Annotated in this window: 58 protein-coding genes (2 of these 58 cut by a window edge); 29 read left to right on the top strand and 29 right to left on the bottom strand. The window is 75.8% G+C overall.

Annotated elements, in window-relative coordinates; genetic code table 11:
- Positions 1–351, top strand: the 3' end of a protein-coding gene (locus ACI79C_RS02515) for a beta-carotene 15,15'-dioxygenase, Brp/Blh family (RefSeq protein ID WP_456944030.1). Its footprint begins 639 nt before the window's first position; 351 of the gene's 990 nt are visible here — the last part of the coding sequence; its start codon lies off the left edge, out of view; the stop codon is at positions 349–351.
- Here the strand turns inward: ACI79C_RS02515 and ACI79C_RS02510 are convergent.
- A complete protein-coding gene (locus tag ACI79C_RS02510; protein WP_456944029.1) occupies positions 300–755 on the bottom strand; it encodes a GNAT family N-acetyltransferase in 456 nt (151 codons plus the stop codon). The genes ACI79C_RS02515 and ACI79C_RS02510 overlap by 52 nt on opposite strands.
- A gap of 111 nt (positions 756–866) precedes the next feature.
- On the opposite strand from ACI79C_RS02510, the gene ACI79C_RS02505 reads away from it, so the two are divergent.
- The 6 genes from ACI79C_RS02505 to ACI79C_RS02480 all read left to right on the top strand — a co-directional run bounded on the left by ACI79C_RS02505 (position 867) and on the right by ACI79C_RS02480 (position 7,081).
- The gene (locus ACI79C_RS02505; RefSeq protein ID WP_456944028.1) at positions 867–1,889 is read left to right on the top strand and encodes an iron ABC transporter substrate-binding protein; all 1,023 of its coding nucleotides are present in this window, start codon (positions 867–869) and stop codon (positions 1,887–1,889) included.
- A gap of 95 nt (positions 1,890–1,984) precedes the next feature.
- The gene (locus ACI79C_RS02500) at positions 1,985–3,478 is read left to right on the top strand and encodes an ABC transporter permease (protein WP_456944027.1); all 1,494 of its coding nucleotides are present in this window, start codon (positions 1,985–1,987) and stop codon (positions 3,476–3,478) included.
- Positions 3,479–3,500: 22 nt separating this feature from the next.
- Entirely contained in the window at positions 3,501–4,547 is a 1,047-nt protein-coding gene (locus tag ACI79C_RS02495) for an ABC transporter ATP-binding protein (protein WP_456944026.1), read from the top strand.
- Between the two features lie 118 nt (positions 4,548–4,665).
- Positions 4,666–5,550, top strand: coding sequence for an aldolase/citrate lyase family protein (locus ACI79C_RS02490; protein ID WP_456944025.1), 885 nt, complete (start codon positions 4,666–4,668; stop codon positions 5,548–5,550).
- Positions 5,547–6,401 (top strand): NAD-dependent epimerase/dehydratase family protein, encoded by an 855-nt coding sequence (locus tag ACI79C_RS02485; protein WP_456944024.1) that lies wholly within the window; start codon positions 5,547–5,549, stop codon positions 6,399–6,401. Before ACI79C_RS02490 ends, ACI79C_RS02485 begins: the two co-directional genes overlap by 4 nt.
- The gene (locus tag ACI79C_RS02480; protein ID WP_456944023.1) at positions 6,398–7,081 is read left to right on the top strand and encodes a glycosyltransferase; all 684 of its coding nucleotides are present in this window, start codon (positions 6,398–6,400) and stop codon (positions 7,079–7,081) included. Before ACI79C_RS02485 ends, ACI79C_RS02480 begins: the two co-directional genes overlap by 4 nt.
- 223 nt (positions 7,082–7,304) lie before the next feature.
- Here ACI79C_RS02480 and ACI79C_RS02475 read toward each other — a convergent pair whose 3' ends face one another.
- Positions 7,305–8,747 carry a hypothetical protein gene (locus tag ACI79C_RS02475; RefSeq protein ID WP_456944022.1) on the bottom strand — a complete coding sequence of 481 codons (1,443 nt, stop codon included), beginning with the start codon at positions 8,745–8,747 and terminating at the stop codon, positions 7,305–7,307.
- Positions 8,748–8,833: 86 nt separating this feature from the next.
- Here ACI79C_RS02475 and ACI79C_RS02470 point away from each other — a divergent pair, with 86 nt between their 5' ends.
- Entirely contained in the window at positions 8,834–9,292 is a 459-nt protein-coding gene (locus ACI79C_RS02470; protein WP_456944021.1) for a very short patch repair endonuclease, read from the top strand.
- A 9-nt stretch (positions 9,293–9,301) separates the two neighbouring features.
- On the opposite strand, the gene ACI79C_RS02465 is transcribed toward ACI79C_RS02470, so the two are convergent.
- Positions 9,302–9,829, bottom strand: a complete 528-nt coding sequence (locus tag ACI79C_RS02465; RefSeq protein ID WP_456944020.1) for a DUF6328 family protein — start codon at positions 9,827–9,829, stop codon at positions 9,302–9,304.
- 132 nt (positions 9,830–9,961) lie between these two features.
- Between ACI79C_RS02465 and ACI79C_RS02460 the strand changes: the two genes are divergently transcribed.
- Complete coding sequence (locus tag ACI79C_RS02460) at positions 9,962–10,174, top strand: hypothetical protein (RefSeq protein ID WP_456944019.1); 213 nt, start codon at positions 9,962–9,964, stop codon at positions 10,172–10,174.
- Positions 10,175–10,269: 95 nt separating this feature from the next.
- On the opposite strand, the gene ACI79C_RS02455 is transcribed toward ACI79C_RS02460, so the two are convergent.
- From ACI79C_RS02455 to ACI79C_RS02445, 3 genes are all read right to left on the bottom strand, one after another.
- Positions 10,270–10,638: a PGPGW domain-containing protein gene (locus ACI79C_RS02455; protein WP_456944018.1), complete on the bottom strand. Its 369-nt coding sequence runs from the start codon at positions 10,636–10,638 to the stop codon at positions 10,270–10,272.
- A 192-nt stretch (positions 10,639–10,830) separates the two neighbouring features.
- Positions 10,831–11,367, bottom strand: coding sequence for a hypothetical protein (locus ACI79C_RS02450; RefSeq protein WP_456944017.1), 537 nt, complete (start codon positions 11,365–11,367; stop codon positions 10,831–10,833).
- 86 nt (positions 11,368–11,453) lie between these two features.
- Positions 11,454–11,723, bottom strand: coding sequence for a DUF2277 domain-containing protein (locus ACI79C_RS02445; protein WP_456944016.1), 270 nt, complete (start codon positions 11,721–11,723; stop codon positions 11,454–11,456).
- Between the two features lie 149 nt (positions 11,724–11,872).
- On the opposite strand from ACI79C_RS02445, the gene ACI79C_RS02440 reads away from it, so the two are divergent.
- Together ACI79C_RS02440 and ACI79C_RS02435 are read left to right on the top strand one after the other, a co-directional pair.
- Positions 11,873–12,274: a hypothetical protein gene (locus ACI79C_RS02440; RefSeq protein ID WP_456944015.1), complete on the top strand. Its 402-nt coding sequence runs from the start codon at positions 11,873–11,875 to the stop codon at positions 12,272–12,274.
- 87 nt (positions 12,275–12,361) lie between these two features.
- Positions 12,362–13,261, top strand: coding sequence for an SDR family NAD(P)-dependent oxidoreductase (locus ACI79C_RS02435; protein WP_456944014.1), 900 nt, complete (start codon positions 12,362–12,364; stop codon positions 13,259–13,261).
- 1 nt (position 13,262) lies between these two features.
- Here ACI79C_RS02435 and ACI79C_RS02430 read toward each other — a convergent pair whose 3' ends face one another.
- On the bottom strand, positions 13,263–14,006 hold the full coding sequence (locus ACI79C_RS02430; RefSeq protein ID WP_456944013.1) for a GAF and ANTAR domain-containing protein: 744 nt from the start codon (positions 14,004–14,006) through the stop codon (positions 13,263–13,265).
- A gap of 205 nt (positions 14,007–14,211) precedes the next feature.
- On the opposite strand from ACI79C_RS02430, the gene eat reads away from it, so the two are divergent.
- The 4 genes from eat to ACI79C_RS02410 all read left to right on the top strand — a co-directional run bounded on the left by eat (position 14,212) and on the right by ACI79C_RS02410 (position 20,833).
- Positions 14,212–15,687, top strand: coding sequence for an ethanolamine permease (gene eat / locus ACI79C_RS02425; RefSeq protein WP_456944012.1), 1,476 nt, complete (start codon positions 14,212–14,214; stop codon positions 15,685–15,687).
- Positions 15,684–17,099: an ethanolamine ammonia-lyase subunit EutB gene (locus tag ACI79C_RS02420; RefSeq protein ID WP_456944011.1), complete on the top strand. Its 1,416-nt coding sequence runs from the start codon at positions 15,684–15,686 to the stop codon at positions 17,097–17,099. Before eat ends, ACI79C_RS02420 begins: the two co-directional genes overlap by 4 nt.
- Before the next feature lie 16 nt (positions 17,100–17,115).
- Positions 17,116–17,871 (top strand): ethanolamine ammonia-lyase subunit EutC, encoded by a 756-nt coding sequence (eutC, locus tag ACI79C_RS02415; RefSeq protein ID WP_456944010.1) that lies wholly within the window; start codon positions 17,116–17,118, stop codon positions 17,869–17,871.
- 439 nt (positions 17,872–18,310) lie between these two features.
- A complete protein-coding gene (locus tag ACI79C_RS02410; protein ID WP_456944009.1) occupies positions 18,311–20,833 on the top strand; it encodes a hypothetical protein in 2,523 nt (840 codons plus the stop codon).
- Positions 20,834–20,853: 20 nt separating this feature from the next.
- Here ACI79C_RS02410 and ACI79C_RS02405 read toward each other — a convergent pair whose 3' ends face one another.
- On the bottom strand, positions 20,854–21,081 hold the full coding sequence (locus tag ACI79C_RS02405) for a hypothetical protein (RefSeq protein ID WP_456944008.1): 228 nt from the start codon (positions 21,079–21,081) through the stop codon (positions 20,854–20,856).
- A gap of 18 nt (positions 21,082–21,099) precedes the next feature.
- Here ACI79C_RS02405 and ACI79C_RS02400 point away from each other — a divergent pair, with 18 nt between their 5' ends.
- Positions 21,100–21,753, top strand: coding sequence for a hypothetical protein (locus ACI79C_RS02400; RefSeq protein ID WP_456944007.1), 654 nt, complete (start codon positions 21,100–21,102; stop codon positions 21,751–21,753).
- Between the two features lie 63 nt (positions 21,754–21,816).
- Complete coding sequence (locus ACI79C_RS02395; RefSeq protein WP_456944006.1) at positions 21,817–22,089, top strand: hypothetical protein; 273 nt, start codon at positions 21,817–21,819, stop codon at positions 22,087–22,089.
- Here the strand turns inward: ACI79C_RS02395 and ACI79C_RS02390 are convergent, their stop codons facing one another.
- Genes ACI79C_RS02390 through ACI79C_RS02375 form a run of 4 tightly spaced genes read right to left on the bottom strand, consistent with a single transcriptional unit; the run spans position 22,090 to position 28,625 of the window.
- Positions 22,090–22,650, bottom strand: coding sequence for a dihydrofolate reductase family protein (locus ACI79C_RS02390; protein WP_456944005.1), 561 nt, complete (start codon positions 22,648–22,650; stop codon positions 22,090–22,092).
- 37 nt (positions 22,651–22,687) lie between these two features.
- Entirely contained in the window at positions 22,688–26,059 is a 3,372-nt protein-coding gene (gene cydC / locus ACI79C_RS02385) for a thiol reductant ABC exporter subunit CydC (protein ID WP_456944004.1), read from the bottom strand.
- Complete coding sequence (gene cydB, locus ACI79C_RS02380) at positions 26,056–27,051, bottom strand: cytochrome d ubiquinol oxidase subunit II (protein ID WP_456944003.1); 996 nt, start codon at positions 27,049–27,051, stop codon at positions 26,056–26,058. Before cydB ends, cydC begins: the two co-directional genes overlap by 4 nt.
- A gap of 14 nt (positions 27,052–27,065) precedes the next feature.
- Positions 27,066–28,625, bottom strand: a complete 1,560-nt coding sequence (locus tag ACI79C_RS02375; RefSeq protein ID WP_456944002.1) for a cytochrome ubiquinol oxidase subunit I — start codon at positions 28,623–28,625, stop codon at positions 27,066–27,068.
- Between the two features lie 116 nt (positions 28,626–28,741).
- Here ACI79C_RS02375 and ACI79C_RS02370 point away from each other — a divergent pair, with 116 nt between their 5' ends.
- Positions 28,742–29,104 carry a BlaI/MecI/CopY family transcriptional regulator gene (locus ACI79C_RS02370; protein WP_456944001.1) on the top strand — a complete coding sequence of 121 codons (363 nt, stop codon included), beginning with the start codon at positions 28,742–28,744 and terminating at the stop codon, positions 29,102–29,104.
- A gap of 39 nt (positions 29,105–29,143) precedes the next feature.
- Positions 29,144–30,076: a M56 family metallopeptidase gene (locus ACI79C_RS02365; RefSeq protein WP_456944000.1), complete on the top strand. Its 933-nt coding sequence runs from the start codon at positions 29,144–29,146 to the stop codon at positions 30,074–30,076.
- Here ACI79C_RS02365 and ACI79C_RS02360 read toward each other — a convergent pair.
- The 7 genes from ACI79C_RS02360 to ACI79C_RS02330 form a co-directional block, all read right to left on the bottom strand.
- On the bottom strand, positions 30,073–30,432 hold the full coding sequence (locus tag ACI79C_RS02360; protein ID WP_456943999.1) for a hypothetical protein: 360 nt from the start codon (positions 30,430–30,432) through the stop codon (positions 30,073–30,075). The two genes, ACI79C_RS02365 and ACI79C_RS02360, sit on opposite strands and share 4 nt — an antisense overlap.
- A 124-nt stretch (positions 30,433–30,556) precedes the next feature.
- Positions 30,557–32,857 carry a heavy metal translocating P-type ATPase gene (locus ACI79C_RS02355; RefSeq protein ID WP_456943998.1) on the bottom strand — a complete coding sequence of 767 codons (2,301 nt, stop codon included), beginning with the start codon at positions 32,855–32,857 and terminating at the stop codon, positions 30,557–30,559.
- Between the two features lie 10 nt (positions 32,858–32,867).
- The gene (locus ACI79C_RS02350) at positions 32,868–33,788 is read right to left on the bottom strand and encodes a hypothetical protein (RefSeq protein ID WP_456943997.1); all 921 of its coding nucleotides are present in this window, start codon (positions 33,786–33,788) and stop codon (positions 32,868–32,870) included.
- A 43-nt stretch (positions 33,789–33,831) separates the two neighbouring features.
- Positions 33,832–34,041, bottom strand: coding sequence for a heavy-metal-associated domain-containing protein (locus tag ACI79C_RS02345; protein WP_456943996.1), 210 nt, complete (start codon positions 34,039–34,041; stop codon positions 33,832–33,834).
- Positions 34,042–34,062: 21 nt separating this feature from the next.
- Positions 34,063–34,356 carry a metal-sensitive transcriptional regulator gene (locus ACI79C_RS02340; RefSeq protein WP_456943995.1) on the bottom strand — a complete coding sequence of 98 codons (294 nt, stop codon included), beginning with the start codon at positions 34,354–34,356 and terminating at the stop codon, positions 34,063–34,065.
- 77 nt (positions 34,357–34,433) lie between these two features.
- Entirely contained in the window at positions 34,434–34,808 is a 375-nt protein-coding gene (locus ACI79C_RS02335) for a helix-turn-helix domain-containing protein (RefSeq protein WP_456943994.1), read from the bottom strand.
- A 73-nt stretch (positions 34,809–34,881) separates the two neighbouring features.
- Positions 34,882–35,379 (bottom strand): Hsp20/alpha crystallin family protein, encoded by a 498-nt coding sequence (locus ACI79C_RS02330; protein WP_456943993.1) that lies wholly within the window; start codon positions 35,377–35,379, stop codon positions 34,882–34,884.
- A 265-nt stretch (positions 35,380–35,644) separates the two neighbouring features.
- Between ACI79C_RS02330 and ACI79C_RS02325 the strand changes: the two genes are divergently transcribed.
- The 5 genes from ACI79C_RS02325 to ACI79C_RS02305 all read left to right on the top strand — a co-directional run bounded on the left by ACI79C_RS02325 (position 35,645) and on the right by ACI79C_RS02305 (position 38,738).
- Positions 35,645–35,995 (top strand): STAS domain-containing protein, encoded by a 351-nt coding sequence (locus ACI79C_RS02325; protein ID WP_456943992.1) that lies wholly within the window; start codon positions 35,645–35,647, stop codon positions 35,993–35,995.
- A 49-nt stretch (positions 35,996–36,044) separates the two neighbouring features.
- Positions 36,045–37,331 carry a YibE/F family protein gene (locus ACI79C_RS02320; RefSeq protein WP_456943991.1) on the top strand — a complete coding sequence of 429 codons (1,287 nt, stop codon included), beginning with the start codon at positions 36,045–36,047 and terminating at the stop codon, positions 37,329–37,331.
- 14 nt (positions 37,332–37,345) lie between these two features.
- On the top strand, positions 37,346–37,966 hold the full coding sequence (locus tag ACI79C_RS02315) for a class I SAM-dependent methyltransferase (protein ID WP_456943990.1): 621 nt from the start codon (positions 37,346–37,348) through the stop codon (positions 37,964–37,966).
- Positions 37,956–38,288: a TraR/DksA family transcriptional regulator gene (locus ACI79C_RS02310; protein WP_456943989.1), complete on the top strand. Its 333-nt coding sequence runs from the start codon at positions 37,956–37,958 to the stop codon at positions 38,286–38,288. Before ACI79C_RS02315 ends, ACI79C_RS02310 begins: the two co-directional genes overlap by 11 nt.
- Before the next feature lie 69 nt (positions 38,289–38,357).
- A complete protein-coding gene (locus tag ACI79C_RS02305) occupies positions 38,358–38,738 on the top strand; it encodes a nuclear transport factor 2 family protein (RefSeq protein WP_456943988.1) in 381 nt (126 codons plus the stop codon).
- Positions 38,739–38,807: 69 nt separating this feature from the next.
- Here ACI79C_RS02305 and ACI79C_RS02300 read toward each other — a convergent pair whose 3' ends face one another.
- From ACI79C_RS02300 to ACI79C_RS02280, 5 genes are read right to left on the bottom strand one after another with little or no spacing between them, the layout of a single operon-like run.
- Positions 38,808–39,743 carry a glycosyltransferase family 2 protein gene (locus ACI79C_RS02300; RefSeq protein WP_456943987.1) on the bottom strand — a complete coding sequence of 312 codons (936 nt, stop codon included), beginning with the start codon at positions 39,741–39,743 and terminating at the stop codon, positions 38,808–38,810.
- The gene (locus tag ACI79C_RS02295; protein ID WP_456943986.1) at positions 39,740–40,612 is read right to left on the bottom strand and encodes a glycosyltransferase family 2 protein; all 873 of its coding nucleotides are present in this window, start codon (positions 40,610–40,612) and stop codon (positions 39,740–39,742) included. The genes ACI79C_RS02300 and ACI79C_RS02295 overlap by 4 nt, the downstream gene beginning before the upstream one ends.
- Positions 40,609–41,655 (bottom strand): prenyltransferase, encoded by a 1,047-nt coding sequence (locus tag ACI79C_RS02290; protein ID WP_456943985.1) that lies wholly within the window; start codon positions 41,653–41,655, stop codon positions 40,609–40,611. Before ACI79C_RS02290 ends, ACI79C_RS02295 begins: the two co-directional genes overlap by 4 nt.
- Positions 41,656–41,695: 40 nt before the next feature.
- Complete coding sequence (locus ACI79C_RS02285) at positions 41,696–42,460, bottom strand: class I SAM-dependent methyltransferase (protein ID WP_456943984.1); 765 nt, start codon at positions 42,458–42,460, stop codon at positions 41,696–41,698.
- Positions 42,454–43,734, bottom strand: coding sequence for a glycosyltransferase family 4 protein (locus ACI79C_RS02280; RefSeq protein ID WP_456943983.1), 1,281 nt, complete (start codon positions 43,732–43,734; stop codon positions 42,454–42,456). The genes ACI79C_RS02285 and ACI79C_RS02280 overlap by 7 nt, the downstream gene beginning before the upstream one ends.
- Positions 43,735–43,821: 87 nt before the next feature.
- On the opposite strand from ACI79C_RS02280, the gene ACI79C_RS02275 reads away from it, so the two are divergent.
- The 3 genes from ACI79C_RS02275 to ACI79C_RS02265 all read left to right on the top strand — a co-directional run bounded on the left by ACI79C_RS02275 (position 43,822) and on the right by ACI79C_RS02265 (position 46,115).
- A complete protein-coding gene (locus ACI79C_RS02275; protein WP_456943982.1) occupies positions 43,822–44,115 on the top strand; it encodes a Dabb family protein in 294 nt (97 codons plus the stop codon).
- A gap of 43 nt (positions 44,116–44,158) precedes the next feature.
- Positions 44,159–44,914: a hypothetical protein gene (locus tag ACI79C_RS02270; protein ID WP_456943981.1), complete on the top strand. Its 756-nt coding sequence runs from the start codon at positions 44,159–44,161 to the stop codon at positions 44,912–44,914.
- A gap of 118 nt (positions 44,915–45,032) precedes the next feature.
- Complete coding sequence (locus tag ACI79C_RS02265) at positions 45,033–46,115, top strand: DUF4192 domain-containing protein (protein WP_456943980.1); 1,083 nt, start codon at positions 45,033–45,035, stop codon at positions 46,113–46,115.
- A gap of 6 nt (positions 46,116–46,121) precedes the next feature.
- On the opposite strand, the gene ACI79C_RS02260 is transcribed toward ACI79C_RS02265, so the two are convergent.
- Positions 46,122–48,227, bottom strand: coding sequence for a S9 family peptidase (locus ACI79C_RS02260; protein ID WP_456943979.1), 2,106 nt, complete (start codon positions 48,225–48,227; stop codon positions 46,122–46,124).
- Positions 48,228–48,347: 120 nt separating this feature from the next.
- On the bottom strand, positions 48,348–49,055 hold the full coding sequence (locus tag ACI79C_RS02255; RefSeq protein ID WP_456943978.1) for a metal-dependent transcriptional regulator: 708 nt from the start codon (positions 49,053–49,055) through the stop codon (positions 48,348–48,350).
- A 168-nt stretch (positions 49,056–49,223) separates the two neighbouring features.
- On the opposite strand from ACI79C_RS02255, the gene ACI79C_RS02250 reads away from it, so the two are divergent.
- Both ACI79C_RS02250 and ACI79C_RS02245 read left to right on the top strand, forming a co-directional pair.
- Positions 49,224–50,405 (top strand): acetoin utilization protein AcuC, encoded by a 1,182-nt coding sequence (locus tag ACI79C_RS02250; RefSeq protein WP_456943977.1) that lies wholly within the window; start codon positions 49,224–49,226, stop codon positions 50,403–50,405.
- Positions 50,398–53,148 carry a bifunctional acetate--CoA ligase family protein/GNAT family N-acetyltransferase gene (locus tag ACI79C_RS02245; RefSeq protein ID WP_456943976.1) on the top strand — a complete coding sequence of 917 codons (2,751 nt, stop codon included), beginning with the start codon at positions 50,398–50,400 and terminating at the stop codon, positions 53,146–53,148. Before ACI79C_RS02250 ends, ACI79C_RS02245 begins: the two co-directional genes overlap by 8 nt.
- A gap of 4 nt (positions 53,149–53,152) precedes the next feature.
- On the opposite strand, the gene ACI79C_RS02240 is transcribed toward ACI79C_RS02245, so the two are convergent.
- The 3 genes from ACI79C_RS02240 to dtd all read right to left on the bottom strand — a co-directional run.
- Entirely contained in the window at positions 53,153–53,965 is an 813-nt protein-coding gene (locus ACI79C_RS02240) for a methyltransferase domain-containing protein (RefSeq protein WP_456943975.1), read from the bottom strand.
- Between the two features lie 185 nt (positions 53,966–54,150).
- Complete coding sequence (gene sigB, locus ACI79C_RS02235) at positions 54,151–55,140, bottom strand: RNA polymerase sigma factor SigB (RefSeq protein WP_456943974.1); 990 nt, start codon at positions 55,138–55,140, stop codon at positions 54,151–54,153.
- Positions 55,141–55,388: 248 nt separating this feature from the next.
- On the bottom strand, positions 55,389–55,503 hold the end of the coding sequence (gene dtd / locus ACI79C_RS02230) for a D-aminoacyl-tRNA deacylase (RefSeq protein WP_456943973.1). It continues 317 nt past the right edge of the window; 115 of the gene's 432 nt are visible here — the last part of the coding sequence; the start codon falls outside the window, past its right edge; its stop codon occupies positions 55,389–55,391.

Here is a 55,503-nt window from a genome sequence, read left to right as displayed (position 1 = left end):
CTCGTCCTCCCACCCGCTGCCGCGCTCGGCGTGTACTCCGGCGTCTGGCACGCTCCCCGGCACGTCGCCCGGCTCGTGGCAGGCGACCCCGCCGGGGACCCGGCCGGCGCGCTGTTCCGCCTGGCCCGGTCGGCAGCCCTGCCGACGGCCACCGCGCTCGGGGCGCTGCTCGCGCTCTGGGCCACCGCGGACGGCGCCCGGGGACTGGCGGTTCCGCTGCTGCCCCTGCTCGCCGCCCTCACCCTGCCGCACGCCCTGGTCGTCGCGTGGCTCGACCGCACCGAGCGCGCGGCCGGTGCTCAGGAGGCCTCCCGGCGCATCGGCACGTGCGGGATGCCGTCCTCGACGTAGCCGGGACCGCTCCTCCGGAAGCCGAACCGCTCGTACCAGCCCTCCAGGTGGGCCTGCGCGCCGAGGGTGATCGCAGAGCCCTGGCACAGCGCGATCCCGGCCTCGATCAGCTCGGCGGCCAGCCCCTGACCCCGGTGGGCCGCCGCGGTCGCCACCCGGCCGATCGCCCGGGTGGCGCCGTCGTCGAGCACCCGGACGGTCGCCGCGACCTCGCCGTCCACCTCGTGCCACAGGTGGACGGTGCCCGGCTCGACGTCGCGGCCGTCCAGTTCGGGGTACGGGCACTGCTGCTCGACGACGAAGACGTCGACCCGCAGCCGGCACAGTGCGTAGACCTCGAACGGGGTGAGCTCGGCGAACCGGGCGGTGCGCGGGCGCGGTCGGACGGCGGAGGGCTCGGGCATGGCCCAGTTGTAGCCCACGCGACCCGGCCCACCCCGGGGCTCCCCGTGGTACACCTATCGGTCAGGTTTGCCTTGCCTTGCTTGCCTTGCCTATCTGCCGGAGGACCGCACGTGACCAGGCCCGGGCGGGCGACCGCCACCCTCGTCTCCGCCCTGACCGCCGCGGGTGTGCTCGCCGGCTGCGGCTCCGACGGGGGATCCGGGGGAGACGCGCTGACCGTCTACAGCGCCCAGCACGAGAGCCTGGTCCGCACCATGCTCGAGGACTTCACCGCGGAGACCGGCATCGAGCTGGAGTTCCGCGACGCGAACGACGCCGAGCTGGCCAACCAGATCGTGCAGGAGGGCGAGGCCTCGCCGGCCGACGTCTTCCTGACCGAGAACAGCCCGTCGATCGACATCCTCGACCGTGAAGGGCTCCTGGCGCCCCTCGACGCCTCGACCCTCGAGCAGGTGGGCGAGCAGTACCGGCCGGAGTCGGGCAACTGGACCGGCTTCGCCGCCCGGTCGACCGTGCTGGTCTACAACCCAGCGCAGCTGCCCGAGGCCGAGCTGCCGGCGTCGATCCTCGACCTGGCCAACCCCGAGTGGGCGGGGCGGATCGGCATCGCCGCCGGCGGCCCGGACTTCCAGGCGATCGTCAGCGCCGTCCTCGCCCTGCGCGGGGAGGACGCCACCCGCGCCTGGCTGGCGGGCCTCGAGCGCAACGCCTCCGTCTACCAGAGCAACACCGCGGTCATGGTCGCCGCCGACGAGGGCGAGATCGACGCCGGCGTGATGTACCACTACTACTGGTACCGCGACCAGGCCGAGAACGCGCTCAAGGGTGACGACGCCGCCCTGCACTACTTCCGCAACTCCGACCCCGGCGCCTTCGTGAGCGTCTCCGGCGCGGGCGTGCTGGCCTCCACCGACCAGCCGGAGGAGGCCCAGCAGCTGGTCGCCTACCTGACCAGCCCCGCGGCCCAGGAGCGGCTGGCCCAGAGCTCGGCGCTGGAGTACGCCGTCGGCAACGGCGTCGCCTCCGCCGAGGCGCTGCCGCCACTGGCCGACCTGCAGGCGCCCGACGTCGACCCCGGCTCCCTGGACCAGCAGCGGGTCACCGAGCTCATGCAGGAGGTGGGGCTGCTCTGAGCGCCCCCGCAACACCGGTCGACGGCTCCGGGACCCGGCCGGTCCCGGAGCCCGCCCGCGCGCGCCCGCGCCTGCGCCGCACCCCGGTCCTGCTGTTGCTGGCCACGGCCGTCGCGGCCCTGGCGCTGCTGCCCCTGGGCTACATCGCCGCCTCCACCGTCGACGTCGGGTGGAGCGGCATCCGCGAGCTGGTGTTCCGGCCGCGGGTGGGGGAGCTGCTGTGGAACACCGCGCGCCTCGTCGGCGGCACGGTGCTGCTGTGCGCCGTCCTCGGCGTCGGCGCCGCGTGGCTCGTGGAGCGCGCGGCGCTGCCCGGGCGGCGGGTCTGGCACGTGCTGCTGGTCGCGCCGCTGGCCGTGCCGGCGTTCGTCACCAGCTACGCCTGGATCTCGCTGCTGCCCGGGCTGGACACCTACGGCGGCGCGCTGCTGGTCGTGACCCTGTCCTACTTCCCCTTCGTCTACCTCCCGGTGGTGGCCGCCTTCCGCGGCCTGGACCCGGCGCTGGAGGACACCGCCCGGGGGCTGGGGCTGTCGGGCTGGGCGGTGTTCCGGCGGGTGCAGCTGCCCCAGCTGCGGGTCGCGCTGCTCGGCGGCAGCCTGCTCGTCGCCCTGCACGTCCTCGCCGAGTTCGGTGCGCTGCAGATGCTGCGGTACCCGACCTTCACCACAGCGATCTACGACCAGTACCGGGCCACCTTCAACGGGCCGGGCGCCACGATGCTCGCCGGCGTCCTGGTGCTGCTGTGCCTGCTCCTGCTCCTCGCCGAGCTGCGGCTGCGCGGGCGGCGCGGCTACGCGCGGACCGGGGCCGGGGTGGCCCGGGCCGGCCGGCCGGTGCGGCTGGGGGCGCTGGGCGTCCCGTCGCTGCTGGGCCTGGCCGCCCTGGTCGGGCTCTCGCTCGTGGTGCCGCTGGGCAGCCTGGCCACCTGGCTGGTCCGCGGCTCGTCCACCGGGCTGGACCCGGCCGCCCTGGCCACCACCACCGGGACGACGCTCGCGCTGGCCGCCGCGGCCGCCGTCGTCACCACGGCGATGGCGCTGCCCACAGGTTGGCTCGCAGTCCGGGCGCGGGCCCGGGTCGCCACGCTGTTGGAGCGCAGCACCTACCTGGGCAGCTCGGTGCCGGCGATCGTCATCGCGCTCGCGCTGGTCACCCTCGCCATCCGTGTCACGCCGTGGATCTACCAGACCGTCCCGGTGCTCCTGGCTGCCTACGCGATCCTCTTCCTGCCACGGGCGATCGTGACCGTGCGGGCCGCGGTGGAGCAGTCGCCGCGGATCTACGACGACGTGGCCGCCTCGCTGGGGTCCTCGGCGACCGACCGGCTGCGGCGGGTCACCCTGCCATTGCTCGCGCCGGGCATCGGCGCCGGTGCCGCGCTGGTCTTCCTGGCCGTCGTCACCGAGCTGACCGCGACGCTGCTGCTCGCGCCGACCGGGACGACCACGCTGGCCACGGCGTTCTGGTCGGCGAGCAGTGCCCTGGAGTACGGGGCCGCGGCGCCCTACGCCGTCGTCATGGTGCTGCTCTCGGCACCGGCGACGGTGCTGCTCTCCCGCGACGCCCGACGCGGCCTGACGACCTGACACCGACCGAGGACCCTCCCGCATGAGCTCTCTCACCGTCACCGGCGTGACGAAGTCCTACGGCACCACCTCCGTGCTGACCGGGGTGGACCTGCACGTGCCGGAGGGCGGGTTCACCGCGCTGCTCGGGCCCTCGGGCTGCGGGAAGACGACGCTGCTGCGGCTGGTCGCCGGGTTCGACGACCCCGACGCCGGGACGATCGAGGTCGGGGGCCGGCAGGTGGCCGGTCCGGGTCGCAGCGTGGCCGCCCGCCGCCGGCGCATCGGGTTCGTGCCGCAGGAGGGCGGGCTGTTCCCGCACCTGACCGTCGCCGGCAACGTCGCCTTCGGCCTGCCCCGCCGGCAGCGCCGCGACGCGGGGCGGGTGCGCGGGCTGCTGCGGCTGGTCGGGCTGGACGGCGGCCTCGCCGAGCGCTCTCCGCACCAGCTCTCCGGCGGACAGCAGCAGCGGGTGGCGCTCGCCCGCGCGCTGGCCCCCGAGCCCAGCCTCGTGCTGCTCGACGAGCCGTTCTCCTCCCTGGACGCGTCGCTGCGCGAGGAGACGCGGCAGGCGGTGGCCGACGCGCTCGCCGCCGCCGGCGCGACCGCGGTGCTGGTGACCCACGACCAGGCCGAGGCGCTGTCGATGGCCGACGAGGTGGCCGTGCTGCGCGGGGGCCGGCTGGTGCAGCTGGCCGATCCGCGGACGCTCTACCGCAGCCCGCGCGACCTGGACGTCGCCACGTTCGTGGGGGAGTCGGTGGTCCTCGATGCCGAGGTCCGCGCCGGCCGGGCGCGTTCGGCGCTCGGCGACCTCGTGCTCGGGGACGACTGCCCCGACGGGCCGGCGCGGGTGCTGCTCCGGCCGGACCAGCTCCGCCTCGGCCCTGCGGGGGAGGGACCGCGCGCCCGCGTCCGCAGCGTCGACTTCTTCGGCCACGACGCGCGGGTCCGGCTGGAGCTCGCCTCGGGGCTGACCCTCAGCGCCCGGCTGGAGGGCTGGGACCTCCCCTCGGCGGAGGACGAGGTGTCGGTCCGTGTGGTGGGCGCCGCGCTGCCGTTCCCGGCCGGCCCCGCCGCCGTCGTCTGACACCGATGGCTGGTCGCGGCGAGCGGGCCGGGCGGCCCGTCAGGATCGTCGTCTGACCTGCCCCCACGAGGCGTCCTCCGAGGCGCCAGGATGCGTTAGGCATGCCTAAGCTCACCCCGTGGACCTCTTCCTCTTCACGGTCGACGCCGACTGGGGAGCCGACGTCGTGGCCGCCGGCGCAGCCGGGATCGTCGTCGACTGGGAGCGCCGCGGGAAGCACCGCCGGCAGCTGGGGGAGGGCACCCAGATCAACGCCGACACACCTGCGGACCTCAGCCGCGTGCGGGCGGCGACGTCCGGCCGGCTGCTGTGCCGACTCAACGGCTTCGGCCCGTGGACGGCGGCTGAGGTGGACGACGCCGTCGACCGCGGCGCCGACGAGCTGCTGCTGCCGATGGTCCGCACGCCCGAGGAGGTCGACCGCACCCTCGACCTGGTCGCCGGCCGCTGCGGCCTGGGCATCCTGGTCGAGACGCAGGACGCCGTGGCGCGCACCGTGGAGCTGGCGAACCGGCCGCTGTCACGGGTCTACGTCGGCCTCAACGACCTGCGCATCGACCGCCGCTCGGACTCGCTGTTCGCGCCGCTGACCGACGGGACCGTCGACACCGTCCGCGCCGCGGTACCCCAGCCCTTCGGCGTGGGCGGGCTGACCCTCCCCGGGGGCGGCTTCCCGGTCCCGGGCCGGCTGCTGGCCGCCGAGCTGGTCCGGCTGGGCACCGACTTCACCTTCCTCCGCCGGTCCTTCACCGCCGACATGGCCGGCCGGGACCCCTCGGTGGAGGTGCCCCGGTTGCTCGCCGTCCTCGACGAGCTGGGCCGGGCCACGCCGGCAGAGGCCGACGAGTGGCGGGCGGCCTTCGTCGCGGCGGTGACCGGCGTGCCGGAGGCGCGGGCGGCCGTCCCGGCGCAGGCCGCTCCCGTGCCGCCGGCCGCGGCTGTGCGGCTGCAGGCGGCTGCCGGGCCGGTGCAGGGCGGCGTGCCGGTGACCCAGCCGGCATGAGAGCCGTGGTGACCGGGGCCGGCGGCTTCGTCGGGCGACACCTGGTGACCCGGCTGCGTTCCGACGGGTGGTCGGTCGTCGGGCTCACCCGGGCCGACGTCGACCTGACCGACCCGGACGCCGCGGCGGCCGCCGTGCGCGCGGCCGCCCCCGACGTCGTCTTCTCGCTGGCCGCGGCCCGGGGCAGGGCGACACGCGCGGAGCGGGCCGCCACGGTCGCGGTCAACACCAGCCCCTGGCTGGTCGACGCGCTGCCCGACCGCTGCCGGGCCGTGGTCCGGCTCGGGTCGTCGACGGAGTACGCGGCCGGCCCGGCGCCCCTGACCGAGGAGGCCCCGCTGCACCCGCGCGGCTTCTTCGGGGCCACCAAGGCGGCCGGGTCCCTGCTGCTGCAGGCCGCGGCGGCCGAGCGCGGCGCCCGGGCGGTCGTGCTGCGCGCGTTCCAGGTCTACGGCCCCGGTGACCACCCCACCCGGCTGGTCCCGGTCGTGCTCGACGCCGCCCGGACCGGCGCCGTGGTCCCGCTGCCGGCTCGCGTCAGCCGCCGGGACTGGGTGTGGGTCGGGGACGTCGTCGACGCCTGCGTCCGGGCCGCACTCGCCGACGACCTGCCGCCGGGGCAGGTGCTCAACCTCGGCACCGGCCGCCAGACCTCCACCGAGGAGCTCGTGGAGGTGGCTGCGCGGGTCACCGGGCGGCCGATCGCCACGGCACCCGGCGCCCACCCGGGGCGGGAGTGGGACAGCGACTGCTGGGTCAGCGACCCGTCCCTGGCCGCGACACTGCTCGGCTGGCGGCCGACGGTCGACCTCGCCGAGGGCCTGGCCCGCACCTGGGTCGCGGGCGCATGAATCCGGCCGGACCGCGCGTCGCCGTCGTCGTCCCCGTGTACCGGAACGAGGCGACGCTGGAGCCGCTGGCCGAGCGGCTCGCCGCCGTGCTCGCCGGACGCGACTGGCGCCTGCGGCTGGTCATCGACGCCTCGCCCGACGACAGCGCGCGGGTGGCGTTCGCGCTCAGCGCCGCCGATCCGCGGATCGCCGTCACCGGTCTGACGGTCAACGGCGGGCAGCACGCGGCGCTGACCCGCGGGCTGGCCGCCGAGCCCGCCGCCGACGTCTGGGTGTGCATGGACGCCGACCTGCAGGACCCGCCCGAGGCGGTGCCCCGGCTGCTGGACCGCCTGGCCGTCGGTGACGTCGAGGCCGTCTTCGCCGGACGCCGCGGCGAGTACGAGTCGCGGCTGCGCCGGCTGACCGGGACGGCGCACCGCCGGCTGGCCGCCCGGCTCACCGGTCTGCCCCCGGACGCCGGTGCCTTCCTCGCCATGGGGCCCCGCGTGCGGGACGCCGTCCTCACGGCCGAGGCGCCGAGCGTCGTGCTGGCCGTCGGGCTGGCGCGGCGACCGGTGACCAGCGTGCCGGTGCCCCGCGAGCGCCGCCCGGACGGACGGTCGGCGTGGACCGCCCGCGCCCGGCTGCGCCAGTCGGTCCGGTCGCTGCTCTGGGCGGTCCGCCAGCGCCGCCGCTGACCCGGTCGCTGTCCAGGGGTGCCCGCCACCGCGGCGGCGAGACGTCGCTGGAGAACTCCGCGCTGCTGTGCGAGCGGCACTCGCACCTCGTGTCCACGCCGGGTCCGGGGTCGAGCGACGACCCGACGGCCGCTGGCGCACCCGGCGGCCCGTCGGCACCCGGATCGAGATCGGCCTCCCCCTGCCCGCCGCCGCGTGAGGGAAGGAGCGGATGAGCGGCGACCTAGCGTTCCCAGACCTGGAGGACGAGGTCGGTCTTGGTCGCCGGGAAGTCGTACTCGGCGGTGACCCGCATCCCCGCGGACTCGAGGATCCCGTCGTCGTCCGTGGGGACCGGCTCCCCGTCGATGATCCGGCGCACCAGCCAGACACGGGCCGCATCGGCGGGGGCGTCGTCCGGCGGGAGGACGACGTCGGGGCGCAACTGCGGCGCCGCCGTCCGGACGTAGTGGTCCAGACCGGTGGCCGACCGCTGGTCCGCGGCCACGACCGGCTCTCCGGCGCGGTGCCGCTCGGCGATCAGGGCCACCACCTCGTCCGCGCGCTCCCGCGGCTCGCGGTCGGCCAGCGACGCACTGGCCAGCAACGAGCAGGCCACGAGCAGCCCGGCCACCGGTGCCCGCGCGGTCCGTGGCACGGTCAGCGCTCCCGCCGCCGCCAGGACGCCGAGGCCCAGCAGGCCGGCGAGCAGGTACCGGGGGAGGTACACGGGCCGCACCAGCTCCGCGACCAGCAGGAGCAGGAGTGGCACGAGCACCCAGCAGACCCCGACGACGCGCACCCCGACGGCCCGCACGGCGCCGAGCACGGCGAGGCCGACCGTCAGGTACAGCAGTGGCCCCCGCCCGCCGGCCCAGGCCTCGACGGCCTGGTTGGCGAGCGTGCCGCCGGTGTCGCGCAGGTGCTCGGCGTTGCGGGCTCCGGTGCCGTTGAGCAGGTTGACCAGCACCAGCCCGACGGTCGGCAGGACGGCGGCCGCCCCGATGAGCAGGACCGGCAGGGCCCGCCGCCCGCGCAGCAGCAGTGCGGCCACGACGAAGGCGGCCAGCACGGTGACCGCGTACCAGTGCATCAACCCCATGGCGGTGCCGGCCAGGCCGAGCAGCAGTCGCCCGCGCGGCGCCTCCTGCAGCCACCGGACCAGCCCCAGGGCGGCTGCACCGGTCGCCAGCACCGCGAGCCCGTAGCTGCGCGCCTCGACGGCCTGCTCGAGCAGCAGGGGACCGGCGGCCAGCACCGTGCCCGCCAGGACGCCGGTCGCCCGCCCGGTCAGCCGGCTCACCGCTCGGGTGACCAGCGCGATCCCGACGGCGGTCGCGAGCAGCGACAGCACCCGCAGCGACGGGTCCCCGCCGAGACCGGGGAGCGACACCCAGGCGTGCACGACGAGGTAGTAGGGCGCGTTGTAGGAGGGCGGGACGTCGACCAGGTAGCTCGTCGTCCCCCTGCCCTCGACGACCGCCGCGAGGATCTCCCGGAACGGCAACCGGCCGACCTCCGCGGTGAACAGCTCGTCGAACCACAGCCCGTGTCCAGCGGCCAGGAGCACCGTGCCGAGGAGCACGAGGAGCAGTGGCGGGAGCAGCTCGACCGGCGACCACCGCACCCGGTCGGGCACCGCCGACGGCGACAGGGGCGCCTGCTCCCGGGCCGCCGTCGCGCTCACACCGGCAGGTTAGGCGAGCCTTGCCGGCCGCCGGCCCATCCCGCTCCCGTCAGACCCCACCCCTACCGTGCGGCCGAGGAGGTGACATGCCGGAGGACGACGCGACGGAGCGGCCCGTCCGGAGCCCAGGTCCCCCGCCGCCGGCGTCGGACGAGGTCGTCGCCCGGCGCTTCCGACGACAACCGCGTCGCGACACCGCGCACGAGATGGCGGTCCGCCGACGGCTGCACGCGCGCGGCGTCCGCTACCGGGTCGATGTCCGGCCCTGCCCGCAGACCCGTACCCGCGGCGACCTGGTGTGGAAGGGACGGCGCCTGGTCGTCTTCCTCGACGGCTGCTTCTGGCATGCCTGCCCGACCTGTGGCCACACGCCCCGGGCCAACCGCGACTGGTGGGCCCGCAAACTGGCCGGCAACGTGGCCCGGGACCGCCGCGCGGACGCGGTCCTGCGCGCGGCCGGGTGGCGGGTCCTGCGCTTCTGGGAGCACGAGGAGCCGGACGCGGTCGTGGCGCAGATCTGCCGCGCCCTGGACTCCGGTCGATGAGCGGGGCCCTCAGGCCTGCAGGTCGTCCTGCCGCTTGTGCGCCCGCTGCCAGAACGGGACGGCGATCCACCACCACACCAGGAGGAGGGCGACCACGCCGGCGGTGACCCACGCCTGGGTCAGGTCGAAGACCACGTCGGTCACCAGCAGCACCGCCGAGGAGATGGCCAGCGCCAGCACGATCAGCCCGGCGAACGCCGACCGGTGGCTGCGCCGCAGCAGGTTCTCCTTGTCGTGCTGGCGGAACAGCACCCGGTGCTGTGCGGCCGGGGCGATGAGCAACCCGGTGGCCACCGCGGCGGCCAGCAGGGTCACGAAGTAGACGTCCCGCTGGAAGTCGGTGAGCTCGCCGCCTCCGGGCTGGAAGGGCACGACCAGCAGGAAGGCGAACAGGAACTGCACACCGGGGAGCGCCACCCGCAACTCGTTGAGCAGTTCGATCAGCTCGCGGTCGATCCGCTCCTTGCGGGTCTCGTTCGGCTCACCGTCGCTCTCTCGCCCGGGACGGCGTGCCGGGCCCCGCTCCGTGTCCACCATGCCGCTCACCGCTCTCCGCCGTTCACCCGCCGTTCACCTGGGGTGGGGTACTTCCACCAACGCGGCCCGGGTATGCGGATGACGTCCGCGACGGAGCGACGAGAGGTGACGGGCATGTCGATGTGGGCGCCGATGGAGGCAGGAAGCGGCAGCGGCGAGGACGGCGGCGGGATCCCCGCTGCCGACCCGGGTGCGGGCGCGCCCGCGCCGGCCGAGGGCTTCGGGATCGGCGGGGAGGAGCCCGACCGGCCGGAGGAGGGGCGACCGTCGGCGGACGACGGCGGGCAGCACGCCGATCCGCCGTTCCGGACCCCCGACCCCGACGACGTCTCCCGGCGGGGCTGACCTCGCCGGTCACCCCGGCGGCCGGGTCGGGCAGTGTCGGCAACGCGGGTCACCTCCGGCCGGCCAGCCCCTGGTGGGTCAGCAGGGTGCGGCGGTCACCGACCCAGCGCGGTGGTGGCCTGGTCGACCAGGTCGTAGCGGTTCACGGCCCAGAAGACGGCGCCGGCCACGGCCAGGCCGCCCAGCGTCACCGCCGCGGAGCTGACCGGGTGCTGCCGGGCGTGCCGCCACGCGTCACGCGCCTTGCGGCGGAACGTCGCGAAGATCCGCCGCGCCCAGTCGAACTCGGTCGACCACACCCACAGGCCCGCCAGGACCGGGGGGATGGTCAGCGGCCCGGGCAGCACGGTCAACGCCAGGCCGAGCAGGACGAACAGCAGCCCGGCGACGAACACCGCGACCCGGTAGACGGGCGCCAGGCCGGGCTTGCGGCGGATGCGGTCCCGCCACGACCCAGGCCGCACCGGCCGTGGCGTGCCGAGCCCGTCGGTGCAGTCGGGGCACCGGGTGGGGGGGGGGGGGGGGGGGGGGGGGGGGGGGGCGGCGCGGGGGGGGGGGGGGGGCCCCCGGGGGGCCCCCCGGGGGGGGCCCGGCGGCCCCCCCCCGGACGGCGATGGGAGAGGACAACGGTTCTCCAGCGGCAGGTCGGGGAGCGGTCAGCTCTGGGCGAGGCCCCGGACGACCTCGCTGGGCCGCTGCTGCTCGCCGGCGTAGGAGCTGACCGCGACGAGCGCGCCGGTCAGGGCCGGGATGACCCACTGCAGCCGGTCGAGCTGCTCCTGGGCAGCGGCGACCTCGGCCTTGGTGCGCTTGGTCGGCTTCGTGCCCGACCGCGCCGGGACGGCGCCGGCTCCGGACACCACCATGCCGAGGGACCGGCTGTACGCCGTCACCCCGAGGGCCGCCGCGGTGAGTGCGGTCTTGAGCAGGCTCATGCCGGCGACCCCCTGCTGGCGGGCGACGCGGCCGCGGTTGCCGATCAGCTGCCCGACGCTCCCGACCAGGTGGGCACCGATCGCGGCGCCGTTGACCGGCGTCCAGCGGTCCCAGCCGGCGTTGGCCACGCGGCCGGTGTCGCGGCCGCCCGCCTCACCGGCGGCGGGGTTCAGGGCGACCGCGTTGGCGAGGGTGCCGCCGAACCAGGCCGCCAGGCCGACGTCGTGCAGGGCGCGGGAGAGGGTGTTACGAGCCATGGCTGCGCTCCGGGGAAGGGGACGGGATGCACCGGGGATACCCCGGCGGGCGGTCCCCACACCGGTTGTGCGCAATCGAGCCGAGATCAGTTCCCGTACCGCAGTGCAGCCCGCTGCCGCGCCTTGGCCGCCTCCACCTCACGGTCCTTCGGCGGCGCCGTCGTCACCAGCGCCGCGAGCAGCCGCGCGGATGCCTCGGCCACCTCGGCGACCGCGCGGTCGAAGACCTCGGCGTTGGCCCGCGACGGCCGGGCCGTGCCGCTGATCTTCCGCACGTACTGCAGCGCGGCCGCGTGGACTTCCTCATCGGTCACCGCCGGCTCGAAGTTGGCCAGGGGTCGGATGTTCCGGCACATGAGCGCAGCGTAGGAGCGGCCCACGACAGCCGGGAGCCCCGCGGACCGGGTCCGGCCGGGGAGACCGGCCCGGTCGATCCCGCAGTGCCGACGGGGATCCCGCGGGACGATCCTCACGGCGACGGACGACGGAAGGGGAGGGTGCGCTCGTGACGGTGCTGGTGGTGGACACGGCGAACGTGCTCGGGTCCCGGCCCGACGGCTGGTGGCGCGACCGGGCGGGCGCGACGTCGCGGCTGCTCCAGCGCCTCGCCCCGCTGACCGGGCGCCTGCTGCCCGGCCCCGGCGGTGGCCGGCTGGTGGCCACCGAGCTCGTCGCGGTCGTCGAGGGCGCCGCCCAGCACGCCCGCGCGCCGGACGGCGTCAGCCTGCTGCGCGCGCCGGGCAGCGGCGACGACGCGCTGGTCGCCTGCGTCGCCCGGCTCGTCCGGGAAGGGCGGGACGTCCTGGTGGTGACCGCCGACCGCGGGCTGCGGGACCGGCTGCCCGCCGGCGTGCCGGCCACCGGCCCCGGCTGGCTGTGGTCGGCGCTGGAGGACCGGCCCGCATGACCGTCCGTCGGCACGGGTAGGGACGGCGCACGTCGAGCCGGGGCGTGCAGCGCTGTGCGTGCCCTCCCCCCACCCGCGAGGAGCCGCATGCCGCCGTCCGCTGTGCCGTCCCGTCCGCCGACCGTGCTGGTCACCGGTGCCTCCAGCGGGATCGGCCGGGCCACCGTCCATGCGATGGCCGGTCGGGGAGCCACCCTCGTGCTGGTCGCGCGGGGCCGCGAGCCGCTGGAGGAGACCGCGGCCGAGGCCCGGGACCGGGGCGCCGGGGAGGTGCTGGTCTGCCCGGCCGACGTGACCGACGCCGACGCCCTCGGGCAGGTCGTCGACAGCACGGTCGCGCGGTTCGGCCGGCTGGACGTCGTCGTCCACGCGGCGCAGACCATGGCCTACGGCCGCATCGAGGACGTGCCGCGCGCGGTGTTCGAGGCGGTCGTCGACACCGGTGTGCACGGCACCGCGAACATCGCCCGGGCGGTGCTGCCGGTGTTCCGGCGCCAGGGCAGCGGCCACCTGATCGTCGTCAGCTCGCTGCTCGCGTCGGTCACCGCGCCGCTCATGGGGTCCTACGCGGCGGCGAAGTGGGGCCAGCTGGGTCTGGTCCGAACGCTGCAGCAGGAGCTCCGGGACGCGCCGGGGGTGCACGTGTCCGCGGTCGCCCCAGGCGGGGTCAGCACGCCGATCTACTCCCAGGGCGCGACGTGGGCGGGCAGCACGGGCCGGCCGCCTCCGCCGGTCTACTCGGCCGAGCGCGTCGCCCGGGCCGTGGTGGCCCGGCTGGACCGGCCGCGGCGGCTGGTGCAGTCCGGCGTCGCCAACCCGGTGGTCATCGCCGGGTTCCGGCTGCTCCCGGCCCTCTACGACACGCTGGTCGGCCCCCTGCTCCGGGTGTTCGCCCTCGCCGGGGACGGCGCCGGGCCGTCGGAGGGCAACGTCTTCGCGTCCCGGCCGCAGGGCAACGCGAAGGACGGCCGCTGGCGGGGGATCTGACTCACCAGCGGGCGGGCCGCTCCGGGAGTTCGGCCTCGAAGGAGGCCACCAGCGCGGTGGCGACGTCCCGGAGCTTGACGTTGCGCCGCTGCGAGGAGTGCTTGAGCAGCGTGAAGGCCTGGTCGGCGGTGCAGCGCTCCTGGGCCATCAGCAGTCCGATGGCCTGACCGATGACCGTGCGGGTGTCCAGGCCGCCGCGCAGCTGCTCGGCTCGCTCGGCGCCCTCCGCGATGCGCAGCGCCACCGACAGGGCGCCGGCGGCCTGACCCGCCCAGCGGGCGGCGACGGCCTCGTCCGCGGCGTCGAAGGCACCCGGTCGCGTCGAGTAGAGGTTCAGGGCGCCGCGGCTGCGGTCCTCCACGACCAGTGGCAGGGACAGCGAGGAGCGGACCCCGACCTGAGCGGCCAGCCCGGGGTAGGGGCCCCAGCGGCGCTCCGCGGCCATGTCCTGGACCAGCACGACGGCCTCGTCTCGCATCGCCTGGAGGCACGGGCCCTCGTCCACCTGGTACTGCCGCTCGTCGGCCTGCTCAGCCAGGGGGTCGGTGCAGGTGACGGTGACCGCGCCGGACGCGCGGGCGAGGGTCAGCCCGCACGACTCCGCGTGCGGGGTGTGCTGCACCGCGAGGTGCACGAGGTCACCGAGGAACCCGTGCAGGTCGCCGCCGGAGGCCAGCAGGGCGAGCAGGTCGCCGTCCCGGACGCCGTGGCCGTCGTCGGTCGGATCCAGGTCGAGGGTGTCCACCGGTCCTGCGCCTCTCATCCCGGCTCTGCGCCACCCGGCCGTGTGCGACACAAGAGTATCCGGGTCCTCCGATGGAGACCGTGGACCGTCCCCGGGTCGCCGCGGTGAACAGCACGTTCCGTTCCTCGGGCGCTGTTGACCCGGTCCCGCGGAGGGGAGAACGCTGACCCCACCCGTCCGCCGGGGGCCGACCGGAAGGCACGGCATGACCGCGGAACCGAACGCCCGACCCGTTCCCCCCGCGCACCGCCCGGGCCAGCACGCCGGGGTGGAGGCCGAACGCGTCGACGAGGGCTACCTGCACAGGCGCCAACTGCGCACCGGGACCGCGGGCTGGCTGCTCCTGGCCGGGCTGGGGGTGTCGGCGGTCATCTCCGGCGACTACGCCGGCTGGAACTTCGGCCTGGCCGAGGGCGGCTTCGGGGGCCTGCTGATCGCGACCGTCCTCATGGCGGTCATGTACACCGCGATGGTGTTCGGCCTGGCCGAGCTCGGCTCGGCGCTGCCGACCGCCGGCGGCGGGTACACCTTCGCCCGGCGCGCGCTGGGCCCGTGGGGCGGGTATGCGACCGGGGTCGCGGTGCTCATCGAGTACGCGATCGCCCCCGCCGCGATCGCCACGTTCATCGGCGCCTACGTGGAGTCGCTGGGGCTGTTCGGGATCACCGACGGGTGGTGGGTCTACCTGGTGGTGTACGCGCTGTTCATCGGCATCCACCTGATGGGGGTCGGTGAGGCGCTCAAGGCGATGTTCGCCGTCACCGTCGTGGCCCTGCTCGGCCTGGTGGTGTTCCTCGTCGGGGCGGTCCCGCAGTTCGACGCGGGCAACCTGCTCGACATCGCGCCCACCGACGCGGCGGGCGCCTCGTCGTTCCTGCCGTACGGGTTGATCGGCATCTGGGCGGCGTTCCCGTTCGCGATCTGGTTCTTCCTCGCCGTGGAGAGCGTGCCGCTGGCGGCCGAGGAGGCCCGCGACCCGGCCCGCTCCATGCCGCGGGGGATCGTCGCGGCGATGGGCGTGCTCGTCCTGCTCGCCGTCCTCATGCTGGTGTTCACCCCCGGCGCCGGCGGGTCGTCGACGATCGCCGCCTCGGGCAACCCACCGGTCGACGCGCTGGCGGCCTCGGCGGCGCCCGACGCGCTCACGACGGTGGTCAACTACGCCGGCCTGTTCGGCCTGGTGGCCAGCTTCTTCTCGATCATCTACGCGTACTCGCGGCAGACCTTCGCGCTCTCCCGCGCCGGTTACCTGCCGCGGACGCTGTCGGTGACCAACGCGCGCAAGGCGCCGATGCTCGCCCTCCTCGTGCCGGGCGCGATCGGGTTCCTGCTCTCGCTGACCGGCCAGGGCGCCATGCTGCTGAACATGGCCGTCTTCGGCGCGACGGTCTCCTACGTGCTGATGATGGTCAGCCACATCGTGCTGCGCCGCCGCGAGCCCGACCTCGACCGGCCCTACCGGACGCCGGGCGGCGTGGTCACCACCGGCGTCGCGCTGGTGCTGGCCGCCGCGGCGGTGGTCGCGACGTTCCTCGTGGACGTCACCGCCGCGTTCTGGACGCTGGGCGCCTACGCGGCCTTCCTCGGTTACTTCGCGGTCTACAGCCGCCACCACCTGGTGGCCTCCGCACCGGAGGAGGAGTTCGAGTTGCTGGCCCGGGCGGAGGAGGAGATGGAATGACCGTGCGCCGCGCGACGCTGGGCGGTCACACGCACGAGTTCCCCACGCTGGTGGAGCTGCTGGCCAAGGCGACCCCGGCCCGCTCCGGCGACGTCCTGGCCGGGTGCGCCGCGGAGTCGGCCGCCGAGCGGGTGGCCGCGCAGAGCGTGCTCGCCGACCTGCCGCTGGCGACCTTCCTCGACGAGCAGGTGGTCGGGTACGAGGAGGACGACGTCACCCGGCTGGTCCTCGACACCCACGACCGGGCCGCGTTCGCACCCGTGGCGTCGCTGACGGTGGGGGAGTTCCGGGACCGGTTGCTTGCCTGGGCCGCCACCGGGGACGAGGCGGCGATCTCCGCGCTGGCACCGGGCCTGACCCCGGAGATGGTGGCGGCCACGTCGAAGCTCATGCGCAACGCCGACCTGGTCGCCGTCGGCCGCCGGACCCGGGTGGTGACCGGGCTGCGCAGCACGCTGGGCCTGCCCGGGCGGCTGGCCTCCCGGCTGCAGCCCAACCACCCCACCGACGACCCGCTGGGGGTGACCGCGTCGATCGTCGACGGCCTGCTGCAGGGCTGCGGGGACGCCGTCATCGGGATCAACCCGGCCACCGACTCCCCGGCGCGCACCGTCGCCCTGCTGGAACTGGTCGACACGGTGATCAGCCGGTACGAGATCCCGACCCAGTCCTGCGTGCTGGCGCACGTGACGACGACGCTGCGGGCGCTGGAGGCCGGGGCGCCGGTGGACCTGGTGTTCCAGTCGGTCGCCGGCACGCAGGCGGCCAACCGCGGGTTCGGGGTCACCCTCGACCTGCTGGCCGAGGCGCAGGCCGGGGCGCTGGCGCTGGGCCGGGGCACGGTGGGGGAGAATGTGACCTACTTCGAGACCGGCCAGGGATCGGCGCTGTCGGCCGACGCCCACCGCGGCATCGGCGGGCGGCCGGTGGACCAGCAGACGCTGGAGACCCGGGCCTACGGCGTCGCCCGGCACTTCTCCCCGCTGCTGGTCAACACCGTCGTCGGGTTCATCGGTCCGGAGTACCTCTACGACGGCAAACAGGTGCTGCGCGCCGGGCTGGAGGACCACTTCTGCGGCAAGCTGCTCGGCCTGCCGATGGGCGTGGACGTCTGCTACACCAACCACGCCGAGGTCGACGGCGACGACATGGACGCACTGATGCTGCTGCTGGGCGCGGCCGGCTGCACGTTCCTCATCGCCGTCCCGGGGGCGGACGACGTGATGCTGCACTACCAGTCGCTGGCCTTCTCCGACGTGCTCACCACCCGCTCGGTGCTGGGGCTGCGGCCGGCACCGGAGTTCGAGGCGTGGCTCGCGCGGATGGACCTGCTCGACGACGCCGGGCGGGTCCGGGAACCGACCCCGGACGCGCCCGCTGCCCGGGCCCTGCTCGCGGCGGCGTCGGCATGAGCACGGCGGTGCCGGCATGAGCGGGGCGCTGGAGCAGCCGCTGCCGCCCGATCCGGACCCGTGGGCGGTGCTGCGGTCGGCCACCCGGGCGCGGGTGGCGCTCGGCCGGGCCGGGGACGCGCTGCCCACCTCCCGCGAGCTGGAGTTCCGGGCCGCGCACGCCGCCGCACGGGACGCCGTGCACATGCCGCTGGACCCGGCGCGGGTGCGCGCCGGCCTCCCCGGACGGGAGGTGCTCGAGGTGCACTCGGCCGCCGGTGACCGGGCCACCTACCTGCAGCGGCCCGACCTGGGCCGGCAGCTCGCCCCCGGGACCGAACTTCCCCGCACCGACGCCGACCTGGCCGTCGTGCTGGCCGACGGCCTCTCCCCGCGGGCGGTGCACGAGCACGCCGCCGGCCTGACCACGGCGCTGCTGGAGCGGTCGTCGGGCTGGACGGTGGCGCCGCTCGTGCTGGCCTCCCAGGCCCGGGTGGCGCTGGGCGACGCCATCGGGGCCGCCCTCGGCGTCCGCGCGGTCGTCGTCCTCATCGGTGAGCGGCCGGGGCTCTCGGCCGCGGACTCCCTCGGCGTCTACCTCACCTGGGACCCGAGGCCCGGGCGGGCGGACTCCGAGCGCAACTGCGTCTCCAACGTCCGCCCGCCGCACGGGCTGTCCTACGCGCAGGCCGCCGACACGGTGGTCGCGCTGCTGGCCGCAGCCCGGGAACTCGGTGCGTCCGGCGTCGCCCTCAAGGACGAGGGGCCCGCGCTGGCCGCCGGGGCGGGCTGACCGCGCAGACCGCGTCGGCGTCGCCGGACGGATGACCCAGACATGACGCCCGGCGACACCGGCGGGCCCGTGCAGTGTCGACCCGTCCCGGCCGCAGCGGAACGGACCCGGACGGCACCCGGTGTGGCGGTCGCCGTGTGTGACCCGGGGTCAGCGCCGGCGCAACAGCCGGGCGAGCATCGAGCTGCGCCGCTTGCTCCGCCGCATCGAGAACGCTGGCTGGGGCAGAACCGCGGGTCTAGCGTCTCTCCACTCGGGTTGCCTGCACGGGGGAGCCGCCGTGGAGATGCGTCCTCGTGACCTCGCCGCCGTCCTGCTTCTGGCCGTGGCCACGGTCTCCGTCTTCCTGCTCGTCGCTCCGCGACCGACCGTCCCGTCCTCCCCCGCGGGCTGTCAGGTCGAGGCCCTCCCGGCGCCGCCGGCGGCCCCGGAGGGCACCGTGCTGGCCGAGGCCGACGCCCTCGCCGGCAACGGATACCTGGACGTGGCCGAGACGATCTACACGAGCGCGCTCACCCCCGGCCAGACCGCACCGGCCTGGGCGGCCGAGGGGCTGGGGTACGTGCAGCAGCGCCGGGAGGAGGCTGCGCGGCTCGCCGACAACGGCACGGCGCTGGCTCACCGGGACGCCGCCGGCGCCCGCGCCTGCTTCTCAGCGGCTCTGCAACTCGACCGCGGCAACGAGGTCGCTGCGGCGGCCACCCGACCGTCCGACGCGACGCCCGCCAGCGCCACTGAGGGGGGCTGGGACGCCTTCTACGAACGCTGGCTGGGTCCGACGACGCGGGTCTCCCTCCCCGTGCTCGGAGCGCTCATCGTTCTCCTGGCGCTCGCGCGTGTGGGCACCTCCCTGGTCGTTCCCCCGCGTGCGGGGGCGTGGCCGGACCCCGTGCGGCGGGCAGTCTGGTGGGCGGGGCTCGGACTGGCCGGTGCCACCGCGGTGCGGCTCACCTTGGCGATGGGCTGGCAGGGCTCAGAGCTCGACGACGCTCCGACAGGGTGGCGCTGGCTGGTCCTGGGGGTCGGCGTCACGCTCATCCTGGTGGCCTCGGGGCTGGCTCGGGTGCCCGCCCCACCGATGTCCCGGACCAAGCAGGACGTGGCACCCCTGAGCCCGGCGGCCTGGCCCCTCCCGGTGGTCGCGGTCGTGGTGGCGATCGTGTGGGGAGCAGTGGGCCCCCCGCCGCTCGATGACGTCTGGCCGTGGGTCCTGACCCTGGTCCTGGGTCTCCTCGGGGTGGTACTGCTGGCTGCCGGCAGGGGACACGCACTGCGGGTGCGCGTGGAGGTACGGCGGGGTGAGGCCAAGGACGCCGCCGGGGCTGCCTTCGTCCTTGCGCGTCTCCAGGACCTCGGTGACTCGCCGCCCCGGGGCCTGAAGTCCCCTGACCAGGTCGACGTCACGGACCTGCCGGCAGCGGCGCTGTCCTCGATGCCGACCGGCAAGCTGAGCGCCGCCCTCGCCTCCCTCGTCGGTCTGCTGCAGCCATCGGTCCCCTGGCGGGCGGTGGTGGACGACTGCGGCGGAACGCGCTTGATCGTCACGCTGACCCGCAACGGCCCGGTCGTGCGGACGGCGGTGATCGACGGTGCCCGCTACGGGGGAACGGCTTCCCCGGCGACATCGGCTCCCGGGACAGGTGGGACGCCAGGAACCGCGCTCGGCAACGATCGGGGTGACTTGCTGACGGCCGCCGCGGCGCTGATCCTCACCGAGCTCGCAGTTCGGCACAGGCAACTGTCGATAGGGCTCTGCGGTGCCACGGACCCGGAGAGCGTGGCGGCGCACGTGGTGGCCACACGGCACCGTGAGCCTCCGCTCCCTCTCGACCGCACGGCCGACCTGCTCGGCCTCGCCGTGGAGCGGGATCCCGCGAACGCGCTCGCCTGGGCCGCCCTGGTGCACCTGCAAGGCCGAGCCGCATCCCTGCCACAGGGCCGGGTTCGCCATGCGCAGCGCGTGCAGTGCCTGATGGACGAGGTCGACGACCGACTCCCTGATGATCCGGCGGAGCGCGCCGGGTACACGCCCCTGCGCCTCCGGCTGGCACACTCCGCGGCCGCGGCTTGGTTGAACGCCTGCGTGGCGCTGCTGGACAGCCCCGTGGCCGTAGGGCCGGCCGGGCGGGACGAGGGACTCCGGTCCGGGCACTGCTGGGACCAGGCAGCGGTCGCACACAGCGACCTGGTCGCCCTGCTCCGGGAGACGGGCTCGAATCCGCGCGTCGACCCCCGGCTCCGGCCGTTCCTGGAGAGGCTGGGCGGGATCGCCCGTGCGCTCTTCGACGCCCTCAACACCCTCCGGATGGACGCCGGTGGGGCTCAGGCCCTGACGAGCGCCGCGGAGCTCCCGGTGGCTGACTCCCTCTCGGTCGTCTACGACCGCGCCTGCGTGGCGGCCGCTCGAGCCAGGTTCACGGGCGGCGGCTGGACGACGGCCGTCGACCAGCTGGAGCGCGTCGTCAGCTGGGGGCCGCTGAGGGCCGAGGCCCGGCGCGATCCCTTCTTCGCCCCCCTTCGGACGGCACGGGACGAAGAGGAGGCGGAACGGTTTCGCGACGCCGTCGCCGAACCGTCCGGTTCCTTCCTCGACCTGCCGGTCTTCGGGGAGAAGGGGGCGACACTCCGCGCCCTGGGCGTCCGACAGCCGAGCGACGTCCTCGAGCTCACGAGCACCGATGGACGCATCACGGAGCTGAGCGGCGTGCTGGACGTCCCAGCCACGGTTGTCTGCCGTTGGCGGGATGCCGCCCGGGCACTCGACCGGCCCACCGTGCTCCAGCAGGCGGTCCTGTCCGACGGCGTGCGGGCCAGCACCGTGGTCGGGAACGGCGGGGCAGCACCGCAGGGACTCGATCACCCCTGGCGCGGGGTGTGCGTACGGGCGCTCGGGCTCGGGCTCAGCGACGCTGAGCTGACAGCGTTGTTGCCACGGCTGAGGGGGGAGACGCCACCGGGGTGATCGAGCCGCCGACCCGGAGGTCAGCGCCGGCGCAACAGCCGGGCGAGCGCGTGCCGCCGTCCGCCGGTGAGCTCCTCGGCGGGCACCGGCTCGGGGACGTCGGCCAGGACCGCGTGCCGCTCGCGGAGCCGGGCCCGGATCTCGTCGGGGGTGTGCGCGCGACGCTGGCGCTCGTTGCGCGCGAGCACCGCCCCGGTGGCCGCGACGCCGGCGAGGCCGGCCAGTCCGAGCAGCTTCCAGGGACGCATGATCCGTAACGTAGCGCCGTGCCCGAGCTGACCCTGGACGAGGCGGTCGACCTCACCCGCACCGGCGACGTCTGGGTCTTCCGCGGTGCCTCCGTGGCCGACCGGGCGATCCGGGCGCTGACCAACGCGCCGGTCAACCACGTCGGGATGGCCGTGGTCCTCGAGGACCTCCCGCCGCTGCTCTGGCACGCCGAGCTGGGCCGCTCGCTCCCCGACGTCTGGACCGGGCAGCACCAGCGCGGCGTGCAGCTGCACGACCTGGCCGACGCCGTCGGCACGTGGCGGCACCGCTACGGGCAGCGGGCGTGGCTGCGGCAGCTGGTCGGTCCGGCCGACGACGGCGGGGTGACCGCCGAGATGGAGGACGCCGTCCTGCGGACCATCGCCCGGCTCGACGGCCGGCCGTTCCCCACCACCCGCGGCCTGGTCGCCGGCTGGCTGGGCGGGCGCGTGCGGCGGACGACGTCGACCGAGACCGTCTACTGCGCCGAGCTGGTGGCCGCCACCTACACCGCGATGGGGCTGCTGGACGGCCGCCGGCCGCGCAACGCCTACGACCCGGGCAGCTTCTGGTCCGGCGACGACCTCCGGCTGCTGCAGGGAGCGCGACTAGGGCCGGAGATCCCTGTCCGCGTGCCGGTCCCTGGTGAGACCGTTCTGTCTGACGGGTAGGGCACAGACCGGGGCCTCCCGGTGTCGGACCAAGGCGCGGGCGGGCCACGCAGGAGGGCCGCCATGAGCAGCGTCCACTGGGTCCGGCCGGACATCGCCGGAGACATCGTCGCCTTCGCCGTCAGCACCGGAGCCGCGCCGCCGCGGGAGATCCGCATCCGCCCGGAGCTCTACCAGCGCATGCTCGCGCAGATGACCGCGGACGACCGCGCCGCCGTGGTCAGTACCGGCCGTCTGGGCCCGCCGCCGGGCATCCCGGTCCTCACCGACGGGGACCTGCCCCTGTCCCCGGGCTTCGAGGTCGTGCGCGCCCGGCCGGACCACGCGGCCGCCTGATCACCTCTCCCGGCGCACCCGGTAGGTCGTCTGCACCATGCCGCCGGGGAAGACCTCGGTGCGCTCGTGCTCGAGCGGGACGTCGGCCGGCAACGCGCCGAACGGGGTGAGCCCCTCGCCGATGAGCACCGGCACCCGCGACAGTGTGAGGTCGCCGATCAGCCCGGCGGTGAGGAAGGTGTGCACCATCCGGCCGCCGTCGACGTAGACCCGGCGGTATCCGGCCGCGGTCAGTGCGCTCACCGCGTCGTCGAAGGAGCGGTGCACGGTGATGCGCTCGTCCGCGCCCGGTTCGAGCGTCGTGCTCACCACGTGCACCGGCTTGCCCTGGTACGGCCACTCCTCCATCGGTGCGATCACCTCGTAGGTGCTGCGCCCCATGACCAGCGCGTCGATGCCGGCGACGAACGCGGAGAAGCCGAAGTCGCCGCCGGCGCCGTCGTCGGGCGGGCCGCCGGCCTCGTCGCCGCCGGTGAGCCAGGCGAGATCGCCGTCGCGGCGGGCGATGAACCCGTCGACGCTCATGCCGAGGAAGACCGAACCGGTGAAAGGCGCGTCCATGCGCCGCAGCCTGCCGCGGGGGTCTGACAGTCCTCGTTCAGAGCGCCGGCGCGGCCACCGGCGCTCCGAGCCGGACGACGGTGTCATCCGGCCGCGCCACGTCGTCGTCGTGGGTCACGCAGACCACCACCCGGCCGGCGAGCGCGCCGCGCAGATCGCGTACGAGGGCGGCGGCGGTCGGCGGGTCCAGGTGCGCGGTCGGCTCGTCGAGCAGGACGACGTCGCGGTCGGCGAGCAGCGCCCGCGCCGCGGCCAGCCGGCGGCGCTCGCCACCCGAGAGCGCCGTCCCACCGGCGCCGACGGGCGTGTCGAGGCCGTCGGGGAGACCGGCCAGCAGCCCGCCCAGCCCGGTCGCGGTGAGGGCGGCGCGCATGCGGGCCTCGGCGTCCGGACCGGTCAGGTCGCCGCGCGGTGCGGCCACCGCCAGGTTGGCCCGGATGGTGGAGGCGAACACGTGCGACTCCTGCGGCAGCCACGCCATCCCCGACCGCACGCCGTCGCCGGAGAGCCGGTCGGCCGGCACGCCCGCCACCGTGTACGCCCCGCTCCGCGGGCGCAGCGCCGCCAGGAGCACGGCGAGGAAGGTCGACTTGCCCGCCCCCGACGGCCCGCGGACCACCAGCCAGCCGCCGGCGGCGCTCGCCTGCGTGGTGAGGTCGCGCAGCACGTCCGGTCTCCCCGGCCAGCCCGCGGTCAGCCCCGTCGTCGCCAGCCGGTCGGCGGGGACGGGCACCGGCAGGGGGTCCGCGGGGTCGGTCGGCGTCGGCGCGGTCAGGACGGCGTCGAGCCGGCCGCGGGCGTCGGCGAGGGCGCCGCGCCGCTGCAGTGCGCCGACCAGGCCGGTCAGCGGCTCGGCCAGCGCGAGCGGGGCCAGGGCGAGCACCGCGACGGCCGGGCCCGCCACGCCCGCGGCTGCGCCCGCGCCCGCGGCGGCGACCGCCGCGAGGCCGGAGCCGAGGACCACCAGTCCCTCGCTGAGCGCGCCCGCGCGGGCGCCGGTGCCGGCCGCCTCGGACCGGCGGGCCGCTGACTCGGCGAGGTCGGCCGCGGTGCGGGCGGCCAGGCCGTGCGCGCGCAGGTCCGGGGCGCCCTCGAGCACGGTGGTGGTGTCCCGCAGCGCGGCGACGCGCAGCTCTCCCTCAGCCCGAGCGGCGCCGGCGTCGACCCGCCGGTGCGCGACGGCGACCAGCGCGACGGTGGCCAGCAGCACCAGCCCGGCCGCGACCGCGGCGGCGGGGGACACCCGGGCCAGGGCCCCCACGGTCCCGGCGGTCACCGCGCCGGCGACCAGCGCCGGCGGGACGACGCGCACCGACAGGTCCTGCACCAGCGCGACGTCGCCGACCACCCGGGCCAGCGCGGAGCCCGGCGTCCGGTCCGCGGCGACGCCCTGGTCGGCCAGCGCCCGCCACACCCGCACCCGCAGATCGGCGGCCATCCGCAGCGCCGCGTCGTGCGCGGTCATCCGCTCCACCCAGCGCAGGCCTGCCCGGCCGAGGCCGAACGCGCGCACCCCGACGATCGCCACCATCAGTGTGAGCACCGGCGGCATCTCGGCGGCCCGCACGATCAGCCAGCCGGAGACCGCGGTCAGCGCGACGCCGGCGCCCGCCGACGCGGCGCCCGCGGCCACGGCCCGGGCCAGCGCCCGCCGCGGCCAGCGCAGGCCGCCCGTCCCCGACGCCACCGCGGCCGGTGCGGCGCGGTGTGCACGTGCTGTCGTCCCGGCCGGGATCGGTGCGGCGCTGTGTGCACGTGTCGCGGAAGGGCAGGGACGAGGCCCCGGGAGGTCGATCGTGCGGTCGGCCAGCCCGGCCAGCGCGGGGTCGTGGGTGACCAGCAGGACGGTGACCGTGCCGCGCAGGCCCGCGAGCACCGCGGCCACCCGCGTCGCCGCCGCGTCGTCCAGGTGCGCGGTCGGCTCGTCGAGCAGCAGCAGCCGCGCGCCGCGCCGGACCCGCACCAGCGCGCGGGCGAACGCCACCCGCTGCAACTCGCCGGGGGAGAGGGTGGTGCACCGCCGTCCGGCCAGCGCGGTCGCGCCCACGCGCTCCAGGGCCTCGACGACGAACGCCTCGCCGGCGATCTCGTCCACGGTGTCACGACCCACGCCCAGCCCCGAGCCGGCGTGCCGGCGCAGCTCGTCGGCGACGGTCTCCCCGGTCGTCCGCGGGTGCTGGGGCACGTATGCGATGTCGCCGTCCGGCACGCCGGTGACCGTGCCCTCGACCGTGGCCGACGGGTCGGTCAACCTGGCCAGGACGGCGAGCAGCGTCGACTTGCCCGACCCGCTGGCCCCGCGGACGGCGACCAGCTCGCCCGGGCGCACGGCGAGGTCGACCGGCGGGAGGGCGGGCACGGCGCGGCCGGGGAAGCGGACGGTCAGCCCGGTGACGGCGAGGTCGGCCCCGCGCGGGTCGCCGTCCTCCCGCGGCGCGGACGGGGCCGCGACCGGCGGCGCCAGCACCGCCCGGGCCTCGGCAGCGGCCAGGGCGGCGTCCTCGGAGGCGTGGTGGGCGGCGCCCAGCGCACGCAGCGGCGCGAACGCCTCGGGGGCCAGCAGCAGCGCGGTCAGGCCGACGGCCAGCGCCATCTCGCCGTGCACCAGGCGCAGGCCGACGGTCACCGCGACGAGGGCGACCGACAGCGTGGCCAGCAGCTCGAGCACGAGGGAGGAGAGGAAGGCCAGCCGCAGCGTGGCCAGCGTCCGGCGGCGCGAGGCGTCCCCGAGCTCGGCCAGCGCGGCGGCCTGCTCGGCCGCCCGGCCCAGGCCGACGAGCACGGGCAGGCCGCGGACCAGCTCGGCGACGTGCGCGGCGATGCGGTCCAGCGCGCGGGCGGCGGCGGTGGTGCCGTCCCGGGTGGTCAGGCCGACCAGCACCATGAACACCGGCACCAGCGGCAGGGTGGCCGCGACCAGCGCGGCCGAGAGCAGGTCGGTGCCGGCGAGGACCACCAGCAACACCGGCGGGACGACCAGGGTCCGGGCCAGCGCGGGCAGGTACGTGGACAGCCCGGGGCCCAGGTCGGCCAGCCGGGTGGTGGCCAGCACTGCCGCCGGGCCGGGTCCGCCCGCCGCGGCGACCGCGGCCGGGGAGCCGGCCAGCCGCGCCACGAGATCGGCGCGCAGCCGGTCCTCCGCGCGACGGGCGTCCCGGTCGGCCAGCAGCGCACCGACCGACCCGGCCACCGCCCGCAGCCCGGCACCCGCCGCGGCCGCGACCAGGGGCCCGGAGAGCGGACCCTCGGCCAGGCCGGCTGCGCGGGCGACGGCGTGCGCCAGCCCGGCGGCGAGCAGCACGAGCCCGGCGACCTGGCCCAGCGCGGCGGCGGCCTGCCGCAGCAGCGCCCCGGTCAGCCCCGGGACGCCGGCCAGCGGCGCCAGCGGCCCGCGCTCCCAGGCGCTCATGCGTGCACCGGCTCGGCGGTCAGCCGCTTCCGGAACACCCAGTAGGTCCACGCCTGGTAGCCGAGCACCACCGGGAGGCCGATCCCGGCGGCCCAGGTCATGACGGTGAGCGTGTAGTCGCTGACCGAGGCGTCGGCGACGGTGACGTCGAAGGCCGGGTCGATCGTCGAGGGGACGACGACCGGATGGGCGGCCCCGAACACCGTCGCGGCCGCGAGGACCAGCATCGCGCCCCACGCGGCGAACGCCTGGCCCTCGCGCCCGACCCGGATGCGCGCCCACGCCACGACTCCCGCCAGCGCCGCGACCAACCACAGCACCCCGGTCGCGGCCGTGCCGTACCGCAGGTGCACCACGGCGGCCCAGGCCAGCAGGGGCACCGCGGCCACCGGCGCCCACCGGGCGGCGAACCGGCGGGCGGCCAGCCGCACCGGCCCGTCGGTCTTGAGCGTCAGGAACATCGCTCCGTGCACCAGCGAGAAGGCCAGGACGGCGACCGCGCCGAGCAGCGCCGACCAGCCCAGCCCGGAGAACGCGCCGCCCACCCGGTTGCCGTCGGCGTCGATCGGCAGGCCGAGCGTGGTGGCGCCCAGCGCGGCGCCGATGCCGAGGGCGGCGATCAGCGAGCCCGCAGTGATGACCCGGGTCCAGGTCGCGTCCCACGTCGCGCTGGAGTGGGAGTGCCGCCACTCGAAGGCGACGGCGCGGATGATCAGGCCGAACAGCACCAGCACGAACGGCAGGTAGAGCGCCGGCAGCCAGGTGGCGTACCAGCCGGGGAAGGCGGCGAACACCGCGCCGGCGGCGGTGATCAGCCAGACCTCGTTGCCGTCCCACAGCGGGCCGATGGTGCGCAGCATGAGGTGCCGCTCGGCGGGGCGGCGGCCGAGCACCGGCAGCAGCGCGGCGACGCCGAAGTCGAAGCCCTCGAGCAGCAGGAAGCCGGTCCAGAGCACCGCGACGGCGGCGAACCAGAGGGTCTGCAGGTCCATGGTCAGCTCCGGGGTCAGTGGGCGAAGGAGAGGACGTCGTCGTCGGTGCGGGTGCCGTCGCGGGCCGGCAGGTCGTCGTCCGGCGTCCCCTCGGGGGTGGAGCCGGGGGTGGGGGCGGCGTCGCCGGTGGTGACCCCGCGGCGCACGAACCGGCCGATCAGCCACAGCTCGACGACGGCCAGCGCGCCGTAGACGAGGGTCAGCACCGACAGCGACGTCCAGACCTCGGCGGCGGTGATGCCGGGGGAGACCGCCTGGGCGGTGAAGAACCACACCTGCTCGCCGACCGGGACGTCGGGGTTCGGGTGGACGACGAAGGGCTGGCGGCCCATCTCGGTGAAGACCCACCCGGTGGCGTTGGCCACGAACGGCGCGCCCACCGCGAGCAGCGAGCCGTAGACGCCGATCCGCGACGTCGGCACCCGGCCGCGGCGGGTCGACCAGAGCGCGTAGGCGGCGACGCCGGCCGAGACCGCGCCCATGCCGATCATGAGCCGGAAGCTCCAGTAGGTGACGCCGAGCAGCGGGGTGTAGTCGATCTCCTCGCCGGCCAGCGCGCCGAACCGCGCCGGGTCGTCGGGGTAGGTCTCGCCGTAGACCGCGGCGTACTCCTCCTGCAGCTCGTTGACGCCCGGGACGGCGGTCGAGAAGTCCCCGTGCGCCAGGTAGGAGAGCAGGTAGGGGACGGTGATCGAGTGGACGTCGTCGCACTCGTTGGAGCCGAGCTTGCCCCACGCGAAGATCGAGAAGGACGCCGGTGCCTCGGTCTCGCACAGCGCCTCGGCCGAGCTCATCTTCAGCGGCTGCTGCTGGTACATGAGCTTGCCCTGCCAGTCGCCGGTGAGGGCGACGAGGACGAACGCGGCCAGTGACACCCAACCGCCCAGCCGCACCGAGCGGCGCCACACGGCGTGGTCGACGTCGTCCGTCGGCCGCTGCGCCAGCGAGCGCTTCCGCAGGTGCCACAGGCCGATGCCGACCAGCAGAGCGCCGGCGACCATGAGCGCCGCGACGATCGCGTGGCTGAACGCGGCCAGCGCGGTGTTGTTGGTCAGGACGGCGAGGAAGTCGACCTGGACCGGGCGGCCCGTCGCGTCGTCGGTCACGACGCCGACCGGGTGCTGCATCCAGGAGTTCGCCGCGATGATGAAGTACGCGCTCACGATCGAGCCGATGACCGCGGCCCAGAGCGCGGCCAGGTGCACCTTCTTCGGGATCCGGCCCCAGCCGAAGATCCACAGGCCCAGGAACGTCGACTCGAGGAAGAACGCGAGCAGCGCCTCCAGCGCCAGCAGCGAGCCGAACACGTCGCCGACGAAGCGGCTGTACTCGCTCCAGGCCAGCCCGAACTGGAACTCCTGCACCAGTCCGGTGGCGACGCCGAGCACGAAGTTGATCAGGTAGATGCGGCCCCAGAAGCGGGTCATCCGCAGCCACTCCGGCTTGTCGGTGCGCACCCAGAGGGTGTGCATGACCGCGACCAGGATCCCCAGCCCGATGGTCAGCGGGACCATCAGGAAGTGGTAGACGGTCGTGATCCCGAACTGCCAGCGCGCCACGTCCAGGACGTCCACGGCCGCTCTCCTCACTGGGCGACGTACGATCGGTCGACTTCTTTCTACGCCGAGTAGAAGACGGGTTTCTACGACACGTAGAAGAACCGGGTGTGAGACGCGAGACAGGAGGACCCGTGGCGTCGTTGGGTGAGCTGGAGCGCGCCGTCATGGACCGGCTGTGGTCGGCCGACGGTCCGGTCGCGGCGACCGAGCTGCGCGACGGCCTGGCCGACCGCGGGCTGGCGCTGACCACCGTCCACACGGTGCTGACCAGGCTGGAGCAGAAGGGGTTCGTCGAGCACGACGACGCCCGGCCCCGGCGGTTCCGCCCGCGGGCCACCCGCGAGGAGCACGCCGCCGAGCTCATGCACGAGGTGCTCGGCTCGGCGGGGGACCGGCAGGCGGTGCTGGCCCGGTTCGTCGTCGGCGTCGATGCCGACGAGGCCCGGCTGCTGCGCGAGCTGCTGGCGGCCGCCGGTCCGGACGACGACCGCTGACCGGACGGAGCTGATCGAGCCGCCCGCTGCCCCCGACCGATGCTGCCCGCCACCGCGGCCGCCCTCGCCGTCCTGGCCGCCCTGCTGGCCTGGCCGGTGCCGGCGCTGCTGGCCCGTGCCCGCTGGCCCCGGCGGGACCCGCTCGGGGCGCTGGTGTGCTGGCAGGCGATCGGGCTGGCCGGTGGCCTGTCGATCATCGGCGCGCTGCTCGTGCACGGACTGGCGCCGTGGGGCCACTCGCTGCCCGAGGCGGCCTGGTCGGTGCTGACCGCGCACCCCGCCGACGAGCCGGTGCGGGGCGACCACTGGGTCACCCTGACGCTGGCCGGCGTGCTCGCCTCGGAGCTGGTCGGGGTGCTGCTGCTCTCCTGGGTGCGGACCACCCGTGCCCGCCGCCGGCACCGCGAGCTGCTGGAGCTGGTGGTCCGGCCGCACGAGCTGCCCGATGCCCGGCTGCTCGAGCACCCGGCGCCGGTGGCCTTCTGCATCCCGGGTGCCCGGCCGCTGCTCGTGCTCTCCTCCGGCATGGTCGCCGAGCTCGACGAGGACCAACTCGCCGCCGTCGTCGCCCACGAGCGGGCGCACCTGCGCGAGCACCACCACCTCTACCTGCTGCCGTTCCTCGCCTGGGAGGCGGCGCTGCCCGTGCTGCCGGCGGCGGCGCGGGCAGCTGCCGCGGTCCGGACGCTGGTCGAGATGCGCGCCGACGACGTGGCGCTGGGCTCGCTGTCGGGTGCCGCGCCGCGGCGCACGCTGGCCCGGGCGATCGTCGCGGTGGCCGGAGGGGCGGGCGGCGCGGCCGTGCCCAGTGGAGCCCTCGCGGTGGCCGGGGGAGGGGTCCGCGAGCGCGTGGCGCGGCTGCTCGAGCCGCCGTCCCCGCTGCCGGCCTGGGCACGGGGGGCCGCGTTGCTGTCGGCGGGCCTGCTGCTCCTGGTCCCGACCGCGCTGCTCCTCCTGCCCGCCATCGTCTAACGCGGGCCTGCCGGCACGGCCAGCGCCGTCGCGGACACCGCCGCGATCCCCGCGCTGATGAGCGCGGCGCGCCGGTAGCGGGGGCGGCCCAGCAGCGGCAGCATGCTGACCGCGTGCAGGCCCTCGACCGCGGCCGCGATCGGCCGGACGGGCCGCCCCGGCGCGACGAGCAGGGTCGCGTGCTGGACGACCATGCGCGCCCCGAGGACCCGCACCGCCCAGCGCCGGTCCCGCGGCAGCTCCGGGCACAGTGCGTCGGTCACCCGGTCCGGCACGGCGAGCAGGGCGGTGCCCCAGGCCGCGCCGGCCCCGGCGATCAGGTGGGTGAGCCGACGGCGTCGGTGCTCTCCGGTCATGGTGGTGGCCCTCCTCGCCGGCTGGTCCGGCCGGACCTCGTGCTCTGCGTACCCGGGGCACGCAGAGCACGAGCCTGCCCGGAGGAGGGGTCTCAGGCGGCGAGCCTGCCCGGAGCAGGCGCTCTCAGGCGGCGCGGACCGCTGCCCGGCGTCCGGCCGGGACGGCGGTGGTCGCGGCGGCGTTGCCCGGCAGCGGGGTGAACCGGCGCAGCCGCAGGCTGTTGGTCACCACGAACACCGAGCTCAGCGCCATCGCAGCACCGGCGATCATCGGGTTGAGCAGCCCCGCCGCGGCCAGCGGCAGCGCCGCGACGTTGTAGGCGAACGCCCAGAACAGGTTGCCCCTGATCGTGGCCAGCGTGCGCCGGGAGAGCCGGATGGCGTCGGCGGCCGCGCGCAGGTCGCCGCGCACCAGGGTGAGGTCGGAGGCCTGGATCGCCACGTCGGTGCCGGTGCCCATGGCCAGGCCGAGGTCGGCCGAGGCGAGGGCGGCGGCGTCGTTCACCCCGTCACCGACCATGGCCACGACCCGGCCCTCGGCCTGCAGGCGGCGGACGACGGCCACCTTGTCCTTCGGAAGCACCTCGGCGACGACCTCGTCGATGCCGACCTCCGCGGCGACCGACCGGGCCACCGCCTCGTTGTCGCCGGTCAGCAGGATCGGCCGCAGCCCCAGGTCGCGCAGCTGCCGGATCGCCTCCGCGGAGGTCTCCTTGACCGCGTCGGCGACCACGAGGATCCCTCGGGCGGCGCCGTCCCAGGCGACCATGACTGCCGTCCACCCCTCCGCCTCGGCCGCGGCGCGCGCCGTCTCCAGCGAGCCGGGGACGGGCACGGACTCCTCCGCCAGCAGGCGGGGGCGGCCGACCAGCACCGCGGTGCCGTCGACGACGCCGCGCACGCCGAGTCCCTCGACGTTGGCGAACTGCTCGACCGGGCGGAGCGGACCGGTGCGCTCGGCGGCGGCCGCCGCGACGGCGCGGGCGATGGGGTGCTCCGACCCGGACTCCAGCGCGCCGGCCACGGCGAGCACGCGGCCGGCGTCCTCCCCGGCAGCGGGGACCACGTCGCGCAGGGTCATCCGGCCGGTGGTGACCGTGCCGGTCTTGTCCAGGACGACGGTGTCGACGGCGCGGGTCGACTCCAGCACCTCCGGCCCCTTGATGAGGATGCCCAGCTGCGCGCCGCGGCCGGTGCCGACCATGAGCGCGGTCGGTGTGGCCAGCCCCAGAGCGCACGGGCAGGCGATGATCAGCACCGCGACCGCGGCGGTGAACGCGGCCGCGAGGCCGGCGCCGGCGCCGATCCAGAAGCCCAGGGTCGCGACCGCCAGCGCCAGCACGATCGGGACGAAGACCCCCGACACCCGGTCGGCCAGGCGCTGCACCTCCGCCTTGCCGTTCTGCGCCTCCTCGACCAGCCGGGCCATCTGGGCCAGCTGGGTCTCCGCGCCGATCCGGGTGGCCCGCACGACCAGCCGGCCACCGGCGTTCACCGTGGCGCCGACGACGGCGTCGCCGGGGCCCACCTCGACCGGGACCGACTCACCGGTGAGCATCGAGGCGTCGACCGCCGAGGCCCCCTCGGTCACCTGGCCGTCGGCGGCGATCTTCTCCCCCGGCCGGACGAGGAACTCGTCGCCCACGGCGAGCTGGTCCACCGGCACCCGGCGCTCGACGCCGCCGCGCAGCACCGAGACCTCCTTGGCGCCGAGCTCGAGCAGCGCGCGCAGGGCCGCACCGGCCCGCCGCTTGGAGCGGGCCTCGGCGTAGCGCCCGGCCAGCAGGAAGGTGGTGACCCCGGCGGCGGCCTCGAGGTAGATGTTCGCCCCGCCGTCCCCGCGGGCGACGGTCAGCTCGAACGGGTGCGTCATGCCGGGCTCGCCGGCGCTGCCCAGGAACAGCGCGTACAGCGACCAGAGGAACGCCGCGCCGGTGCCCAGGGAGACGAGGGTGTCCATCGTGGCGGCGCCGTGGCGGAGGTTGGTCCAGGCGGCCCGGTGGAACGGCAGCCCGCCCCAGACCACCACGGGGGCGGCGAGGGTCAGCGAGAGCCACTGCCAGTACTCGAACTGCAGGGCGGGGACCATCGCCACGGCGACCACCGGCACGGTGAGCAGCGTGGCGACCACCAGCCGGGTGCGCAGCGGGCGCACGGGGTCGTCGTCGGACTCCTCGGGGCGAGCCTCGGGACGGGGCTGCGGAAGCGTCGCGGTGTAGCCGGTCTTCTCGACCGTGGCGATCAGGTCGGCCGGGGTGATCTCCCCGCCGTAGCTGACCCGCGCCTTCTCCGTGGCGTAGTTCACCGTCGCGGTCACGCCGTCGAGCTTGTTGAGCTTCTTCTCGATGCGGGCGGCGCACGAGGCGCAGGTCATGCCGCCGATGGCGAGCTCGAGCTCGCCGTCCGGGGGCCGGGTGGTGGTCACGGGGGACTCCTCAGGCGCCGTGGCCGTGGCCGGCCGGCGCGTCGGGGGTGGCGGCCGCCCCGCCGGGCTCGACCCGGACGGTGAAGGCGGCGGTGTGCACGGTGTCGTCGTGCCGGAAGTCGAGGAACAACCGGTAGGTGCCGGCGGACGGCGCGGTCGCGGCGAACCCGACGTGCGGACCCGGGGCCGGGGTGGTGCCGTCGTCGGGCTCCAGCGGGTGCACGTGCAGGTAGGCCAGGTCGCCGTCGCGCAGCGCGACGAGGTGGCCGTAGGCGCCCAGGTAGGGCTGCAGGTCGGTGACCGGCCGGCCGTCCCGGCTGACGCTGAAGGTGAGCTCGGACTCCGCGCCGGTGGCCAGGTCCCCGGTCAGGACGACGGTGTAGCCGTCCACCTCGGTGACCGGCGCCGGGTCGGGCACCGGCTGCGGCTGGACGTCGCCGGCGACCTCGACGTCGGCGCCGAGGGTGAGGTCCTCCCCGAGGGCGGCGGGGGTGGTGTCGGCGACCACTCGCCAGTTCCCCGGGGTCAGGGTCAGGGGCGCCCGCCAGGTGCCGTCCGCAGCGAGCTCGGGGTGCACGTGCTGGTACCCGGTGAGGTCGCGGCGGACGGCGACCAGGTGCAGGTCCTCGCCGTGCTCCTCGGTGTAGCCGAGCACGGGTGCGCCGTCGGGGCCGAGGACCCGGAACGCGAGGGTCGCCGCCCCGGCGGGGAGCTGCTCGTCGAGCACGTCGAGGACGTACCCCGACTCGGCCACGGAGAGACCGCCGACGACCTCGGCGGCCTCCCCGGCCGCGGCGGTCCCCGGGGACGCGGTGGCGTCGTGCGGCGCCGGGGCGCCGATCGGGCCGACCGCGGCGCCCACGCCGACCGCCGCGGCGAAGACGGCGCCCAGGCCCGCGGTGACCGCGGCCAGCTTCGTCGGCGTGTTCATGGCGTTCCTCTCGCGGGGGGACGGCGGGTGCGCGGTGGCGGGATCAGTTGCCGGCGACCTCGTAGCCGGCCTCCTCGACGGCGGCCCGGACGGCCTGCTGGTCGACCGGCTCGCTGCTGGTGACGGTCAGCCCGCCGGTGGCCAGGTCGACGTCGACCGCGGTCACGCCGGGGACGGCGGAGACCTCTTCGGTGACGGCGCTGACGCAGTGGCCGCAGGTCATGCCGACGACGGTGTAGGTGGTGGTGCTCACGGGGTTCCTCTCAGGGGGATGTCAGGAGCGGACGAGGCGGGCGATCGCCTCGGAGGCCTCGCGGACCTTCTCGTCGGCCTCGCGGCCGCCGGTCTGCGCCGCCTGGACGACGCAGTGCGCCATGTGCTCCTCGAGCAGGCCGAGGGCGACCGACTGCAGCGCCTTCGTCATGGCAGAGACCTGCGTGAGGATGTCGATGCAGTACTTCTCGTCCTCGACCATGCGCTGCAGCCCGCGGGCCTGACCCTCGATGCGGCGCAGCCGCTTGAGGTAGTCGTCCTTGCGGTGGATGTAGCCGTGTGGCGCGCTGTCCACGCTGTTCCTCCAGGCGGCTCGGGAGCTCTCGCCGAGGAACTTTACCCCCCTAGGGTTCCGCGTGACGATGATGCCGGTCACGCCTCGCGGTCAGGCGCGTCGGTGCGGGCGCGCAGCCGGTCGACGGTCCGCCGCAGCCGCTCGGTGTCGGCCCGGGCGTCGGCCAGCTCGTCCTGCAGGCCGAGGATGACCTCGGCGGAGGCCAGGGTGTGGCCGTCGTCGAGCAGGCCCCGCAGTCGCGCGGCCAGGCTCAGCTGGTGCCGGGAGTACCGCCGGTGCCCGCCGGGGGAACGGTGCGGCTGGAGCACCCCCGAGGCGTCGAGGCTGCGCAGGAACGCCGCCTGCACGCCGAGCAGGGCCGCGGCCTGGCTCATCGTCAGGGCGGGGTAGTCCGGGTCGTCGAGGCGCCGCAGCGCGTCGTCCCCCGGTGTGCCGCCTGCGGGATCGGCCATGGCGGTCCTCCTGGTGCGGGAAAGGCCAGGGGCCGGGTCCGTGCGGACCCGGCCCCTGGGGGATGGCCGGCGATCAGCTCTCGACGGCCTTCGACTGCGACGCCTCGCCCTCGATGGTGCGCCCCTCGACGGCGGTGGGCGTGTCGGCGCGGGTCACCGAGATCTTGCGCGCCCGGGCCTTCTCGGCGACCGGGATGCTCACGGTGAGCACGCCGTCGTGGTAGCTGGCCTCCAGCCGGTCGGTGTCCAGGCTCCGGCCGAGCACCAGCTGGCGGGTGTAGCTGCCGTACGGCCGCTCGGCCACCGCCCACTCGGCGTTCTCCAGCTGCGGGACCGAACGCTCGGCGGTCACCGTCAGGGTGTTGCCCTCGACCGACAGGTCGATCGAGCCGGGGTCGACGCCGGGCAGATCGAAGTGGGCGACGAAGTTGTCGCCGACCCGGTAGGCGTCCATCGGCATGCCCGACAGCGGGCGGGCGGTCAGCGAGCCCGTGCGGCCGGTCAGCTGGTCCAACGCGCGGAAGGCGGCGTTGGTGGCGGCGAACGGGTCGTAGGCGGTCAGCATCGCCATGGCTGTGCAACCTCCTGTGTCGCTCTGTCTGTGTCCGCTGCCCGAGGTGAACCTCTAGTGGCAACTGCAGATTACCTCGGTCAGGCATCAGTGTAAACGTCCAGCGGCGAAATTTGTTCCGGCGATGGGGAACTGCGCGCCCGCCGCGCGAGGCCGCGCGTGAACACCCGCGGCGTGGGGCAGTGCACCCCGTGTGGACGACACGACCGACCCCCGAGCGCAGGGGGATCCCGAGCAGCTGGGAGGCGGCGACACGGGGGCGGGGGTGAGGACCGCGCTCGACGGTGAGGTCGCGACCATCACCGTCACCGGGGAGCTGACCGAGCAGGCGCGGCGGCCGCTGGTGCGGACGATGACCGACCTGCTCCTCGCCGAGTCCTCCCTGCGCCGGGTGCGCCTGGACACCCGCGCGGTCACCTACCTGAACTCCGCCGGCATGGCGGTGCTGGTGCAGCTGCAGAAGCTCGGCCAGCCGCGGGGGGTGGAGGTGGTGCTGGTGGCGCCACCGTCGGCGGTGGCCCGGCCGCTGCAGCTGTCCGGGCTGTGGCTGCGCTTCCCGGTGGAGGAGCAGGCCGTCGAGGACGACCGCGTCGACCGGGAGGGCGGCGGGGCGTGACCCCGGTGTCGGGGGCCGCGTGCCGGAGGGCAGCTCCTAGCCTGGCCAGGTGCCGCCGAGCCACCCCCACAGCCACGGTCCCGACCCGGACGCGCCGCCGCCCAGCCCGGAGGTCCTCACCCGCCGGCGCCGCGCGGTCTGGCTCATGCTCCTGCTCCTCGTGCCGGTCGGGCTGGCCACCGTCATCGGCCTGGTCGCGCTCTGGCCCTCCGGCGAGCCGACCCGCGCCCAGCAGGCCGCCGAGCTCTACCTGCCGCCCGGGACCACCTACCCACAGGCCCGGGTGTCCTCCGTCGAGCCGGTCGACTGCTCGCTGCCCGGCGGCGAGGGCCAGCCGGCCCAGCAGCTGACCTGCGCCACCGTGGTCGTCGAGGTGCTCGAGGGCGACGGCGCCGGGGAGTTCGTGCAGATCGACGTCCCCGCGGAGGTGTACGCCGCCGGGATCGAGGTGGGCGACGGCCTCGTGCTGACGCGGGACGCCGCGGCCGAGGGCGGGGCGCAGTACGCCTTCTTCGACTACGACCGTGACGTCCCCATCGTCGTCCTGACCCTGGCCTTCGCCGTCGTCGTGGCGCTGGTGGCCCGACTGCGCGGCGTGGCGGCGCTGGTCGGGCTGGCGTTCGCCTTCTTCGTCCTGCTGCAGTTCGTGCTGCCCGGCCTGCTCGCCGACCGGTCACCGATCCTGGTCAGCCTGGTCGGGTCGGCGGCGATCATGTTCGTCGTCCTGTACCTGGCGCACGGCTTCTCCGCCCGGACGACGACCGCGCTGGTCGGCACCCTGTTCGGCCTCGCGCTGGTGGCCGTCCTCGGTGCGGTCTCGGTCGCGACGGCCCGCCTGACCGGGCTGACCAGCGAGGAGACCACCACGCTGCTGCAGTACGACCCGACGCTGGACTTCTCGGGCCTCGTCCTCGCCGGCGTGGTCGTCGCCGGGCTCGGCGTGCTCAACGACGTCACCATCACGCAGGCCTCGGCGATCTGGCAGCTGCACGAGGTCGACCCGGAGATGAGCTGGCGGGAGCTCTACCGCCGCGGGATGGCGGTGGGCCGCGACCACATCGCCTCCACCGTCTACACCATCGTCTTCGCCTACGCGGGGGCCGCGCTCCCGCTGCTGCTGCTCTTCGAGCTCTACGCCCAGCCGTGGGACGTCGTCCTCACCAGCTCCGCGCTGGCCGAGGAGGTCATCCGCACCCTCGTCGGCGCCATCGCGCTCGTCCTCGCCGTCCCGGTGACCACGGCGGCCGGCGCGTTCTTCGCCACGGCGGCCGGCTCCGCGGCCGGCGCGGCGACCGATCGGCGGATGACCGCCCTGCGCGCCCGGTTCGCCCGGTGAGCGAGGCTGGCCTCGTGACCGCCGATCTGCTGACCGCCGCCCGCGCCGCGCCCGGCTTCATGCCCGACGACGAGGGGACGGCGCTCTACGAGGCCGCCCGCGCGGTCGCCGTCCCGGGCCCGCTGCTGGAGGTGGGCAGCTGGATGGGGAAGTCGGCGCTGTACCTCGCCGCGGCCGCCCGCGAGACCGGCCGGCAGGTGGTCACCGTCGACCACCACCGCGGATCGGAGGAGCACCAGCCGGGCTGGGAGTACCACGACCCTTCCCTGGTGGACCCCGCCGTCGGGCTGGTCGACACCCTGCCGCGGTTCCGCCGCACCATCGCCGACGCCGGGGCCGAGGACGTCGTCATCGCGGTCGTCGCCCGCTCGGAGGTCCTCGCCCCGCTGTGGTCGACCCCCCTGGCCCTGCTGTTCCTGGACGGCAGCCACACCGAGGAGTCCGCCCGCCGTGACCAGGACGCATGGGTGGCCAAGCTGGCGGTCGGCGGCACGCTGGCCATCCACGACGTGTTCCCCGACCCGGCCGACGGCGGCCAGGCTCCCTACGGGGTGTACCGCCGGGTGCTCGCGTCGGGCGGGTTCACCGAGCTGCCGGGCACCGGCTCGCTGCGGGTGCTGCGCCGTGAGCGTTGAGGACGCGCTGGTCGCCGAGCGGGCGGCCGCCCTCGCCCAGATCGCGGCGCTGACCGGCGAGTTCGACGCGGTCGTGGCGGCGTCTCAGGCGTCCAACGCCGACGACGAGCACGACCCGGAGGGCGCGACGATCGCCTTCGAGCGGCAGCAGGTCGCCGCGCTGCTGGCCTCGGCCCGGCAGCGGCTGGCCGACGTCGAGGCCGCGCTGGCCCGCCGCGACGCCGGCACCTACGGCGTCTGCGAGCGCTGCGGGCGGCCGATCGCCCCCGAGCGGCTGGCCGCCCGGCCGGCCGCGCGCACCTGCATCGACTGCGCCCGTTGACCCTCGCGCTCCGGCGTCCGCGGTGGGATCGTGGCGGACGCGACGGGGCCGTCCGCGAGGAGCAGGGCGATGACCGACCAGGTCCTGGACCAGACCGCGGAGACGACGCTGGCCGTGGTGCAGCGTCTCCTCGACGCCTTCGGGCGCGCGGACGTCGACGCGATCATGGCCGAGATGTCCGACGACGTGCTCTTCGAGTCGACCGCACCCCCCGACGGCCGCCGCCACCGCGGGCAGGCCGACGTGCGCCGGGTCTGGGAGGAGCTGTTCGCCACGCCCGGCGCCCGCTTCACGACCGAGGCCGTGCTCCCGCACGGGGAGCGGGCCGTGGCGCTGTGGCGCTACTCGTGGGGGACCGACGAGGCCGGCGCCGGGCACGTGCGCGGCGTGGACGTGATGACCGTCCGGGGCGGCAAGGTCGTGGAGAAGCTCTCCTACGTCAAGGGATGACGGCGGTGTCGGGAGCGGTGCCCACGTCCGGGCGTCCCCGACGACGGTGCCGCTCCCGACACCTCCGGATCAGCTCACGTACCGGCGGGCGGTCGAGGTGCGCTGGGCGTGCTCCAGAGCGGCGAAGCGGGCCTCGGCGTGCGCCGGCAGCACCCGCCGCTCGCGCAGCACCCACGGCAGCCCGCGCAGCGCGTCGAGGACCCCGAGCAGGCTCAGCCGGTCCCGCGGGACGGTCCGCAGCAGGTGCGTGGTGCGGCGCAGCGCCGGGCGCACCGGGCGGCGCAGCCACGTCGTCCAGAGGGTGTTGCGGATGCCGTCGCGGCGGCGCTTGTGCGGGTCCCGGGCGGTGCTGGCCTGGTGGTGCACGGTCAGCTCGGGCAGGTAGCACAGCTCCCAGCCGGCGGCGGCCAGGTCGCCGGCCATGAGCTCCTCCTCGCCGCCCAGCCACAGCCGCTCGGAGAACCCGCCCATCTCGTCGAAGGCCTCCCGCCGCAACACCGAGGCCCCCGCCAGGAAGGAGCCCAGCGCCGGGCCGGGAAGCCAGTCGGCACCGCGCACGGGGGAGTCGCGCAGCTCGGGGACGATCGGGTCCTCCCGCCCGCCCGGCTCGACGAGGATCCGCGCGGTCACCACCGCCAGCCGCGGGTGCGCGTCGAGGACGTCGGCCGCGGTGCGCAACGAGCCGGGATCCCACCACGTGTCGTCGTCGCAGAAGGCGACGTAGGGGGTGTCCACCCGGGCCACGCCCACGTTGCGGCCGACCGCACCGAGGTTCTCCGGGCTGGCGACCAGGTCCACCTCGGGGAAGCGCTCGGCGACCGCCGCCGCCGTCCCGTCGGTCGAGCCGTTGTCCACCACGACGACGTGCGGCTGCTCCGGCAGGGCGCGCAACCGGGACAGCGCGAGCAGCACCTCGTCACGGCGCTGGTGGGTGATGACGACGACGGCGACCCGCGCATCGGGGCCGGTCGAGGTGGCCTCCGGTGCGGCCTGCGTCGCCGTCACGCGGCGTCCCCGGCGAGCAGCCGGACGTCGGCCCACACCCGGCCGGGCACCCGCCGGCGGGCGCGCAGCGCGGCCGGGACGTCGGGGACCGCGCGCAGCAGCCCGCGCACCCCGGGCCGGCCGGCGCGGACGGCGGAGGCGAGCAGCCCCGGCAGCGCGGGGACGGGGTGGCGCATCAGGGCGGTGAGCACGCGGCTGCGCCAGATGGCCGCCTGCCGCCGTTCGGGGGCGTCCCGCCGGGGCGAGGGGTGGTGGTGGATGGTCACCTCGTCGACGTAGGCCAGACCCCACCCGGCGGCGGCCAGGTCGAGGGCGACCCGTTCCTCCTCGCCGGGGAAGCGCACCACGGCGTCGAACCCGCCGACCGCGGCGAAGGCCTCGGTGCGCACCAGCGCCGCGCAGGCGACGAAGCCCAGCAGCGAGGGGCCGGGCAGGTCGGGGGCGGTGCCCAGGGGGCTGTCGGCCATCTCGGCGCAGACCGGGTCGAGCCGCTCCTCGCGGCCGACCAGGATCCGGGCGTTGAGCAGCGCCAGCCGCGGGTGCGCCCGCATGATCTCCACCGCGCGGGCGAGGTCGCCGGGCGCCCACCAGGAGTCGTCGTCGGCGAACGCGACGAACGGCGTCCCCGCGTGCTCGGCGCCGACGGTGCGGGCCCGGGCCCCGACGTTGCGCTCCAGCTGCAGCACCGTCACCTCGGGGTGCGCCACCCGGACGGCCTGCACGGTGTCGTCGGTGGAGGCGTTGTCGACCAGCACCACCGGGGCCTCGTGGCGGGGCAGGGACGCCAGCAGGTCCTCGCGACGGTTGCGGCTGGCCACCACGACGGTGACCGGGGGCCGGGGTCGGGTGGAGGTGTCGGTCGAGGTCACAGGCCCCCCGTGCCCGCACCTCCCGGCAGCCAATCCACGGGTGCGGGTGATCCTCCCGTCCCGGCGGCCGGCAGCGCGCCGGGATCGGTGAACAGGCCCGATGCCGGGCCGGCTCCCGAGAGCGCGTCCGCGGCGAGCACCACGGCGGCCGCCGTCCAGGTGGTGCGCTCCACCGGCCAGCGGGCGTCGTCGGGGTAGACGAAGCCGGTCCAGTACGAGCCGTCGTCGTGCCGCAGGTGCTGCATGGCGGCGACCTGCTCCAGGGCAGCGTCGGTCCGCCCGCTGGCGGCGAGGGCGAGCGCGAGCTCGCAGGTCTCCGCGCCGGTCACCCACGGGTGGTCGGCGACGCACCGCACCCCGAGCCCGGGGACGACGAACCGGTCCCAGCCGGCGGCCAGTCGCTCTGCGGCCGCCGTCCCGGTGACGGCGCCCGCCAGCACGGGGTAGTACCAGTCCATCGAGTACCGCGAGCGGTCGGCGAAGGCCGCGGGCCGGCTGCGCAGGGCCGTGCCCAGGTCGTCGGCGGCCAGCTCCCAGTCCGGCTGGGGGTCCCCGGCCAGCCCGGCCAGCGCCACCCCGCAGCGCAGCGCCTGGAACAGGCTGGCGCTGCCGGTGAGCAGGGCGGTGTCGTCCGGCGTGCCGTCGGGGCGCAGCGCCCAGCTGACCGCGCCGCCGGGCAGCTGCATGCGGGTGACCAGGTCCAGGCCCCGCCGCACGACCGGCCACAGCTCCGCGACCAGCTCCTCGTCGTCGCTGCACAACCAGCTGTGCCAGAGCCCGACGGCCAGGTAACCGGCGTGGTTGCTCTCCACCGCCGGCAGCGTCTCTCGGCCGGCGCGGTACTCGGCCGCCCAGGACCCGTCCGGCCGCTGCCGCGCGGCCAGCCAGCGGTAGGCGGCGCGGGCGCGGTCGTGCCGGCCGCCGACGTCGAGCGCCATCGCGGCCTCGACGGAGTCCCACGGGTCGAGCTGGCCGCCGCGGAACCAGGGCAGCGCGCCGTCACCGTCCTGCTCGGCCGCGATCGACGCGACCGTCGCGCGCACCTGCTCCCCGCTGAGCACCCCCGGCAGCTCGGGCAGCAGCTCAGACAGCGGTCCGCTCCCGCTCCCGCTCCGGCTCGACCTCCGGCACCGCCGTGGCGGCCGGCTTGTCGGCGTAGACCACGAGGCTCTTGCCGACGACCGGGTCCAGCAGCCGCTCGGCGGTGCGGGTCAGCCACGGACGGTGGGTGAGGTCCCAGACCAGCAGCCGGTGGTAGGCGCGGACGGCGGCGGTGTCGCGCTCCACGCCGACCGCGCACTTGAGCCACCAGAACGGTGCGTGCAGCGCGTGCGCGTGGTGCTGCCCGCCGGGCACCAGGCCCGCGGCGGCGAGCCGGGTGCGCAGGACGTCCCCGCGGTAGATGCGGACGTGCCCGCCCTCGTTGGCGTGGTAGGCGTCCGACAGCGCCCAGCAGACGCGCTCGGGTCCGTACCGCGGCACGGTGACGGCCACCCGGCCCCCGGGCTTGAGCACGCGGGCGATCTCGGCCAGCGCGGTCCGGTCGTCGGGGATGTGCTCGAGCACCTCGGCAGCGATGACCCGGTCCACGCTCGCGTCGGGCACCGGCAGGGCCAGCAGGTCGCCGCGGACCACCTCGTAGCGGGCGCCGTCGGGAGCCTCCCCCGCCTCGGCGATCGCGCCCAGCCAGCGCTTGGTCGTCTCCACCTCGGCGACGCCGTGGTCGAGGGCCACCACCCGCGCGCCGCGGCGGTAGGCCTCGAAGGCGTGCCGGCCCTCGCCGCAGCCCAGGTCGAGGACGGTCGTCCCCGGCCGGACGTCGAGGCGGTCGTAGTCGACGGTCAGCACGCGGGTTCCTCGGCGCCGGTCCTCGCGGCCGCCCCCCGCCGGTCGAGCACCTCGGCGTACCAGTCCGCCGTCCGCTCGGCGGTGGACCGCCAGGTGTAGGTGGCGAGGACGCGACGGCGGCCGGCCCGGCCCAGCTGCTCACCGAGGGACGGCGAGTCGAGGACCAGCCGCAGGGCGGCGGTGAGCTCCGCGACGTCCCCGGCGGGCACCCGCAGCCCGGCCTTGCTGCCCACCACCTCCGGCAGCGCCCCGGCGTCGGTGGTCACCAGCGGGGTGCCGCACGCCATGGCCTCGATCGCCGGGAGCGAGAAGCCCTCGTACAGCGACGGGACGGCGACCACGGCGGCGCCCTGCAACAGGCCGACCAGGTCCGGTTCGGGCAGCGGGCCGGTGAAGCGGACGGCGTCGCGCAGCCCGAGCCGGTCCAGCGCAGCCTCGGCCGGGCCGCCCGAGCGCGCCGAGCCGACGACGGTCAGCCGCACCGGGCGCTGCGTCCGCAGCGCGGCCACCGCCTCCAGCAGGTGCACCAGGCCCTTGAGCGGGACGTCGGCGCTGGTGGTGACGACGATCGAGTCCCGGTCGCGCGGGCGGCCGGGCGGGGGAGGGGTGAAGACGTCGGGGTCGATGCCCACCGGGATGACCTCGACCCCGGCCGCGGGGACGCCCAGGTGGGTCTCGATGTCGCGCCGGGAGTTCTCCGACACCGTGGTGACCGCGTCCAGCCGGGGCGCCACGCGGGCCTGCATGGCGGTGAACGCGTACCAGCGGCGCAGCGTGAGCCGGCGGCGCAGGCTCGGGGCGGCGGCGAGCTCGAGATCCCGGTCGATGGCCACCGGGTGGTGGACCGTCGCGACGGTCGGCACACCCGCGCGGACCAGGCGCAGCAGGCCCAGGCCCAGGCTCTGGTTGTCGTGGACCACGTCGAACTCGGCGGCGCGGGGCAGCAGCAGCCGGGCCGCCCGCAGGCTGAAGGTCAGCGGCTCGGGGAACCCCGCGGTGCACATCAGCGCCCACTCGGTGACGTCCACCCAGTCGCGGAACTCACCCGGTCGCGGCGTCCGGAACGGGTCGGGCTCGCGGTAGAGGTCCAGGCTCGGCACCCGGGTCAGCGGAACGCCGTCGTCGAGCTCGGGATAGGGCTGGCCGCTGAAGACGGTGACCTGGTGGCCCAGCTCGGTGAGCTCACGGGAGAGGGCCCGGACGTAGACGCCCTGACCACCGCTGTGCGGCTTGCTCCGGTAGGACAGCAGTGCGATGCGCTGCGACCGTCCCATGGTCGGCGACTCTAACCGGCGGCCGTGACCGGCCAGTTCCCGAACCCGGCCTGCGGCCGGACCCGCGGGGCTGACAGGGTGACGGCCATGCTGCGCCACGTCGTGCTGTTCACCTGGTCCGACGACGCCGACGAGGAGCGCCGGGCGGCCACGCTCGCGGCACTCCGCCGGCTGCCGGAGGAGGTCGGCGGGATGACCGCCTTCGCCGTCGGCCCGGACGCCGGCCTGCGCGAGGGGAACGCGCACACCGCGCTGGTCGCCGACTTCCCCGACGCCGAGGCGTGGCGGCGTTACGCGGAGCACCCCGTGCACCTGCAGGTGATCGCCGACCACGTCGCCCCGTACCTGGCCTCGCGGACGGCCGCCCAGTACGAGGTCTGAGGCGTCGCTGCGGGGTCCGCCGGGCGCGGTTACGTTCGCGGGCATGACTGCGTGCTCGAGCAACCGCCCGGCCCGGCTGGTCTGCGTCCTCGCGGCCGGGGTGGCCGCCGGTGCGGTGCTGTCCGGCTGTGCGGAGGACGGCGGCGGGCAGGAGGCGGCCGCGACCGGCTCCTCCCCGGCGGCCGCGTCGTCGTCCGCCGGGGCCGGCACCGACCTCACGCCGGGGCTGCTGCCGGCCGAGGCGTTCGGCGCCGACGCCCAGGTCACGCCGGTGACCGAGCAGCAGCTGGCGCAGGGGGCGATGGCGGCGACCGGCTCCATGGCGGGTGCACAGATCACCCCGGAGGCGTGCGCCGCGGCGGTCAAGGGCACCCAGCCGCAGGTCGACCAGTTCGACGACCTCGCCGCGCAGGTCGCCGTCCGGGGGACGACGACCACCGTCGAGCTGCTCTCCCTCGGGGGCCCGGTGGACGACGCCGTGTCGCAGCTCACCGAGCAGATCGCGGACTGCCCCGAGGCGCAGGTCAGCTCGCCCGAGATCGGCACGGCGACGATCACCTTCACCGAGATCGACGTGCCCGACGTCGGCGACGACGCGGCCGGGGTCTCGTTCACCACGGTCGCGACCACGCCCGGCGGCGCGCAGGTCACGGTGCCGTCGCTGATCGGCCTGGTGCGCGACGGCGACCGGCTGGTCACCCTCGTCGCCACCGACCCGAAGGGCGGCCCCCTCGACGAGGCGGCGTTCACCGCCCTCCTCCAGCAGGCCCACGACGTGCAGGCCGAGCAGCTGGACTGAGGGAGGACGCCGGCACGACCCACCGACGACGGGACGCCACTCGTCCACAGCGGGCCGCGCCGTCCACAGACCGGCCTGACCGGCCCCGGCGGTCCCCGCGCGCGGCGAGGGTCGCCCCATGGACGAACCCCTGCGCCCCGAGGTGCGCATCTCCGACACCGGCGAGCTCGCCGCCGCCCTGCCCGCGCTGATCGGGTTCCACCCGCACGAGTCGGTCCTGCTCGTGGCCCTGGGCGGCCCGACCGGGGGGCGGGTGGGGCTCACCGTGCGCGCCGACCTCCCCGCCCGCGTCGCCTCGCCCGCCGTCGCCCGGGCACTGGCCGGCAGCGTCGCCACCGACGAGCCCGCCGGCGTCGTGGTCGCGGTGGTCTCCGAGGCGCCCGACGACGCCGAACCCCTCCCCGGGCAGCCGGACGGCGAGGTGGTGACCGGCCTGCCGCACCGCGACGTGGTGCACGAACTGGTCGTCGCCCTGGCCGACCGGGGGATCCCGGTCCGCGACGCGCTGCTGGTCCGGCGCGGCCGGTGGTGGTCCTACGACTGTGCCCATCCCTGCTGCGCCCCGGACGGCGGGACGCCACTGCCGGCGCGGGTGACCGAGCTCGAGGTCGCCTCCGTGGCCAGCGGCGTCGTCGTGGAGCCCGACCGGGCGGCCCTCGAGGCGCGGATCGCCCCCGTGGACGGTCCGGCCCTCGCGGCCATGGAGGAGCTGGCCTGGCGGGTCGGCGACCGGCACGCGCGGGCGGCGCTCGCCGACCGGGACGCCGAGGCCCGCCGCTCCTGGGACACCGTGGTCGGCGTGCTGGGCCGCTGCCGGCCGGGAGCCGGCGACCGCCTCGGCGACCGGGACGTCGCGCGGGTGCTGTGGGCGCTGGCCGACATCCGGGTCCGCGACCGGGCGCTCACCTTCGCCCTGGGGGACGACGCCACGGCGGCCGAGGCGCTGTGGACCGAGTGCACCCGCCGAGCGCCCGCTCCGCTCGACGCCGCGCCGGCCACGTTGCTCGCGGTCAGCGCGTGGCTGCGCGGCGACGGTGCGCTGGCCAACGTCGCCCTCGAGCGGGCGCTGGCCAGCCGGCCCACCTACACGTTCGCCCAGCTGCTCTCCCAGGGCCTGGCCGCCTGCCTCCCCCCGAGCCAGCTGCGGGCGATGATCACCGCGACGGCGGCCGAGCCGGACGCGGTCTGGGCCGCCGGGTGAGCGGCCTCACAGCAGCTCGGGCCGCTGCCACTCCGCCCCCAGGACGTGCTCGCCGAGGAAGGCGACCACGGTCTCGTACCAGACCTGCGCGTTCCCCGGCGTCAGGACCCAGTGGTTCTCGTCCGGGAAGTACAGGAACTTCGACGGCACGCCGCGCTTCTGCAGGTCGTACCAGAGCCGCAGCGCCTCGCCGATCGGCACCCGGTAGTCGCGGTCGCCGTGGATGACGAGCATCGGGGTGCGGATCGCGTCGGCGAAGCGGTGCGGCGAGTTCTGCTCGTACCGCTTGGGCTGCTGCAGCGGGTCGCCCCACTCCTTCTCCCAGTAGTACGCGGCGTCGGTGGTGCCGGTGAACGAGTCGATGTCCCACAGGCTGGCGTGCGTGACGATCGCCCGGAAGCGATCGGTCTGGGTGGCGATCCAGTTGGCCATGTAGCCGCCGAAGGAGCCGCCCATCGCCGCGGTGCGCGACGCGTCGATGTCCGGTCGTCGTTCGGCGGCGTCCACGGCGGCCATGAGGTCGGTGTAGGGCGCCTCGCCCCACGCGCCCCAGCCCCGCCGGACGAAGTCCTGCCCGAACCCCTGCGACAGCGCCGGGTTCGGCAGCAGGACGGCGTAGCCGCGGGCGGCCATGACCCAGGGGCACCACCGCCAGGACCACGAGTTCCAGCTCATCAGCGGCCCGCCGTGGACCCACAGCAGCAGCGGCGCGGGGTCCTGCGCCGAGGCGCCCTCGGGGAGCACCAGCCAGGACTGCACGCGGGTGCCGTCGGCCGCGGTGGCCGCCACCTCGTGCAGGGTGCCGGGGAGGGCGTCGAGGGCACCGGGGGCGGGCAGCGGGTCCGGGTGTTGGCCGGTGGCCTCCGGGTCCAGGCGCACCGGCGCGGGGGGCTCGTCGTAGGCCGAGCGCAGCGCGTAGAGAGCGCTGCCGTCGCGGGCCACCTGCAGGTCGCTGTAGGCGCCGTCGGTGGTCAGCCGCACCGGCGTCCCGCCCTCGACCGGGACCCGGAACACCGCGTGCCGCCCGTCCTCGTCGGCGAGGAAGTACACCGCCCGGCCGTCGGCGCTGAACTGCGGAGCGCTCGGCCAGCGGTCGAAGTCGGGGGTGAGCTCCCGGGACGCACCGGTCGCGACGTCGACGTGCAGGAGCGTGTAGTCCGGCGGCTCCTCGTAGGTCGACAAGGCCTCCCGCGTGCACACCAGCGCGCTGCCGTCGGGGGAGAACCGCGGCGGGTGGACGTCGGCCAGCGGGTCGTCGACGAGGACGCGCGCATCCCCGGTCGCCGTGTCCAGGACCACGAGCCGATCGCGGCGGCCGGCCGGACCGTCCGGCACGGTCTCGGTGCGCGCCAGCAGCCGGCCGTCGGGGGAGAGCGCCGGGGCGTCACCGGCCCCGTCGGGCGGGACGACGTGCGGGGTCAGGTCGCGCAGCTCGACCCGTTCGGCGGCGACGCCGGCGGGGGCCTCGGAGGGCAGGCGGCCGGCCCAGAACAGGTGCGGCGTCGCGGGCCCCAGGTCGCTGTCCCAGTACCGCACCGGATAGGCCTCGTGCAGGATCGCGGTGACCCCCGCCTCCTTGCGCTGCTTGCGCCGGGCGGCGTCGTCCTCGGCGTCCCCGGCACCGGGCATCGACGAGGCCACCACGACCACGTCCCCGCTGTCGGCGGCGACCACCACACCCCCGATCCCGCCAGGGTGGGCGAGCACCTGCCGTGCCTCCCCGCCACCGGCCGGGAGGCTCCACAGGGCCGGGGTGGGGTCCTCGCCGTTCGGCTTGGCCTCCGGGTCGGGGCGCGCGGAGGTGAACAGCAGCGAGCCGTCGGGTGCCCACGCGGGCGCCGACTCGCCGGGTGCGCTGCGGGTCAGCCGGCGGGCCGGGCGGCGGCCGTCGGGGTCGACGTCCCACAGGGCCGTCTGCCACTTCGTGCGCTCGGGGTCGAGCGTCTGCACCGCGATCGCCAGGCGCCGGCCGTCGGGCGACAGCGCCAGGCCGGTGACCCGCGGCAACGCGACGAAGGCGGACAGGTCGGCGAACGGCGACGCCGGGGCGGCGGCGGGCGGACCGGCGTCGGCCGGTCCGGGCTGGTCTGCGGCGGCAGGAGGCTGACTCACGCGGCGGGCCCTCTCTCGTCCTCCGGGCCCCGGACGTGCGACGGGGCCGGTCGGGCCCACCGTAGTGAGCCCGACCGGCCCCGCAGTCCGCGGACCGGTCGCGCGGTCGGCCGCCGCCACTCAGAGGCGGGGAGCCGCCTCGGAGGGGGTCAGCTCCTCGTCGAGGGCGCTGACGAACACGTGCTGGGCCACCCCGGCCGGCAGCACGTACCCGTCGAGGCTGACCGAGCCGGAGACGAGCTGGGCCGTCCCCGTGACGCCCGGCCGCACCCCCTGGTCGGCCAGCGTGCGCATCAGGTCGGAGTGCTCCTGCAGCTGCTCGCTGATCCGCTTGATCTCCACCGGGCGCCCTTCGGGCGTGGCGGTGGTCGACAGCAGCGTCAGCGAGTCGAGCACGGCGGAGGTCTCGCCGCCGAGCGCGTCCAGGCCCGGGATCGGGTTGCCGAACGGCGACACGGTGGGGTTGCCGAGCAGGCTGAGCAGCTTGCGCTCCACCGCCTCGCTCATGACGTGCTCCCAGCGGCACGCCTCCTCGTGGACGTCGGCGTAGTCCAGCCCGATGACGTCGACGAGCAGGCACTCGGCGAGGCGGTGCTTGCGCATGACCGCCGTGGCCAGCTGCCGCCCCTGCTCGGACAGCTGCAGGTGCCGGTCGCCCTCGACCGTCAGCAGCCCGTCGCGCTCCATGCGGGCGACGGTCTGGCTGACCGTCGGGCCGCTCTGGTGCAGTCGCTCCGCGATGCGGGCGCGGAGGGGGACGATCCCCTCTTCCTCCAGCTCGAAGATCGTCCGGAGGTACATCTCGGTGGTGTCGATGAGGTCGTTCACAGGTCTCCTCCGTGGTCACGTCGATGGTACGGGGCGGGGCGCCGTGCGCCGGGTCACGCGGCGCGGCCGGACGGGCACGTCGACCGGGGTCCGGCGGTAGCGTCGCGCTGGACTCGTCCCGGGGCCGTCCACCGTCGGCCGGTCCCGCGCACGCAGCGAGGAGAGCTGGTGAGTGACTCGGTCGCCGTCGTCTGGGACGACGCACTGCTCGGCTACACGATGGGCGGGGACCACCCCCTGCACCCGGTCCGGCTGGACCTCACCATGCGGCTGGCCGACTCCCTCGGCGTCCTGGCCACCGACCGGCTGGAGGTGCTGCGCCCGACACCGGCCGACGTCGACCTGCTCACCCTCGTGCACGACCCCGCCTACCTGGAGGCCGTCAAGCGGGCCCCGGCCGACCCCGACATCGGGTTCGGCCTCGGCACGCCGGACAACCCGATCTTCGAGGGGATGTACGACGCCGCGGCGCTGATCACCGGTGGCAGCGTGCTCGCCGCGGAGCAGGTGCACCGCGGCCGGGCGCAGCACGCGGTCAACATCTCCGGCGGCCTGCACCACGCCATGCGCGAGCGCGCCTCGGGCTTCTGCGTGTTCAACGACGCGGCGGTGGCGATCGCGTGGCTCCTGGCCCAGGGCCACCAGCGGATCGCCTACGTCGACATCGACGTCCACCACGGCGACGGCGTGCAGGCCGCCTTCTACGACGACCCGCGGGTGCTCACCGTCAGCATCCACCAGACGCCGCTGACCCTGTTCCCGGGCACCGGCTACCCCGAGGAGACCGGCGACCCGGAGCAGGCCCTCGGCAGCGCGGTCAACCTCGCCCTGCCCAACGGCACCGACGACTCCGGCTGGCTGCGGGCCTTCCACGCGGTCGTGCCCAGCGTGATCAAGGCGTTCCAGCCGGAGATCCTGGTGACCCAGTGCGGCTGCGACGCCCACCACGAGGACCCCCTGGCCGACCTCGCGCTCACCGTCGACGGCCAGCGGGCCAGCTACCGCGCGCTGCACGACCTGGCCCACGAGGTCTGCGACGGCCGCTGGCTGGCGCTCGGTGGCGGTGGGTACGGCCTGGTGCGCTGCGTGCCGCGCGCCTGGACCCACCTCATCGCCGAGGCCAGCGGGCACCGCCTGGACCCGGCGACCGAGATCCCGGAGTCCTGGCGGGAGGACGTCGTCCGGCGCGGCCTGCGCGCCCGCCCGCCGACGCACATGACCGAGGGCGGGTACACCGGGTTCTCGCACTGGGACCCGTTCACCGAGTCCCGGGTGGACCGGGCGATCGCCCGCACCCGCCGAGCCTCGTTGCCCTACTTCGGCCTGGACCCGGACGACCCCCGTGACTGAGCAGCACACCTCCACCCCGCAGGTCGCCGTGGAGGAGACCCCTGACGGGCGGCCGACGGCCGCCGAGCCCGAACCCCCCGCCGCGCCGGCGCACTGGGAGGCCGACGTCATCGCCGCCGACGGCGGCACGGTGCACCTGCGCCCGATCCGGCCCAGCGACGCTGAGGGTCTGGTCGGCCTCATGGACCGCAGCTCCGACCAGACCCGCTACTACCGGTTCTTCGGGCCGATGAAGCGGCTGTCGGAGAAGGACCTCCACCGGTTCACCCACGTCGACCACGACTCGCGGGTGGCCTTCGTGCTGGTGCTCGGCGACCAGGTGATCGGGGTCGGCCGGTACGACCGGTACCCGGGCACCGACGACGCCGAGGTCGCCTTCCTCATCGAGGACGCCCACCAGGGCCGCGGCCTGGGCTCGGTGCTCCTGGAGCACCTGGGCGCCGCGGCGCGGGAACGGGGCATCCAGCGGTTCGTGGCCGAGGTGCTGGCGCAGAACAACCGGATGGTGCGGGTCTTCCTCGACGCCGGCTACACCCCGGAGCGCACGTACGAGGAGGGCGTCGTCCACCTCACCTTCCCGATCGCACCGACCGAGACGGCGCTCGCGGTGCTCTACGAGCGCGAGCAGCGCAGCGAGTCCCGCTCGATCGCCCGGCTGCTCACCCCGTCGTCGGTCGCGGTGGTCGGGGCCAGCAACGACGAGGGGAAGCTCGGCCACGCCGTCCTGCGGCACCTGCTCGACTACGGCTTCCGCGGCCCGATCTACCCGGTCAACCCCGGCACCCGGCACGTCCGCGGCGTCCCGGCGTACGCCGACATCGAGTCGATCCCGGCCGACGTCGACCTCGCCGTGCTGGCCGTGCCGGCCGACGAGGTGGCCGGGGTCGTGGAGGCGTGCCGGCGCAAGGGCGTCCGCGGGCTGGTGGTGATCTCCGGGGGGTTCGGGGAGTCCGGCCCGGAGGGGCGGCTCGCCGAGCGGCAGCTGGTGGCCTCGGCCCGCGCCTCGGGCATGCGGGTGGTCGGCCCCAACTGCCTGGGGATCGTCAACACCGACCCGGCGGTGCGGCTCAACGCCAGCCTCGCGCCGAGGGTGCCCGGCCGCGGGCGGGTGGGCTTCTTCGCCCAGTCCGGGGTGCTGGGGTCGGCGCTGCTCGAGCAGGCGCGCAGCCGCAACATCGGGCTGTCCAGCTTCGTGTCGGCCGGCAACCGCGCCGACGTGAGCGGCAACGACCTGCTGCAGTACTGGGCCACCGATCCCGGCACCGAGGTGGTGCTGCTGCACCTGGAGAGCTTCGGCAACCCCCGCAAGTTCGCCCGCCTGGCCCGCCGCGTCGGCCGCGACAAGCCGGTGGTGGCCGTCAAGAGCGGCCGGCACGTGCGCATGACCGAGGGCCTGGCCGGCACGTCGGTCCCGGTGCCGGAGGAGTCGGTGGGGGCGCTGTTCGCGTCGGCCGGGGTCATCCGGGTGCAGACCCTGGCCCAGCTCTTCGACGTCGGCACGCTGCTGGCCCACCAGCCCCTGCCGGCCGGTGACCGCGTCGCCGTCGTCGGCAACTCCACCGCGATGGGTGTGCTGGTCTCCGATGCCGTGCTGGAGGAGGGCATGCGGCTGGCGCGTGAGGCGCCCACCGACATCGGCGCCGGAGGCTCGGCCGAGGAGTTCCGAAGGGCGCTGCAGGAGGCGGTGGACGACCCGGGCGTCGACGCCGTCGTCGCGGTGTTCCTGCCGCCGGTCAGCCGGGGCTCGGCGGAGTTCGGCCGCGCCCTGCTGGAGGTCGCCAAGGGTGCCGACAAGCCGATCGTCGCGACCTTCCTGTCGACCGAGGGGATCCCGCCGGAGCTCGCCGTCCCGGGCGAGGACGGGACGCCGGCCCGCTGCTCGGTGCCGTCCTACTCCACGCCGGAGCGCGCGGTGATCTCCCTCGCCAAGGTGGTCGAGTACGCGCGCTGGAGGAGCCGGCCGGTGGGGGAGGTGCCGGAGCTGCCCGGCGTCGAGGAGGCGGCGGCCCGGCACCTCGTGGAGCACGCGCTCGCCGACGCGCCCGGAGGCCGCGCGCTCACCGACGAGGAGACCATCGCGCTGCTGGCCGCCTACGGCGTGCCGCTGCTGGGCACCCGCACGGTCAGCGACACCGAGGCAGCCGTGGCCGCGGCCGAGGAGATCGGCTACCCGGTCGTGCTCAAGTCGACGGCCCCGTGGCTGCGGCACCGCTCCGACCTCGGCGGCGTCCGGCTGGACCTCGGGAACGCCGACGCGGTGCGCACCGCCTTCGCCGCCATCCCCTCCGGCGACCCGGTGATCGTGCAGGAGATGGCCGCGCCGGGGGTGGCGACCGTGGTGGAGGTCGTCGACGACCCGTCGTTCGGTGCGCTGGTCAGCTTCGGCCTGGGCGGGGTCGCCACCGACCTGCTCGGCGACCGCGCCTACCGCACCCTGCCGCTGACCGACCTCGACGCGGCCGAGCTGGTCCGGGCGCCGCGGGCCTGGCCGCTGCTGAACGGCTACCGCGGGTCGGAGCCGGTCGACGTCGCGGCGCTGGAGGACCTGCTGCTGCGGGTGGCACGGCTGGCCGACGACCTCCCCGAGGTGCTGGGTCTGCGCCTGGAGCCGGTGATCGTCGGCCCCGCCAACCCCTGGCACGGCGGTCGGTCGCTGGTGGTCGCCGGCGCGGTCGTCCGGGTCGGCCCGCCGACGGCCCGGATCGAGCCCGGCCCCCGGCGGATGCGCGTCCCCGGCGTGTGACCGATCAGGGTCGCGGCGTCCGGCCGGCGACCAGGTGCCCAGCCAGTGGGGCGGCCACCGTGCCGTCCGGCGACGTGAACGGCGCGAGCACCTCCCGGGCGCCGGCGCGGATGCGGTCGTACACCTCCGGCGGGATCCGCGGCGCGAGTGGTGACCCCTCGACCTCGGTGACCGCCAGCGCCTCGGCCGAGGGGAAGGCCGCCGTCCCCACGTGCGTGCGGGTCGCCACCACCCTCAGCCCGGCGCCGGTGAGGGTCGCGCGGAGCCGGTCGAGGTCGCCGCAGGACCAGTAGGTCCCGAGCAGCGAGCGGGCGGCGTCCCCGGCGTGCGTCACGACCATGTCCACGAACGGGCCGTAGGCGGGCTGGTCGGGCAGCGCCGCGGGCACGCACAGTGCGACCACGCCGCCGGGACGGGTCACCCGGACCATCTCCCGGAGCGAGGCGTCCCGGTCGGGGAAGAACATGAGCGCCATCGAGCACACGACCGCGTCGAACTCGGCGTCGGCGAAGGGCAGGGCCGCCACGTCCCCCTGCCGCCACTCGAGGTCCGGGCGGAGCCGACGTGCCACCCCGAGCATGGCCTCGTTGAGGTCCAGGCCCACCACGCGGCCGTTCCCGCCGAGCCGGTCGGCCGCGCTCCGCGCGACGATCCCCGTGCCGCAGGCGGCGTCGAGGACGGTCTGGCCGCGGCGGACGTCGGCGACGTCGAGGAGCAACGGTGCCCACTCGGCGAAGATCGCCGGGACGAAGCGCGCCTCGTACAGCTCGGCGGCGTCAGCGGAGATCTGGAAGGTCTCGGCGGGGGGAGTGGTCATGGTGTGCCTCCGGGTGCGCCGCCCTCCAGGGTCGCGCGCCCGGCCGGTCCCGTCACCGGGTCCCCGCGCGGCACGAGACGCCGAGAGCCGGCCACCCGCAGGTGACCGGCTCTCGGTCGTGCTCGTCGGCCCCGTCCAGAGGCTCGCCCCGGGCGTGCGAGGGGTGAGGAGGACGGGGTCCTCCCTCAGGCGAGGTAGTCGCGCAGGGCGTCGGCGCGCTCCGGGTCGCGGAGCTTGGCCATCGTCTCGCGCTCGATCTGGCGCACCCGCTCGCGGGACAGGCCGAACTGCTTGCCGATCTGCTCGAGCGTCCGCGGCTGGCCGCCGTCCAGGCCGAAGCGCAGCACGACCACGTCGCGCTCCCGCTCCTCCAGCGTCGACAGCACGTTGCGGACGTCGCCCTTCATCATCTGGAAGGCGACCGCGTCCTCGGCGACCGCGGCGTCGGCGTCCTCGATGAAGTCACCGAGGCGGGACTCCTCGTCGGCGCCGACGGTCTGGTCCAGGCTGACCAGGTCGCGGGAGTACTCGAGCAGCTCGGTGATCCGCTCCGGGGTCATGTCCAGCTCGAGACCGAGCTCCTCGGCGGTGGGCTCGCGCTCCAGCTCCTGGTGGATCCGGCGCCGGGTGCGCACCACCTTGTTGACCTGCTCGGCGAGGTGCACCGGCAGCCGGATGGTGCGGCCGGAGTCGGCCATCGCGCGGGTGATGGCCTGGCGGATCCACCACGTCGCGTACGTCGAGAACTTGAAGCCCTTGGTGTAGTCGAACTTCTCGACCGCACGGATCAGGCCGACGTTGCCCTCCTGGATGAGGTCCAGGAACGTCATGCCGTGCCCGGTGTAGCGCTTGGCCACCGAGACGACCAGCCGCAGGTTGGCCTCCAGCAGGTGCCGCTTGGCGGCCTTGCCGTCGATGGCCAGGGCCTTGTAGTCCCGCTGGAGTGCCGGGGTCAGTTGGCGCTCGGCCAGCAGCCGCTCGGCGTAGAGGCCGGCCTCGATCCGCTTGGCCAGCTCGACCTCCTGCTCGGCCGTGAGCAGCGCGGTCTTGCCGATGGTGTTGAGGTACACCCGGACCAGGTCGGTGGAGACCAGACCACTGGTGTCGGGCTCGCGGCGCGCGGTCCGGGAGCGCACCTCGAGGGTGTCGGTGGGGGAAGACTGCAGCAGCGTCACGATCTGTCTTCGTCCTTGCCTTCGGTTCGGATGCGTCCGTCGGTCGGCGGTGGCGACGGTGCGTCCGGGCGTCGTGGGTGGGGCTCCGGTCGGCCGGCTCGGTCGGCCGCGGAACCTCGCTCGTGTGTCCGTCTGGTACGCCCTGTCCAACGGCCCCGACCCGCTCGGGTGTTCCACGGATGCCCTCTTCACAGCAAACGCACAGGGCGTGTGTTGCGTCACCCGGGATTACCCAGCGCCGCGTCGGCTCAGACCTCCAGGAGCAAGGTCATCGGGCCTTCGTTCACCGAGGAGACCAGCATCCGCGCGCCGAACACCCCGGTGGCCACCTCGCTCCCGCGCCGGCGCAGCTCGGCGACGACC

Source organism: Geodermatophilus sp. SYSU D00697 (assembly GCF_054050175.1).
This window is presented reverse-complemented; position numbering and strand designations above follow the sequence as displayed.

Coding starts and splice junctions, on each gene's coding strand:
- ACI79C_RS02465 (WP_456944020.1), bottom strand. CDS start 9,829: ATGGTGGACACGGAGCGGGGCCCGGCACGCCGTCCCGGGCGAGAGAGC.
- ACI79C_RS02330 (WP_456943993.1), bottom strand. CDS start 35,379: ATGGCGATGCTGACCGCCTACGACCCGTTCGCCGCCACCAACGCCGCC.
- eutC (WP_456944010.1), top strand. CDS start 17,116: ATGAGCGGGGCGCTGGAGCAGCCGCTGCCGCCCGATCCGGACCCGTGG.
- ACI79C_RS02420 (WP_456944011.1), top strand. CDS start 15,684: ATGACCGTGCGCCGCGCGACGCTGGGCGGTCACACGCACGAGTTCCCC.
- ACI79C_RS02480 (WP_456944023.1), top strand. CDS start 6,398: ATGAATCCGGCCGGACCGCGCGTCGCCGTCGTCGTCCCCGTGTACCGG.
- ACI79C_RS02305 (WP_456943988.1), top strand. CDS start 38,358: ATGACCGACCAGGTCCTGGACCAGACCGCGGAGACGACGCTGGCCGTG.
- ACI79C_RS02395 (WP_456944006.1), top strand. CDS start 21,817: ATGAGCAGCGTCCACTGGGTCCGGCCGGACATCGCCGGAGACATCGTC.
- ACI79C_RS02335 (WP_456943994.1), bottom strand. CDS start 34,808: ATGGCCGATCCCGCAGGCGGCACACCGGGGGACGACGCGCTGCGGCGC.
- cydB (WP_456944003.1), bottom strand. CDS start 27,051: ATGGACCTGCAGACCCTCTGGTTCGCCGCCGTCGCGGTGCTCTGGACC.
- ACI79C_RS02435 (WP_456944014.1), top strand. CDS start 12,362: ATGCCGCCGTCCGCTGTGCCGTCCCGTCCGCCGACCGTGCTGGTCACC.
- ACI79C_RS02460 (WP_456944019.1), top strand. CDS start 9,962: ATGGAGGCAGGAAGCGGCAGCGGCGAGGACGGCGGCGGGATCCCCGCT.
- ACI79C_RS02350 (WP_456943997.1), bottom strand. CDS start 33,788: ATGAACACGCCGACGAAGCTGGCCGCGGTCACCGCGGGCCTGGGCGCC.
- ACI79C_RS02510 (WP_456944029.1), bottom strand. CDS start 755: ATGCCCGAGCCCTCCGCCGTCCGACCGCGCCCGCGCACCGCCCGGTTC.
- ACI79C_RS02365 (WP_456944000.1), top strand. CDS start 29,144: ATGCTGCCCGCCACCGCGGCCGCCCTCGCCGTCCTGGCCGCCCTGCTG.
- ACI79C_RS02445 (WP_456944016.1), bottom strand. CDS start 11,723: ATGTGCCGGAACATCCGACCCCTGGCCAACTTCGAGCCGGCGGTGACC.
- ACI79C_RS02270 (WP_456943981.1), top strand. CDS start 44,159: ATGACTGCGTGCTCGAGCAACCGCCCGGCCCGGCTGGTCTGCGTCCTC.
- ACI79C_RS02390 (WP_456944005.1), bottom strand. CDS start 22,650: ATGGACGCGCCTTTCACCGGTTCGGTCTTCCTCGGCATGAGCGTCGAC.
- cydC (WP_456944004.1), bottom strand. CDS start 26,059: ATGAGCGCCTGGGAGCGCGGGCCGCTGGCGCCGCTGGCCGGCGTCCCG.
- ACI79C_RS02470 (WP_456944021.1), top strand. CDS start 8,834: ATGCCGGAGGACGACGCGACGGAGCGGCCCGTCCGGAGCCCAGGTCCC.
- eat (WP_456944012.1), top strand. CDS start 14,212: ATGACCGCGGAACCGAACGCCCGACCCGTTCCCCCCGCGCACCGCCCG.
- ACI79C_RS02405 (WP_456944008.1), bottom strand. CDS start 21,081: ATGCGTCCCTGGAAGCTGCTCGGACTGGCCGGCCTCGCCGGCGTCGCG.
- ACI79C_RS02450 (WP_456944017.1), bottom strand. CDS start 11,367: ATGGCTCGTAACACCCTCTCCCGCGCCCTGCACGACGTCGGCCTGGCG.
- ACI79C_RS02360 (WP_456943999.1), bottom strand. CDS start 30,432: ATGACCGGAGAGCACCGACGCCGTCGGCTCACCCACCTGATCGCCGGG.
- ACI79C_RS02495 (WP_456944026.1), top strand. CDS start 3,501: ATGAGCTCTCTCACCGTCACCGGCGTGACGAAGTCCTACGGCACCACC.
- ACI79C_RS02280 (WP_456943983.1), bottom strand. CDS start 43,734: ATGGGACGGTCGCAGCGCATCGCACTGCTGTCCTACCGGAGCAAGCCG.
- ACI79C_RS02275 (WP_456943982.1), top strand. CDS start 43,822: ATGCTGCGCCACGTCGTGCTGTTCACCTGGTCCGACGACGCCGACGAG.
- ACI79C_RS02240 (WP_456943975.1), bottom strand. CDS start 53,965: ATGACCACTCCCCCCGCCGAGACCTTCCAGATCTCCGCTGACGCCGCC.
- ACI79C_RS02485 (WP_456944024.1), top strand. CDS start 5,547: ATGAGAGCCGTGGTGACCGGGGCCGGCGGCTTCGTCGGGCGACACCTG.
- ACI79C_RS02265 (WP_456943980.1), top strand. CDS start 45,033: ATGGACGAACCCCTGCGCCCCGAGGTGCGCATCTCCGACACCGGCGAG.